At 63.6% G+C, this 57,671-nt stretch carries 42 protein-coding genes (1 of these 42 running past the window's edge); 21 read left to right on the top strand and 21 right to left on the bottom strand.

Annotated features, from left to right (window positions below; translation table 11 throughout):
* Positions 1–439 carry the 5' end (the start) of a YeaH/YhbH family protein gene (locus JQ553_RS30855; protein ID WP_212503871.1) on the bottom strand. It extends 833 nt beyond the left edge of the window, so only the first 439 of its 1,272 coding nucleotides appear in the window; the start codon lies at positions 437–439; its stop codon lies off the left edge, out of view.
* Between the two features lie 137 nt (positions 440–576).
* Positions 577–2,520, bottom strand: coding sequence for a PrkA family serine protein kinase (locus tag JQ553_RS30850; RefSeq protein WP_212503834.1), 1,944 nt, complete (start codon positions 2,518–2,520; stop codon positions 577–579).
* A gap of 1,308 nt (positions 2,521–3,828) precedes the next feature.
* Between JQ553_RS30850 and JQ553_RS30845 the strand changes: the two genes are divergently transcribed.
* The 6 genes from JQ553_RS30845 to JQ553_RS30820 are packed head-to-tail and all read left to right on the top strand — an operon-like array spanning position 3,829 to position 11,254.
* Positions 3,829–6,675, top strand: a complete 2,847-nt coding sequence (locus JQ553_RS30845; protein ID WP_212503833.1) for a bifunctional transaldolase/phosoglucose isomerase — start codon at positions 3,829–3,831, stop codon at positions 6,673–6,675.
* Positions 6,676–6,687: 12 nt separating this feature from the next.
* Complete coding sequence (gnd, locus tag JQ553_RS30840) at positions 6,688–7,671, top strand: phosphogluconate dehydrogenase (NAD(+)-dependent, decarboxylating) (RefSeq protein WP_212503832.1); 984 nt, start codon at positions 6,688–6,690, stop codon at positions 7,669–7,671.
* A gap of 2 nt (positions 7,672–7,673) precedes the next feature.
* Positions 7,674–9,182: a glucose-6-phosphate dehydrogenase gene (gene zwf / locus JQ553_RS30835; RefSeq protein WP_212503831.1), complete on the top strand. Its 1,509-nt coding sequence runs from the start codon at positions 7,674–7,676 to the stop codon at positions 9,180–9,182.
* A gap of 2 nt (positions 9,183–9,184) precedes the next feature.
* The gene (gene pgl, locus JQ553_RS30830) at positions 9,185–9,937 is read left to right on the top strand and encodes a 6-phosphogluconolactonase (protein ID WP_212503830.1); all 753 of its coding nucleotides are present in this window, start codon (positions 9,185–9,187) and stop codon (positions 9,935–9,937) included.
* A complete protein-coding gene (locus tag JQ553_RS30825; RefSeq protein WP_312015215.1) occupies positions 9,930–10,454 on the top strand; it encodes a gluconokinase in 525 nt (174 codons plus the stop codon). Before pgl ends, JQ553_RS30825 begins: the two co-directional genes overlap by 8 nt.
* Positions 10,451–11,254 carry an HAD family hydrolase gene (locus JQ553_RS30820; RefSeq protein WP_212503829.1) on the top strand — a complete coding sequence of 268 codons (804 nt, stop codon included), beginning with the start codon at positions 10,451–10,453 and terminating at the stop codon, positions 11,252–11,254. Before JQ553_RS30825 ends, JQ553_RS30820 begins: the two co-directional genes overlap by 4 nt.
* 125 nt (positions 11,255–11,379) lie before the next feature.
* Here the strand turns inward: JQ553_RS30820 and JQ553_RS30815 are convergent, their stop codons facing one another.
* Together JQ553_RS30815 and malQ are read right to left on the bottom strand one after the other, a co-directional pair.
* Entirely contained in the window at positions 11,380–13,185 is a 1,806-nt protein-coding gene (locus tag JQ553_RS30815; RefSeq protein ID WP_212503828.1) for a glycoside hydrolase family 15 protein, read from the bottom strand.
* A gap of 20 nt (positions 13,186–13,205) precedes the next feature.
* Positions 13,206–15,155, bottom strand: coding sequence for a 4-alpha-glucanotransferase (gene malQ, locus JQ553_RS30810; RefSeq protein WP_212503827.1), 1,950 nt, complete (start codon positions 15,153–15,155; stop codon positions 13,206–13,208).
* Between the two features lie 199 nt (positions 15,156–15,354).
* Between malQ and JQ553_RS30805 the strand changes: the two genes are divergently transcribed.
* Genes JQ553_RS30805 through treY form a run of 6 tightly spaced genes read left to right on the top strand, consistent with a single transcriptional unit; the run spans position 15,355 to position 29,375 of the window.
* A complete protein-coding gene (locus JQ553_RS30805; protein ID WP_212503826.1) occupies positions 15,355–17,304 on the top strand; it encodes an alpha-1,4-glucan--maltose-1-phosphate maltosyltransferase in 1,950 nt (649 codons plus the stop codon).
* An 11-nt stretch (positions 17,305–17,315) separates the two neighbouring features.
* Positions 17,316–20,621 carry a maltose alpha-D-glucosyltransferase gene (gene treS, locus JQ553_RS30800; protein ID WP_212503825.1) on the top strand — a complete coding sequence of 1,102 codons (3,306 nt, stop codon included), beginning with the start codon at positions 17,316–17,318 and terminating at the stop codon, positions 20,619–20,621.
* The gene (gene glgB / locus JQ553_RS30795) at positions 20,618–22,765 is read left to right on the top strand and encodes a 1,4-alpha-glucan branching protein GlgB (RefSeq protein ID WP_212503824.1); all 2,148 of its coding nucleotides are present in this window, start codon (positions 20,618–20,620) and stop codon (positions 22,763–22,765) included. The genes treS and glgB overlap by 4 nt, the downstream gene beginning before the upstream one ends.
* A 3-nt stretch (positions 22,766–22,768) precedes the next feature.
* Positions 22,769–24,841 carry a glycogen debranching protein GlgX gene (glgX, locus tag JQ553_RS30790; RefSeq protein WP_212503823.1) on the top strand — a complete coding sequence of 691 codons (2,073 nt, stop codon included), beginning with the start codon at positions 22,769–22,771 and terminating at the stop codon, positions 24,839–24,841.
* Positions 24,838–26,592 (top strand): malto-oligosyltrehalose trehalohydrolase, encoded by a 1,755-nt coding sequence (treZ, locus tag JQ553_RS30785; RefSeq protein ID WP_212503822.1) that lies wholly within the window; start codon positions 24,838–24,840, stop codon positions 26,590–26,592. Before glgX ends, treZ begins: the two co-directional genes overlap by 4 nt.
* Before the next feature lie 5 nt (positions 26,593–26,597).
* Positions 26,598–29,375 (top strand): malto-oligosyltrehalose synthase, encoded by a 2,778-nt coding sequence (gene treY / locus JQ553_RS30780; protein WP_212503821.1) that lies wholly within the window; start codon positions 26,598–26,600, stop codon positions 29,373–29,375.
* A gap of 18 nt (positions 29,376–29,393) precedes the next feature.
* On the opposite strand, the gene JQ553_RS30775 is transcribed toward treY, so the two are convergent.
* Positions 29,394–29,705 (bottom strand): polyhydroxyalkanoic acid system family protein, encoded by a 312-nt coding sequence (locus JQ553_RS30775; RefSeq protein WP_212503820.1) that lies wholly within the window; start codon positions 29,703–29,705, stop codon positions 29,394–29,396.
* 163 nt (positions 29,706–29,868) lie between these two features.
* Here JQ553_RS30775 and JQ553_RS30770 point away from each other — a divergent pair, with 163 nt between their 5' ends.
* Positions 29,869–30,033: a DUF3309 family protein gene (locus JQ553_RS30770; protein WP_065752791.1), complete on the top strand. Its 165-nt coding sequence runs from the start codon at positions 29,869–29,871 to the stop codon at positions 30,031–30,033.
* A 112-nt stretch (positions 30,034–30,145) separates the two neighbouring features.
* On the opposite strand, the gene ligD is transcribed toward JQ553_RS30770, so the two are convergent.
* Positions 30,146–32,761 (bottom strand): DNA ligase D, encoded by a 2,616-nt coding sequence (gene ligD / locus JQ553_RS30765; protein ID WP_212503819.1) that lies wholly within the window; start codon positions 32,759–32,761, stop codon positions 30,146–30,148.
* A gap of 115 nt (positions 32,762–32,876) precedes the next feature.
* On the opposite strand from ligD, the gene JQ553_RS30760 reads away from it, so the two are divergent.
* The gene (locus tag JQ553_RS30760) at positions 32,877–33,758 is read left to right on the top strand and encodes a Ku protein (protein WP_212503818.1); all 882 of its coding nucleotides are present in this window, start codon (positions 32,877–32,879) and stop codon (positions 33,756–33,758) included.
* A gap of 153 nt (positions 33,759–33,911) precedes the next feature.
* On the opposite strand, the gene JQ553_RS30755 is transcribed toward JQ553_RS30760, so the two are convergent.
* The 7 genes from JQ553_RS30755 to JQ553_RS30725 form a co-directional block, all read right to left on the bottom strand.
* On the bottom strand, positions 33,912–34,139 hold the full coding sequence (locus tag JQ553_RS30755) for a DUF6496 domain-containing protein (RefSeq protein WP_212503817.1): 228 nt from the start codon (positions 34,137–34,139) through the stop codon (positions 33,912–33,914).
* An 85-nt stretch (positions 34,140–34,224) separates the two neighbouring features.
* Entirely contained in the window at positions 34,225–34,914 is a 690-nt protein-coding gene (locus tag JQ553_RS30750) for a response regulator (protein WP_212503816.1), read from the bottom strand.
* A complete protein-coding gene (locus JQ553_RS30745) occupies positions 34,911–37,625 on the bottom strand; it encodes a sensor histidine kinase KdpD (RefSeq protein ID WP_212503815.1) in 2,715 nt (904 codons plus the stop codon). The genes JQ553_RS30750 and JQ553_RS30745 overlap by 4 nt, the downstream gene beginning before the upstream one ends.
* A gap of 39 nt (positions 37,626–37,664) precedes the next feature.
* Entirely contained in the window at positions 37,665–38,270 is a 606-nt protein-coding gene (locus JQ553_RS30740; protein ID WP_212503814.1) for a K(+)-transporting ATPase subunit C, read from the bottom strand.
* Between the two features lie 110 nt (positions 38,271–38,380).
* The gene (gene kdpB, locus JQ553_RS30735; protein WP_212503813.1) at positions 38,381–40,492 is read right to left on the bottom strand and encodes a potassium-transporting ATPase subunit KdpB; all 2,112 of its coding nucleotides are present in this window, start codon (positions 40,490–40,492) and stop codon (positions 38,381–38,383) included.
* 24 nt (positions 40,493–40,516) lie between these two features.
* Entirely contained in the window at positions 40,517–42,220 is a 1,704-nt protein-coding gene (gene kdpA / locus JQ553_RS30730) for a potassium-transporting ATPase subunit KdpA (RefSeq protein ID WP_212503812.1), read from the bottom strand.
* A 116-nt stretch (positions 42,221–42,336) separates the two neighbouring features.
* The gene (locus tag JQ553_RS30725; protein WP_016846764.1) at positions 42,337–42,426 is read right to left on the bottom strand and encodes a K(+)-transporting ATPase subunit F; all 90 of its coding nucleotides are present in this window, start codon (positions 42,424–42,426) and stop codon (positions 42,337–42,339) included.
* A gap of 484 nt (positions 42,427–42,910) precedes the next feature.
* Between JQ553_RS30725 and JQ553_RS30720 the strand changes: the two genes are divergently transcribed.
* The 4 genes from JQ553_RS30720 (at position 42,911) to dapA (ending at position 45,024) form a co-directional block, all read left to right on the top strand.
* Positions 42,911–43,375, top strand: a complete 465-nt coding sequence (locus JQ553_RS30720; protein WP_212503811.1) for a hypothetical protein — start codon at positions 42,911–42,913, stop codon at positions 43,373–43,375.
* A complete protein-coding gene (locus JQ553_RS30715) occupies positions 43,375–43,650 on the top strand; it encodes a hypothetical protein (RefSeq protein ID WP_212503810.1) in 276 nt (91 codons plus the stop codon). Before JQ553_RS30720 ends, JQ553_RS30715 begins: the two co-directional genes overlap by 1 nt.
* Before the next feature lie 115 nt (positions 43,651–43,765).
* Entirely contained in the window at positions 43,766–44,038 is a 273-nt protein-coding gene (locus JQ553_RS30710; RefSeq protein ID WP_212503809.1) for a hypothetical protein, read from the top strand.
* 5 nt (positions 44,039–44,043) lie between these two features.
* Positions 44,044–45,024 (top strand): 4-hydroxy-tetrahydrodipicolinate synthase, encoded by a 981-nt coding sequence (dapA, locus tag JQ553_RS30705; RefSeq protein ID WP_212503808.1) that lies wholly within the window; start codon positions 44,044–44,046, stop codon positions 45,022–45,024.
* A gap of 95 nt (positions 45,025–45,119) precedes the next feature.
* Here dapA and JQ553_RS30700 read toward each other — a convergent pair whose 3' ends face one another.
* Entirely contained in the window at positions 45,120–45,392 is a 273-nt protein-coding gene (locus JQ553_RS30700) for a hypothetical protein (protein WP_212503806.1), read from the bottom strand.
* A 288-nt stretch (positions 45,393–45,680) separates the two neighbouring features.
* On the opposite strand from JQ553_RS30700, the gene JQ553_RS30695 reads away from it, so the two are divergent.
* A complete protein-coding gene (locus JQ553_RS30695; protein WP_212503805.1) occupies positions 45,681–46,694 on the top strand; it encodes a magnesium and cobalt transport protein CorA in 1,014 nt (337 codons plus the stop codon).
* 36 nt (positions 46,695–46,730) lie between these two features.
* On the opposite strand, the gene fdhF is transcribed toward JQ553_RS30695, so the two are convergent.
* The 7 genes from fdhF to mobB form a co-directional block, all read right to left on the bottom strand.
* Positions 46,731–49,496, bottom strand: coding sequence for a formate dehydrogenase subunit alpha (gene fdhF, locus JQ553_RS30690; RefSeq protein WP_212503804.1), 2,766 nt, complete (start codon positions 49,494–49,496; stop codon positions 46,731–46,733).
* Complete coding sequence (locus JQ553_RS30685; RefSeq protein ID WP_212503803.1) at positions 49,493–51,199, bottom strand: NADH-ubiquinone oxidoreductase-F iron-sulfur binding region domain-containing protein; 1,707 nt, start codon at positions 51,197–51,199, stop codon at positions 49,493–49,495. Before JQ553_RS30685 ends, fdhF begins: the two co-directional genes overlap by 4 nt.
* A gap of 151 nt (positions 51,200–51,350) precedes the next feature.
* On the bottom strand, positions 51,351–51,629 hold the full coding sequence (locus tag JQ553_RS30680) for a hypothetical protein (RefSeq protein ID WP_212503802.1): 279 nt from the start codon (positions 51,627–51,629) through the stop codon (positions 51,351–51,353).
* 84 nt (positions 51,630–51,713) lie between these two features.
* A complete protein-coding gene (locus tag JQ553_RS30675) occupies positions 51,714–53,366 on the bottom strand; it encodes an OFA family MFS transporter (protein WP_212503801.1) in 1,653 nt (550 codons plus the stop codon).
* A gap of 327 nt (positions 53,367–53,693) precedes the next feature.
* Positions 53,694–53,966 (bottom strand): sulfurtransferase TusA family protein, encoded by a 273-nt coding sequence (locus tag JQ553_RS30670; protein ID WP_212503800.1) that lies wholly within the window; start codon positions 53,964–53,966, stop codon positions 53,694–53,696.
* A gap of 50 nt (positions 53,967–54,016) precedes the next feature.
* Positions 54,017–55,270, bottom strand: coding sequence for a gephyrin-like molybdotransferase Glp (glp, locus tag JQ553_RS30665; RefSeq protein ID WP_212503799.1), 1,254 nt, complete (start codon positions 55,268–55,270; stop codon positions 54,017–54,019).
* Positions 55,271–55,279: 9 nt separating this feature from the next.
* The gene (gene mobB, locus JQ553_RS30660) at positions 55,280–55,843 is read right to left on the bottom strand and encodes a molybdopterin-guanine dinucleotide biosynthesis protein B (protein WP_212503869.1); all 564 of its coding nucleotides are present in this window, start codon (positions 55,841–55,843) and stop codon (positions 55,280–55,282) included.
* Positions 55,844–56,036: 193 nt separating this feature from the next.
* Between mobB and JQ553_RS30655 the strand changes: the two genes are divergently transcribed.
* Both JQ553_RS30655 and mobA read left to right on the top strand, forming a co-directional pair.
* Positions 56,037–56,927, top strand: a complete 891-nt coding sequence (locus JQ553_RS30655; protein ID WP_212503868.1) for a formate dehydrogenase accessory sulfurtransferase FdhD — start codon at positions 56,037–56,039, stop codon at positions 56,925–56,927.
* Positions 56,908–57,567: a molybdenum cofactor guanylyltransferase MobA gene (mobA, locus tag JQ553_RS30650; protein ID WP_409363103.1), complete on the top strand. Its 660-nt coding sequence runs from the start codon at positions 56,908–56,910 to the stop codon at positions 57,565–57,567. The genes JQ553_RS30655 and mobA overlap by 20 nt, the downstream gene beginning before the upstream one ends.
* Positions 57,568–57,671 lie beyond the last annotated feature (104 nt).

Raw genomic sequence — 57,671 nt, 5'->3', positions numbered from 1 at the left:
CGGCGCGCTGGATGCCCTCGCTCTCGGTTTCGGCAAGCTTGCGCTTGGCAAGGTCTGGCAATTCGAGATCGTCGAGGAACAGGTCGACGAACTCGTCGCGGCTCAAAACAAACCTGAAAGCGTCCTCGCTGTCGCCCTCGCCTGCGCCCGAGCCCTTGCCGCCGCTCTGGTTCGGCCGCGGCAGCCAGTCGCCCTCGACGAATTTCTTGTTGCCGGGCAGCACCATGTCGCGCGTGCCGCCCTCCCGGCGGAACCGCGGCTCGTCCATGCCGTCCAGCGGGATTGTAACCTCGCCGCCCTCTAGGACATCCTTGATGTCCCGGTCCTGCGACGATTTCTTCACTGCTCCCTGAACCAGCGCCTTGGCGCGGCGCAGGAAGCGCTGGCGGTTCTCCAGGCTCTTGCTACCCGGATTGAGGCGCCGATCGACGATATGAATGACCACGTTGCATCCGCCTCGGAGATCTTGATGCGATTACAATGAATTACATCACGATCTGGTTGATTGAGCTTGGTTCCCCCGCCAAAGCCTCGGCGTTGGCGCGGGAAAACCGGCCTCCTGTTTCCGGATCATGCTCAACCGGCCTGCTTCACTCGCATGTACCACTCGACGAGCCTGCGAACCTGGCGCTCGGTATAACCGCGCTCCACCATCCGCGCGACAAACTCGCCGTGCTTCTTTTCGGTCTCGCCATCCTTCTTGGAACCGAACGAGATGACCGGAAGCAGATCCTCGACTTGCGAGAATATCCGCTTTTCGATCACATCGCGGACTTTTTCGTAAGAGGTCCAGCTCGGGTTCTTGCCGCCATTATGCGCCCGCGACCGCAGCGAGAACTTGACGACCTCGTTGCGGAAGTCCTTCGGGTTGGCGATGCCGGCAGGCTTCTCGATCTTGGTCAGTTCCTGGTTCAGCAGCTCGCGATTCATCAACTGACCGGTGTCGGGATCCTTGAAATCCTGGTCCTCGATCCAGGCGTCGGCATAGTCGACGTAACGGTCGAACAGGTTCTGGCCGTAATCGGCATAGGATTCCAGATAGGCCTTCTGGATCTCGTTGCCGATGAACTCCGCATAGCGCGGCACGAGGTCGGCCTTGATGAATTCGAGATAACGCTTCTCGACCTCGTCAGGCAATTGCTCGCGGCGGATCGACTGCTCCAGCACATACATCAGATGCACCGCGTCGGCGCCGACCTCGGTTGTGTCGTGGTTGAAGGTCGAAGCCAGCACCTTGAAGGCGAAGCGGGTCGAGACGCCGTCCATGCCTTCGTCGACGCCGGCGGCATCCTTGTATTCCTGGACGCTGCGAGCCTTCGGGTCGGACTCCTTCAGGCTTTCGCCGTCATAGACCCGCATCTTGGCGAACAGCGTCGAGTTCTCATGCTTGCGCAGGCGCGACATCACCGAAAAGCGCGCCATGGTTTCAAGCGTCGCCGGCGCGCAGGGCGCCTCGGCAAGCTCGGAGCCCTGGATCAGCTTCTCGTAGATCTTCTGCTCCTCGGTCACCCGCAGAACGTAGGGGACCTTGATGACGCAGATGCGGTCGATGAATGCCTCATTGTTCTTGTTCGTCTTGAAGCTCTGCCACTCGGCCTCATTGGAGTGCGCCAGGATGATGCCGGTATAGGGGATCGCGCCGATATTCTCGGTGCCGATATAGTTGCCCTCCTGCGTCGCCGTCAGCAACGGGTGCAGCATCTTGATCGGCGCCTTGAACATCTCGACGAACTCGAGCACGCCCTGATTGGCGCGGTTAAGGCCGCCCGAGTAGCTATAGGCGTCGGGATCGTTCTGGGCGTAGGTCTCGAGCTTGCGGATGTCGACCTTGCCGACCAGCGAGGAGATGTCCTGGTTGTTCTCGTCGCCGGGCTCGGTCTTCGCAACCGCGATCTGGCGCAGCCGCGACGGCTGGATGCGGGCGACACGGAATTGCGAGATATCACCGCCAAACGCCTCAAGGCGCTTGTAGGCCCATGGAGACATCAGCCCGCTGAGCCGCCGGCGCGGAATCCCGTACTTCTCCTCGATCATCGGCCCGAGCGTTTCCGGATCGAACAGCCCGAGCGGGCTCTCGAACACCGGGCTCAACTCGTCGCCGGCCTTCAACACGTAGATCGGATGAACCTCCATCAACGATTTGATGCGCTCGGCGAGCGACGACTTGCCGCCGCCGACCGGCCCGAGCAGATAGAGGATCTGCTTGCGCTCTTCGAGGCCTTGCGCGGCGTGGCGGAAGAAGCCGACGAGGCGCTCGATCGTGTCTTCCATTCCGTAGAAGCCGGAGAAGGCAGGATAGGAGCGGATTGTGCGGTTCAAAAAGATACGGCCAAGGCGAGGGTCCTTGGCCGTGTCGATCATGTGAGGCTCTCCGATCGCTGCTAGCAACCGCTCGGCCGCATTCGCATATCGCATCGGATCGCTTCGACACGACTCCAGATACTCAGCCATCGACATGTCGGTCTGACTTCGCGCTTCAAACGACCTGGCAAAGGCGTTGAACAAAGAATCGTTGTACATGATCCCATTCTCCACGATATGTATCGCCGCACGACTGAAGCGAGTCGTAACCAGAGCGTCCTAGGATCGAATCAGCGTCGGCACGCTTCGTCCATTGGACACTCGACCGACTCCCTTCGGCAATGCACGGCGCGTGCAGCCACTGCCTTATCAACAAGCAGTAAGCTCAATAGTTCACCAATATCCGCTGTCGGAGGCCTGTTTTTGGCGGTTGTAGCCCTCCCGCCACATCCGTGGTTTACCGGGGTCATGGCCTCCGAGGCGAACATCCGAGCGGGGTAACCTCCCCCGCCCTGCAGTGAGCCTTGGGCTCCCCGAAAATGTGTGATCAACCGGCCGTGACGTCAAGATGCGTCCTTCACCTGCCGCATGAACAAACATTTAGGGGCGCTTGAACGTGGCAGCGTTTTGGCGCGACTAAGGCAGCGAAGCTGCGTGCTTCCGGCGCTACATTATCGGTCGCTCAACCGTGATGTGCGGTGATCATCGTCCACCTTTTTAAAAGACCGTCACGTGCAGCAGAAAGTCACGCAAAGAAGCTGCTGGTCACGACGAAGACGAGTCGGAGGACAACACCACCGACTAACCGCTACAGGCAGGCATCGCGCAGTGCGACCGTTCCGAGAATTTTCACTCCAACGGCTAATGCACTCGTGCCGTTGCGAACCATGCCGGCCACGAAGTGTGCTTCGACGGTGGCGACGATTGTGACTGCGGCGGCTTAAATGTGACGGCATTCAAGGACGAGGGCTGCTTGAATGCATCACTGCCTGCAATCGAAATTCCCCGGTGGCGAAGGCGAACGACGCGCTCGTCGCCGATGACAAGGTCTATCGCGTCGATCACGCGGTTGGGGCGAATGCGCCGAGCCTGTGACTGGCCATAAAGAACTCGCGGCGCTCTGCCACAAGTGATAGGCTTTCGTCACAACACCAGAATAAATAATAAATAGGAAGATGGAATGCACCGGCATATCACAATGCACCGGCGCAGCCCTGTAGTGGGCGCATTCTCGGCGATCGGTGTTCCGCCTTCTCGGCGCCGAGCAGGCGGTCAGGGTCACTTGGCCGCAGGCGCACGGCTAATTACATCTGCGACCGTGAACACGAGTTCGCGACGCGTCATAAAAATGTACTGAGATCACGCTTCCTTGGGTGGCGTCCCGGGATCGAACTGTTGTGCCTGGCGTTATCGCTTGCGAATGCCGATATGCCGCCGGGCGCCTGCCCGTTTTGACTACCCGCCGACACCCGGAAGACGGCACCGGGAACTGAAAAATCGACCCCGACAGAACAAGAACAGGCATCCATGAACCCCGTCAAAGCACTTGAAAACCACGGCCAGGCGGTCTGGCTGGATTTCCTGGCCCGCGGCTTCGTCGCGGACGGTGACCTTAAGAAGCTGATCGAGACTGACGGCGTCAAAGGCGTCACGTCGAATCCCTCGATCTTCGAGAAGACGATCGGCAGCTCGGATGAATATGACGGCGCGATCTCCGGCGCGTTGAAGCACGGCGACCGCTCCGTCGCCGACCTGTTCGAGCATCTCGCGGTCGAGGACATCCAGGCCGCAGCGGACGTGCTGCGCCCGGTCTATGACGGGACCAAGGGAGGCGACGGCTTCGTCAGCCTCGAAGTGTCACCCTATCTCGCCATGGACACCAAGGGCACCATCGCCGAGGCCCAGCGGCTCTGGAAGAGCGTGCACCGCAAGAACCTGATGGTGAAGGTGCCGGCGACGCCGGAAGGGCTGCCCGCGATCGAAGCTCTGATCGGCGAAGGCATCAGCATCAATATCACCCTGCTATTTTCGCAAGCCGTTTATCGCGAGGTCGCTGAGGCCTATCTGAAGGGCCTGGAAAAATACGTAGCCAAGGGCGGCGACCCCAGCCACGTCGCAAGTGTCGCGAGCTTCTTCGTCAGCCGCATCGACAGCGCGGTGGACAAGCAGCTCGACGAGAAGATCGCCAAGGCCAACGACCCCACGGAAAAGGAGCGGTTGGCGGCGCTGAAGGGCAAGGTTGCGATTGCGAACGCGAAGCTGGCCTACCAGGATTACAAACGCCTGTTCGCCGGTGCGCGCTGGGACAAGCTCAAGGCCAAGGGCGCCAGGCCGCAGCGGCTGCTGTGGGCCTCCACCGGCACCAAGAACAAGGACTACAGCGACGTGCTCTATGTCGAGGAGCTGATCGGGCCCAACACCGTCAACACGGTGCCGCCGGCGACGCTGGATGCGTTCCGCGACCACGGCAAGGTGCGCGACAGCCTCGAAGAGAACGTCGACGACGCCCGGCGCGTGCTCGACGAACTGGATAGATCCGGCGTCTCGCTCGACGCGATTACTGCGGAGCTCGTGAAGGATGGCGTCAAGCTGTTCGCCGACGCCGCCGACAAGCTCTATGGCGCGGTCGCCCACAAGCGCGCGACCTCGCTCGGCGGTGGAATTGACCGCCAGAAGCTTGCGCTTGGCGCGACCATCGAGAAGGCGGTCGAGAAGAGCGCCGAGGAATGGCGTGCCTCCGCCAGGATCCGAAGGCTCTGGCAGAAGGACAAGTCGGTCTGGACCGGTGACGACGAGAACAAATGGCTGGGCTGGCTGACAAGCGCTGCTACCGCCGATGTCGCCGACTACGAGGATTTCGCCAACCGGGTGAAGGGGCAGAGTTTTACCGACGCCGTCGTGCTCGGCATGGGCGGATCGAGCCTCGGGCCAGAGGTGCTGGCCGAAACCTTCCCGCACAAGGCTGGCTTCCCGAAGCTGCACGTGCTCGACTCCACCGATCCGGCACAGGTGCGCGCGATGGAAGAGTATGTCGATATCACCAGGACGCTGTTCATCGTCTCCAGCAAGTCCGGCGGCACCACCGAGCCGAACGTGATGAAGGATTACTTCTTCGATCGTGTCGCCCAAGCGATCGGCAAGGACAAGGCCGGCCACCGCTTCATCGCGGTGACCGACCCCGGCTCCTCGCTGCAGAAGACCGCAATCAAACAGGGCTTCGCCCGCATCTTCTATGGCGATCCGACGATCGGCGGCCGCTATTCCGTGCTGTCGCCGTTCGGCCTGGTGCCGGCGGCAGCCGCGGGCATCGATGTCCGCAGCCTCATCCATCACGCGCTGTCGATGGTGCGCTCCTGCGGCGCAGACGTGCCGCCACATCAAAATCCCGGCGTGCAGCTCGGCCTCGCAATGGGCATCGCCGGCCTCGAGGGCCGCGACAAGGTGACGATCTTCTCCTCGGCCAAGATCGACGATTTCGGGGCCTGGGCCGAGCAACTGATCGCGGAATCGACCGGCAAGGACGGCAAGGGCCTGATCCCGATCGACGGCGAAACCATCGGCGAGCCTTCGGTCTACGGCAACGACCGCTTCTTCATAGACCTGCGCACCGAGGGCGAGGAGGATACCGCGCACGAGGCAAAACTCGCCGCGCTCGAGGCCGCCGGCCATCCCGTGGCCCGCATCGTGATGAAGACGATCGACCATATCGGTCAGGAATTCTTCCGCTTCGAGATCGCGACCGCGGTGGCCGGCGCGATCCTCGGCATCAACCCGTTCAACCAGCCAGACGTCGAAGCCGCCAAGATCAAGACGCGTGAGCTCACGGCCGCATTCGAGAAGACCGGCGAGCTCCCGTCCGAGACACCGGTGGTCTCGTCGGCCGGGGCCGATCTCTACACGGATGGCCAGAACGCGAACGAGTTGCGCAAGGCCGGCGCCAATGGCGATCTCAATTCATGGATCAAGGCGCACCTCGCGCGCTCCGGCCGCGGCGACTACGTCGCCCTGCTCGCCTATATCGAGCGCGACGGCGACACGATCGATGCCATGCAGGCGATGCGGCTCAAGGTACGCGACGCGCGACACCTTGCGACCTGCGCCGAGTTCGGCCCGCGCTTCCTGCATTCGACCGGGCAGGCCTACAAGGGCGGGCCCGACAGCGGCGTCTTCCTGCAGGTGACGGCCGACGATGAGCAGGATCTGCCGGTGCCGGGCCAGAAGGCGAGCTTCGGCGTGATCAAGGCAGCGCAGGCGCGCGGCGATTTCGACGTGTTGACCGAGCGCGGCCGGCGCGCGCTTCGCGTCCATCTCAAGGGTGATCTGGCCTCCGGCCTCGCGGCGCTCGACGCCGCGATAACGGCCGCGCTGAACTGAAGGAGCCGTCCGATGCAACTTGGCATGATCGGCCTGGGACGAATGGGCGGCAACATCGTCCGCCGGTTGATGAAGCACGGCCACACCACAGTAGTCTACGACAAGGATCCCGAGTCGGTCGCGGCGCTTGCCGCCGACAAGGCCGCGGGCTCCTCGTCACTTGAGGATTTTGTCCTCAAGCTGGAGGCGCCGCGCACCGCCTGGGTGATGCTGCCTGCCGGCAAGATCACGGAAGCGACCATCGACGCGCTCTCGAAATTGATGCAACCCGGCGATGTCATCATCGACGGTGGCAATACGTTCTGGCAGGACGACGTCCGCCGCGGCAAGGCGCTGAAAGAGCGCGGGCTGCATTATGTCGATGTCGGTACCAGCGGCGGCATCTGGGGCATCGAGCGCGGTTATTGCATGATGATCGGCGGCGAAAAGGTGGTTGTCGACCGCCTCGACCCGATCTTCAAGGCGCTCGCGCCCGGCATCGGCGACATCCCGCGCACGCCCGGCCGCGAGGGGCGCGATGTCAGGATCGAGCAGGGCTACATCCACGCCGGGCCGGTCGGAGCCGGGCATTTCGTCAAGATGATCCACAACGGCATCGAGTATGGCCTGATGCAGGCCTACGCCGAGGGCTTTGACATTCTCAAGAACGCAAGCACCGAGGCGCTGCCGCCGGATCACCGCTTCAATCTCGATATCGCCGACATCGCCGAGGTGTGGCGACGCGGCAGCGTGATCCCGTCCTGGCTGCTCGACCTCACGGCGTCGGCGCTGGCGGCGAACCATACGCTCGACAATTACTCCGGCTTTGTCGAGGATTCCGGCGAAGGCCGCTGGACCGTCAATGCCGCGGTCGATGAGGCTGTTCCGGCCGAAGTGCTGACGGCGGCCCTGTTCGCGCGTTTCCGCTCGCGCAAGGATCATACCTTCGCGGAAAAGATCCTCTCGGCGATGCGCGCTGGCTTTGGCGGCCACAAGGAGCCGCCCAAGAAGGTGTGAGAATGGCGAATGCTCACGTGCAGATGAAACCTGATCCCTGCTCTTTCATCATCTTCGGCGCCACCGGCGACCTCGCGCACCGGCTGGTGATCCCGGCCCTCTACAACCTTGCTGCCGCGAACCTGTTGCCGGAGCGGTTCTGCGTGGTCGGCATCGCCCGCAAGGGAATGGCGAGCGCAGAGATGTCCGACAGCCTGATGCGGGGCCTGCGCAAATTCGCGACGCGCCCGGTGGACGAGGCGGTCGCCAAACGTCTGTTCGAATGCGTCACCGCGGTTGAGGCCGATCCGAGCGATCCCGCCTCGTTCGACGCGATGAACGAGCGCCTCGAAAGGCTCGAGGCCGCACGCAACACCGGCGGCAATCGCCTGTTCTATCTCGCGACGCCGCCGGGCGCCTTTCTGCCGATCAGCAAGCAGCTCGCCCGTACCGGCATGCTGGCCGAGAACGGCGCGTGGCGGCGGCTCGTGGTCGAGAAGCCGTTCGGTACCGATCTCGCATCGGCAAAGGCGCTCAACACCGCGCTGTTGAAGCTGGTCGACGAGCACCAGATTTACCGGATCGATCATTATCTCGGCAAGGAAACCGTCCAGAACATCCTGGTGCTGCGTTTCGCCAACGGCATGTTCGAGCCGATCTGGAATCGCAACCATATCGATCATGTGCAGATCACGGTCGATGAAAAGCTCGGCGTCGGCCACCGTGGCAGCTTCTACGATGCCACCGGCGCGCTGCGCGACATGGTGCCAAATCATCTGTTTCAGCTGTTGTCGCTGGTCACGATGGAGCCGCCGGCGCGCTTCGATGCGCATGCCGTGCGCACGGAAAAGGCCGAGGTGCTCAGCGCGATCCAGATCCAGAGCGAGCAGGAGGCGCTGTACAATTCGGTGCGCGGCCAGTATTGCCGCGGCAGGGTCGGGGACACCGAAATCGAGGAATATCTCAAGACGCCTGACGTCAGGCCTGGCAGCACAACCGAAACCTATGCCGCGCTGAAGCTGACCATCGACAATTGGCGCTGGGCAGGCGTGCCGTTTTACCTGCGCACCGGCAAGGCGCTCGCAGTCAAGCGTACCGAGATCGCGATCAAGTTCAAGCAGGCGCCGTTCGCGATGTTCCGCGACACGCCGGTCGACCGTCTCTCGCAGAACTACCTTGTTATCTCGACCGAACCGACCGAAGGCATCGAGCTGCAGTTCAACACCAAGGTGCCGGGCCCGACCATCAACATCGACGGCGTCGAGATGAAGTTTCGCTACAAGGACTACTTCAAGGCCGAGCCGTCGACCGGCTACGAGACGCTGATCTACGACTGCATGATCGGCGACAACATCCTGTTCCAGCGCGCCGACAGCGTCGAAGCCGGCTGGCAGGCGGTGCAGCCATTCCTCGACGCCTGGAAGAACGCCGGCGGGCGCGGCCTGCAGCCCTACAAGGCGGGCTGCGAAGGCCCCGAAGCCGCCAACGCGTTGCTGACCCGCGATGGCCGAAGCTGGCGAAAGTTTGGCTGACGATGACAGGGAGCGACGAGCGCAAGATCATCACCGTCGCCGATCCGGCGGCGTTGGCTGAGACGGCCGCCGAGCGGCTGATCGCGCGGATCGCCCGAAACGACGCCCGGATCGCGATCTGCCTCACCGGCGGATCGAGCCCCAAGGCGCTCTACCAGCTGCTCGCAACCGACGCCTGCCGGCGCAGGATCGCCTGGGATCGCGTGCACTGGTTCATCGGCGACGAACGCCTCGTGCCGCCCGACGACCCACTGCACAACATGAGCATGGCGCGGCGGGCGTTCCTGAACCAGTGCGCGCCGGTTGCAAACGTTCACCCGATCGCGACCGATACGGCCGATCTCAACGATCCCGACAAGAGCGCGGCGCTCTACGAACACGAGTTGAAGATCTTCTACGGCGCTGGGCGCTTGGATCCCGCGCGCCCGCTGTTCGATCTCGTCTTGATGGGCATTGGTCCAGACGGTCACACTGCCTCGTTGTTTCCCGGTTATCCCGCGATCGAGGAGACCGCGCACTGGGCGGTCGGTGTGCCCAAGGCCAATGTCGAGCCTTTCGTGCCGCGCGTTACGCTGACCTTGCGCGCGCTTGCTTCTTGCAGCGAGATGCTGTTCGAAATCTCCGGTCCCGCGAAGCGCGCGATCTTGACGCGCCTGCTCGCCGGCGAGAATCTGCCGGCGAACCGCGCGCGATCGCAGGGCGAAACTGTCTGGCTCGTCGATCAGGCCGCGCTGCCGGAGGATTTTCGTGGGTGACAGGGAAAGCCCCTGCGCGCTGGTCGTGATGGGCGTCTCCGGCTCGGGCAAGAGCACCATCGCCGGGCGTCTCGCGGTCCGGCTGGGCTGGCGTTACGAAGACGGCGACAAATTTCATCCCGCAAGCAATGTCGCCAAGATGAGCGCCGGCCAGCCACTCACCGACGAGGACCGCTGGCCCTGGCTGCGGGCGATAGCCGCCGAGATCGACCGGACCTGCGCTGCGCATGAACGCGCCGTGATCGCCTGCTCGGCGCTCAAGCGCGCCTATCGCGACATCCTCGTGCATGGCCGCGACGATGTCCGCATCATTTTCCTCGATGGAACGCAGCATCTGATTGCCGCGCGCCTCGCCTCGCGCAGAGGTCATTTCATGCCGTCTGGCCTGCTGACCAGCCAGTTCCGGACGCTGGAGCCGCCGGCCGCGGATGAACGCGCGATAACAGTTGCGATCGACCGAACGGTCGAGACCATCGTGGACAACATTTTCAGTCAACTGGACCTGGATCGCCCATGACCCGCATCGCCCTTGTCGTGTCCGACGTCGACGGCACACTCCTGACCAAGGACAAGATCCTCACCGACGGCGCGAGGGCGGCGGTCGGCAAGCTGCACGAGGCGGGCATCGGCTTCACGATCGTTTCCAGCCGGCCGACGATCGGGATGGATTTCCTGATCGAGCCGCTGTCGATCGAGCTGCCCATCGGCGCCTTCAACGGCAGCTCGATCGTCGATCCGCAGTTGAGGCCTATCGAGCAGCACCTCATCCCGCCCGCCGCGGCACAGCGCAGCATCGAGATTCTCCGCGACCACGGCGTCGACATCTGGCTCTTCACCAACGATCGCTGGCTGACACGAAATCGCGATGGCGAATATGTCGCCCACGAGCAGCGCACGATCAAACACGATCCGACCATCGTCACGGATTTCGCGCCATATCTCGACAAGGCGTGCAAGATCGTCGGTGCGAGCTCGGATGCGGCCCTGCTGCAGGGCTGCGAGGCTGTGGTGAGGCAGGCCGTCGGCAGCGAGGCCTTGGCAGTTCGGTCCCAGACCTATTACCTCGACGTCACACCGCCCGGCCACGACAAGGGCACCTTCGTCGAGGCGACCGCGAGACGCCTCGGCGTGTCCCTGCAAAACGTCGCCACAATCGGCGACATGCAGAACGATCTCGCAATGTTCGCGAAGAGCGGCACCTCCTTCGCGATGGGCAATGCGAGCGACGACGTCAAGGCCCGTGCAACCCACGTGACCGACACCAACGAGCGCGACGGGTTCGCCCGCGCCATGGAAGCGGTGCTGCAGCTCCGATGAACCGGTATTGCCGGCGGAATCGCATGCGTCGCGTGCGAAGGCATCGGATCGCGGACGTGACCTCCCCGCCGGTCGACTTGCGCTGAGGACGCGAAATACGGGCGGCAGTGGCGATCCTGCCCGGCCTATTGCGACCGCTGCACCGCGGGCTTCTCGGCCGCGGCCTTGGCATCGCTGAGGTTATGCGCGGTGTTGATCAACGCGATGTGAGTCAGCGCCTGCGGAAAGTTGCCGGTCTGGCGGCACACGGCCGTATCGAACTCTTCGGCGAGCAGGCCAAGATCGTTGGCGATGGCAACCACTCGATCGAACAGCGCCTGCGCCCTGTCGATCTGGCCGGCCAGCACATAGGCGTCGGCAAGCCACAGGCTGCAGGCCAGGAACGCGCCCTCGATCGGCTGTGTCTCGTCCGATACTTCGCGCGGGTCGTGCCGCAGCACGAAACCGTCGCGTATCATGTGCCGCTCGATCGCGGCGAGCGTGCCGCGCACTCGGGGATCACTTGGTGGCAGGAAACCGACCGCGGGCAGCAGCAGGATGCTGGCATCGAGCAGTTTCGAGCCATAGCTTTCGACAAAGCTGTTCAGCGCCCGGTCAAAGCCCTTCTCGCAAACGTCGCGGTGTATCGCATCGCGCAATACGCGCCACTTAACGAGGGGCGCCTTGAAACCGAACCGTTCCGCGCTCTTGATGCCGCGATCGAAAGCCACCCAAGTCATCACCTTGGACGAGACGTAATGTTTACCCTCCCCGCGGCGCTCCCAGATGCCGTGATCAGGCTTGTCCCAGACATCGGCTAGATGTTGGAGCACGGCGCATTCCAGCGCCCAGCTTTCCTCACCGAGCTTGAGCTTGGCCACGCGCCACTGGTGGATGGCGTCGATCAGCTCGCCATAGACATCCAGCTGCAATTGTGCATGCGCGGCATTGCCGACGCGCACAGGACTGGCCCCCTCATAGCCAGGCAGCCAACCGGCTTCCCATTCCAATAGGCGCCGCTGGCCCATGATGCCGTACATGATCTGCATGTTGACCGGCGCGCCTGCCACCGCCCGCAACAGCCAATTGTACCAGGCAGCGGCCTCCTCGGTGTAGCCCGAGTTCATCAGCGCCAGTAGCGTGAAGGTGGCATCGCGGAGCCAGCAAAAGCGATAGTCCCAGTTCCTGGCGCCGCCGAGCTTCTCCGGCAATGACGCGGTTGGCGCTGCGACGATGCCGCCGGTCGGCGCGTAGGTGAGCGCCTTGAGCGTGATCAGCGAGCGCATGACGAGGGCGCGGTGGCTGCCGTGATAGCTACAATGGCCGCACCACTCGGTCCAGAAGTCCCGGGTGTCCTGCAGCGCGGCCTCCGGATCGATCGGTGCGGGCACCGGCAGGTGCGAAGGACCGTAGGTCAGTACGAACGGGATCGTCTCGCCCTCGCCGACTTCGAAGTCTGCGACCGTGGTCAGGTTCTCGCCACGGGTCTCGACCGGCGTGCGCAGCACGGTCATATCCTGCCCACTGATCGCCAGCAGACCCGGTCCGTCCGGGTTCTTCTTCACCCACGGAATATCGGCTCCGAATCCGAAACGGATCACGAGCTCCATTCGCAGTTTGACCCGCCCGCTGATGCCGCGCACCAGTCGCACCACGTCGGAGGCGTTGCCGCGCGGCGGCATGAAATCGATCAGCGCGACCGCGCCGCTCTCCGTTTCGAACCGCGTTTCCAGGATCAGCGTGTCGTCCCAATAGCGGCGCTCGATCCTGGTGATCTCGCCGGCCGGAGCAATCAGCCATCTCCCATTGCGGGGCGTGCCGAGCAGCGCGGCAAAGCATGCATCCGAATCGAATGCCGGCCAGCACAGCCAGTCAATGGACCCGCCGCGGCCAACCAGCGCGGCGGTTTCGCAATCGCCGATCAATCCGTAGTCTTCGATACGCGATGACACCTGCCGTTATCCGCCTTGCCTTAGCCTGCGCGCGAGCGCTCATGCGTTGCGCGCTTGAGCGCATCGACGTCGATCACGGACGTGACCTGCTCGATCGAGACCGGAATTCGCCGCCGCCAGTTCGGATGCTCGTTGACCGTGCCGGGAATGTTGGGCTGATCGATCAGGCCGAGCAGATCTTCCAGTGAAACCGCCAGCAGCCGCGATCTGGTCCGCGACAGGCAGCTCACCACCGAATAGAGGTCGTTGTTCTGGATACCGTAACGGCGCAGCACCTCATCGAGCATGGTCAGCGCATGCCAGCGCGCGTCGTCGCTCTCGCCGGGATCGATCCCGAGTGAGCGTTTCAGCTTCAGGTCGCTGAAGGAGCGCCAGCCGGCATAGGTCGAGAGGTCGTGGGTGTTGAAGGTGACGAGCGCGTTCGCTCCGTAGTGATCGACGCCGCGGAAGGCGCCGCGGTCGTCGCGCTCGAACATCATCACAAGGTACGACCAGATGCCCCAGTCGGCCATCCGCTCGCGAAAGCCTTCCGGAACCGTGCCGAGGTCCTCCCCGATCACAACGCAGCGATGCGCGACGCTCTCCTGCGCGGTCGCCGCCAGCAACGCCTCGAACGGCATCTGCACATAGGCGCCGTTGTCGGGACCGAAGCCGCGCGGCACGAGATAGAGCCGCTTCAATCCAAGCACGTGATCGAGCCGGATCGCGCCGGCATGGCGCATCGAGGCGCGCAGCATCTCGCGGAACGGTGCGAACGAGCTGATCTCGAGACCCACCGCATTGAAGCCGGCAAGGCCCCAGTCCTGGCCGGCGGTGTTGAGGGGATCGGGCGGCGCGCCGACGCCGAGATGCCGCGAGATCGCGAGCTGCTCGTTCCACGCATCGAAGCCGTCCGACTGCACGCCGACGGCGACATCGAGATAGAGCCCGACCTGCATGCCGAGCTCGTGCGCGCGCGCCCTGCAGGCGCCGAGCTGGCGGTCCGCCGCCCATTGCGTGAATTCGACGAATTCGATCTCGGACTCGTCGGCGCTCTGGCGCAACAAGGCACAGACCGCATCGCCGGGCTGCCGCCACTCATCGGGCCACTGCCACCACGGACGATTGAGCTTGTGCCGCATCACCTCGAAGCAGGCAAAGCGCGACAGCAGGTCGCCGCGTTCGGCGCGAAAGCTGTCGAAATCGTCCCGGCTGTCGCGAGCCGATTTGGCCTTGAAGGCCGCGAAGGCCGCCCGCAGCGCGCGCCATTTCAGTGCGGCAACCGCGACATAGTCGACCGTGTCGTTCGCACGAAGCGCCGCGACCGCGGCCTGCGTCCCGGCATCTGACCGGAATCCGGGGAGCCGGCCGACATCGACATAGAGTGGATTGAGAAACAGGCGACTGTTCGGCGAATAGGGACTGCAGTCCCCCGGCCTGTCGTCGAACAACGCATGCAGGGGATTGAGCCCCACGCCATCGGCGCCGAGCTGGTGCGCCAGTTCGACCAAGCCTTGCAGATCGGTGAAGTCGCCAATCCCCCAATTCCGCGACGAGCGGATGCCGTAGAGCTGCACCGCGAGCAGCCAGCCGCGATCGAAATCGCCGCTGAACGTTCGCTCGGGCGAGACCAGCAGCGGCACGTCCTCGGAGACGGATGTTGCATCGGTGACGTGCAGCCGGTGGATGCCATGCGGCAGGTGCCGCGGACACGATATCGTACGCTCGCCGGCGCCGCCTTGCGCGATCACCTCGCCGCCGGTCTTGATGGTCCATTTGACCGGCAGCGTGGCCGCCGCCCCGAGCTCGATCCGGGCGTCGCGGCCGGCCCGGATTACGACCGGCTGCGCGATGAACTGCCGCGCCGGCTGAGGCGGCAATGCGTCGAGGATGGTCTGGAGCGCAGCAGGCTCCGTCACACGGCGGTGACCCTGACCGTCAATATACTCGGTCTGAATACCGAGGGTTCTGGCTTGGGCGTATAGGTCCATTCGGCACGCGCCTTGCAAGCGACCGAAATCGTGGAGGTCGCGAAATCGTTATATCCAGGAAGGGGATAGAAGGTGAGCAACGCTCTGCCATCCCCACCGTTCCCAGGGAACCAATGCCCGCGAGCGGCTTTGTATATAAGTCCGGAGCGTGCCCCTAACGCAACGGGCGCGTCATTTCCATCTCGATGGCGGCATCACCGTGAACAAAACAGCTCAAACTGTCGAAGGTGCCGCGGGCACTTTCCATATCGAGGACGTATACCCGCTGATCGACGGCGGACGTTTTCCCGTAAAGCGGATCGTCGGCGAGCGTGTCGAGGTCTGGGCTGACGTCTACCGCGACGGCCACGACGTCGTGTCGGCGGCGCTGATCTGGCGCGGCGAGCTTGACCGCGAATGGCGGAGTGCGCCAATGGTCCATTATGGCAACGACCGCTGGAGCGGCTCCTTCGTTCCCGACGCGCCGGGCCGCTACATCTATGCCATCGAGGCCTGGACCGACGAATTCGCCACCTGGCGCCATGGCTTCGAGCTGAAGCAGAAGGCCGGCTCCGATCTCAGCCTCGATGCGATCGAAGGCGCCGGCATGTTGACCAAGGCCCAGGCCGGCGGCCGCGCCGCGGCGACCATCATCCTGAAGCAATGCGAGGATTACCTGCAGACCGGTGATACCGCCTCGCTGCTTACGGACGAGCTGAAGGAAGCGATGGCGGAAAGCCAGTCGCGTCCCGATCTGACACGCTCGAAGCTATTTCCCTTCGTCGCCGACCGGCCGCGGGCGCGCGATGGCGCCTGGTATGAAATGATACCACGCAGCCAGGGCAAGGTGCCCGGGCAGCATGGTACCTTCGGCGACTGTGTCGCGCGGCTGCCTGACATCGCCGCGATGGGCTTCGACGTCGTTTATCTCACGCCCATCCATCCAATCGGCCGGAAGAACCGCAAGGGCCGCAACAATGCGGTGACCGCGCAGGAGCGAGATCCCGGCAGTCCCTACGCTATCGGCGCGGCCGATGGCGGCCACGACGCAATCCATCCCGAGCTCGGCACGCTGGAGGATTTCCGCGCCTTCGTCGCGGCCTGCCGCGAGCATAAGATGGAGGTCGCGCTCGATTTCGCCGTGCAGTGCTCGCCCGATCATCCCTGGCTGAAACAGCATCCGCAATGGTTCAGGCGGCGGCCGGACGGCTCGATGCGCTATGCGGAAAATCCGCCGAAGAAATACGAGGACATCGTCAATCCGGATTTCGGCTGCGAGGACGCCGGCGCCCTTTGGAACGCGCTGCGCGACGTGATCCTGTACTGGATCGACCAGGGCGTGAAGATTTTCAGGGTCGACAATCCTCACACCAAGCCTTTCCCGTTCTGGGAATGGCTGATCCACCAGGTGCAGTTGCACCACCCCGACGTGATCTTCCTCGCCGAGGCCTTCACGCGGCCAAAGCTGATGAAGGGATTAGCCAAGCTCGGTTTCACCCAGTCCTACACCTATTTTACCTGGCGGACGCAGCGCTGGGAGATCGAGCAGTATCTGAACGAACTGACCGGCTATCCTGAACGCGACTATTACCGACCGAATTTCTTCGTCAATACGCCTGATATCCTGCCCTATCATCTGCAAAGCGGCGAACCCTGGATGTTCAAGTCTCGCGTCGCGCTGGCGTCGACCCTGTCGAGCACCTACGGTATCTGTAACGGCTTCGAGCTGCTGGAGCACGAGCCGATCCCCGGCCGCGAGGAGTATCTCGATTCCGAAAAATACGAAATCAAGGTGCGGGACTGGGACAAGCAAGGGAACATCAAGTCCTATATCAGGGACCTCAACTTCGCCCGCCGCACCAATCCGGCGCTGCAGCAAACCAGCAATTTGCGTTTCCTCGGCATCGAGGATGGCAACGTGATCGGATTCGTGAAACAAGCGGCTGACCAGAGCAACACGGTCGCGGTTGCGATTGCGCTGTCGCGCGATGTGCACGAGTTCTGGCTGCCGCTCGCCGACATCCAGGTCGGCGCAGGCGATGGCCGGCGTAACGCTGCCGCAGTCGAGAACCTGATCACCGGCGAACGCTATCCGCTCGAATGGGGCGGCATTCGCCTGCGCATCGACCCGGCGCGCGACCCCGCCCTATTGTTCCGCTGCCTGGCGTGAGGGGATTCGCTGTGGACGTGCTGTCTTCGATCGACGCCAAACAACTGTCCGCGACCGATACCGGCGATGATCTCTGGTACAAGGACGCGATCATCTACCAGCTCCACGTCAAGGCCTTTGCCGACAGCAACAATGACGGCATCGGCGACTTCGCCGGGCTGACCGAAAAGCTGCCCTATCTGCAGGAGCTCGGCGTCACCGCGCTGTGGCTGCTGCCGTTCTACCCTTCACCCGGCCGCGACGACGGCTACGACATCGCCGACTATGGCGACATCAACCCCGATTTCGGGACGATGAAGGACTTCAAGCGCTTCATCCAGGAAGCCAAGCGGCGCGGCTTGCGCGTCATCACCGAGCTCGTCGTCAACCACACGTCCGACCAGCATTCCTGGTTCAAGCGCGCCCGCCGCAGCCAGCCCGGCTCGAGCGCCCGGAGCTGGTATGTGTGGAGCGATACCGACCAGAAATATCTTGGCACGCGGATCATCTTCACCGACACCGAGAAATCGAACTGGACCTGGGATCCGGAGGCCGGCCAGTTCTACTGGCACCGCTTCTTCTCCCACCAGCCGGACCTTAACTTCGACAATCCGCGCGTGGTCAGCGCGATCGTGCAGGTCATGAAACGCTGGCTCGACACCGGGGTCGACGGCTTCCGGCTCGACGCGATTCCCTATCTGTGCGAGCGCGACGGCACCAACAACGAGAACCTGCCGGAGACACACGCCATCATCAAGCGGCTGCGCCGCGAGCTCGATGCCTATGCCAAGGGCAAGCTACTACTGGCCGAAGCCAATCAGTGGCCCGAGGACGTGCAGGAATATTTCGGCCAGGGCGATGAATGCCACATGGCCTATCACTTCCCGCTTATGCCGCGCATCTATATGGCGATCGCCCAGGAGGACCGGTTTCCCATCACCGACATCCTGCGTCAGACGCCGGACATTCCAGCCGCCTGCCAATGGGCGCTGTTCCTGCGCAATCACGACGAGCTGACACTCGAGATGGTCACCGACGTCGAGCGCGACTATCTGTGGTCGACCTACGCCAACGATCCGCGCGCCCGTATCAACGTCGGCATCCGCCGGCGGCTCGCGCCGCTGATGGACAATGACCGGCGCAAGATCGAGCTGATGAACTCGCTGCTGCTGTCCTTTCCCGGCACGCCGATCATCTACTACGGCGACGAGATCGGCATGGGCGACAACATCTATCTCGGCGACCGCAACGGCGTGCGCACGCCCATGCAGTGGTCGCCGGACCGCAACGGCGGCTTCTCGCGCGCGGATCCGGCGCGGCTGTACGCGCCGACCATCATGGACTCGATCTACGGTTACGAGGCCGTCAACGTGGAGGCACAATCGCGCAGCCTGTCCTCGCTGCTCAGCGCCACCAAGCGGCTGATTGCGGTGCGCAAGTCGACGCTGGCGTTTGGGCGCGGCACCATGAGCTTCATCCGCCCCGAGAACCGCTCGGTGCTCGCCTACGTGCGCCAGTACCAGGACGAGACAATCCTCTGCGTCGCCAATCTGTCACGATCGGCGCAGGCGACCCAGCTCGACCTCGCGGCCTTCAACGGCCGGATTCCGCTGGAGATGCTCGGCCGCACGCGTTTCCCGGCTATCGGCGAACTGCCCTATATGATCACGCTGGCGCCGTATGGCTTCTATTGGTTCCAGCTCCAGGAGCGCGACAAGTCCGAGCCTGTAACCCCGCGCGCGGTTCCGGAATTCGAGACGCTGGTAGTTCCGGTCAATTCGACCTGGGTGTCGCTTGCGCGCGAGCGCGGCGTGTTCGAACGCGACGTGCTGCCGGGACACCTGGCGCGCACCCGGTGGTACCCGGAGCGCTCCGCCAAGGCGATCCACCCGACATTGGCGTCCGCGATTCCATTCTGCGACATCGGCGACAACCGGCCATGGCTCGCCTTTTTCGAGACCACTCAGCGCGGTATCACGAGCCGCTATGTGCTGCCGATACAGATCGAATGGGTCCGCTTCGACCGCGAGCGTTACAACCCGCGCGCCTTCGCCGCGGTCCGCCAGGGCGCACGCGAAGGCACGCTGCTCGACGTCGCAACCGACCAGATCTTCATCGCTTTGTTCCTCCGCAATCTGCGGGAGTCGCTGACGATCGAGGAGGAAGAGCAGGGCCTCAAGCTGGAATTCAGGCCGACCAGCCGCTTCGCCGACCGGCCGGTCCGGCAGCCCGACCGCGTGCGCGCGGTCGAGACCGAGCAGTCCAACAGCACTGCGCTGGTCGACAACGAATATGTCGTCAAGATCTATCGCAAGCTCGAGGCCGGCATCAATCCAGAGATTGAAATGGGCCGTTTCCTCACCGAAGTCGCGGGCTTCGCCAACACGCCGGCGCTGCTCGGAACCGCCGAGGTGATCGAGGGAGAGCGCCGAAGCGCGATCGGCATCGTCCACGCTTTCGTCACCAACCAGGGTGACGCCTGGACGGTGACAGCAGCCTATCTCGACCGCTTCGTCGAGGAGCAGCGACTGCTCGCCGCGAGCGGCGCCCCCAAGAAGAGCGAAGATCAACTGGCCTATCTCCGCTACATGTCGCAGACTGGCAAACGTGTCGCAGAGATGCACATTGCGCTCGCCAGCAACAGGGACCTGCCCGACTTCGTCCCCGAGCCGACCAAGCCAGACGATGTGCAGCGGTGGAACGACGACATCATGGCACGCGCTGAGCGCGTGTTCGACACGCTGAAGCAGCGGCGGGACAGCTTTAAGGATGCCGATCGACCGCTCATCGACCGCTTCCTGGCGCAGCACGAAGCCCTGCCGGATCGACTCAAGGCGATGCTGCCGCGCGACATCGGTGGGCTCAACATCCGGCATCACGGCGACTTCCATCTCGGCCAGATGCTGATCGTGAAGGACGATATCTTCATCATCGATTTCGAGGGCGAGCCCCGCCGCACCATTGCCGAGCGTCGCCGCAAGGCGCCACCGGCACGCGATGTCGCCGGGCTGATCCGCTCGATCGACTATTCGGCGACAGCGGCGCTGGAGCGCGCGCTCAAGATCGCCCCCGACGACACCGGGAAGCTCAGCCTGGCGCTCGCCGAGTGGCGCGATGGGGCGACCCAGGCCTTCCTTGCCAGCTATCAAGACACCATGGCCAACCAGCGCCTGTGGCCGGCCGGACCTGAGGCCGCCGAGCGCATGCTGAACTTCTTCCTGCTGGAGAAGGCGTTCTACGAGATCGAATACGAGCTCGCCCACCGGCCTGACTGGTTACGCGTGCCGTTGACTGGAATGCTGCGAATCCTGGCGCAACAACCGCACGAGGCTCAATGACCGACCTGCCCGCTGAAGCCTATGCGATCATCGAGGGCCGCCACTCCGACCCGTTCCGCTATCTCGGCCTGCATACCGAGGGCGAGCGCAACGTGGTGCGCGCGTTCCTTCCGGAGGCAACTGATGTCGCGGCGATCGGCGAGCACGGCGAGACCGCCGAACTCACCCGCATCCATGATGCCGGCCTGTTCGCCGGGACCTTGCCGAACGGCTCCAGGCGCTATCAGCTCCGAGCGCGCTTCGGCGACAGCATCGTCGAGCTGGAGGACCCTTACCGCTTCCCGCCGGTTCTGAACGACTTCGACCTCTATCTGCTAGGGGAAGGTACTCATCAGCGGCTCTACGACACGCTCGGCGCACATCCGATGACGCTCGATGGCGTCGATGGCGTGGCCTTCGTCGTGTTGGCGCCGAACGCGCGCCGGGTCAGCGTGGTCGGAGATTTCAATTTCTGGAATGCGCGGCGCCACCCGATGCGCGTGCGCGGTGTCGGCTACTGGGAGTTGTTCGTTCCCGGCGCGCGTGTCGGCGACCACTACAAATTCGACATCATCGGGCCGAATGGCCAACACCTGCCGCTGAAGTCCGATCCGCTCGCCTTTGCCGCCGAGCTGCGCCCGAAGACCGCGTCGATCGTGGTTGATGAGCGCAATATCCCACGCCCGCGCCCCGCGCCGGCCGGCATCAATGCGTTGGGTTCTCCGATCTCGATCTACGAGGTCCATCTCGGCTCCTGGCGGCGCAAGGGCCAAAATGAATGGCTGACCTATCGCGAGCTTGCCGAGCACCTCCCCCCTTACGTCCGCGACATGGGATTCACTCACGTCGAATTCCTTCCGGTCAGCGAACATCCGTTCGACGGCTCATGGGGCTATCAGCCAACCGGCCTGTTCGCGCCGACCAGCCGCTTCGGTTCGCCGGAAGATTTTGCCGCGCTGGTCGACGCCTGCCATCGCGAAGGCATCGGCGTGCTGCTCGACTGGGTGCCCGGGCACTTCCCCGACGATCCTCACGGCCTCGGTCATTTCGACGGCACCGCGCTCTATGAGCACGCCAATCCGCTGCAGGGCCGCCATCTCGACTGGGGTACGCTGATCTACAATTACGGGCGCACCGAGGCCACCAACTTCCTGGTGTCGAACGCGCTGTTCTGGCTCGACCGCTACGGCATCGACGGCCTCCGCGTCGACGCTGTAGCCTCCATGCTGTACCTCGACTACAGCCGGCCCGCCGGCGGCTGGATCCCGAACAAATACGGCGGCCGCGAAAATCTCGAAGCGATCAGCTTCCTGCGCCGCTTCAACACCGAAGTCTTCGGGCACTTCCCCCAGGCGACGACGGCGGCGGAGGAATCGACTGCATGGCCGCAGGTCTCGCGCCCGGTCGAATTTGGCGGGCTCGGCTTCGGCTACAAGTGGAACATGGGCTGGATGCACGACACGCTGAAATATATCGGCAAGGATCCCATTCACCGCAGATATCACCACGGCGACATCCTGTTCGGCTTGCACTACGCCTTCTCGGAAAACTTCATCCTGCCGCTCTCCCACGATGAGGTCGTGCACGGCAAGCGCTCGATTCTCGGCCGCATGCCCGGCGACGATTGGCAGCGCTTTGCCAATCTGCGCGCCTATTACAGCTTCATGTTCGGTCATCCCGGCAAGAAGCTCATGTTCATGGGCTGCGAGCTCGGCCAGGAACGCGAATGGAATCACGATCAATCGCTGGACTGGCATCTGCTGCAACAGCCGAGACATGCCGGCATCCAGGGGCTGGTCCGCGACCTCAACCGCCTCTATCGCGCCCTGCCGGCGCTGCATGAGCTTGATTGCGACCAGGCTGGATTCGAATGGGTCATCACCGAAGACGCCGGCAACAACGTGTTTGCCTGGATCCGGAAAGGCAATAGCGCGCGCTCGCGCTGCCTCATGATCGCGAACTTCTCGCCAAACGTCTATCACAACTACCGCGTCCGCGTGCCATTCGCAGGCAAGTGGCATGAGGTGTTCAATTCGGACTCCGCGCACTATGGCGGCAGCAATGTCGGCAATACCGGCGAAGTTCAAACGCTGGAAGGACTCGTCCCGGAGCTTAACTTGACCATTCCGCCGCTGGCTGTGATCTTCCTCGTACCGGAAAGCTGATCGATGCGACTGACTGGGGGAACGTCCTCCCGGCTTGGCGCAAGCTGGGACGGCAGGGGCACCAATTTTGCACTGTTCTCCGCCAATGCGGAGAAGATCGAGCTGTGCCTGTTCGACAGCCAGGGCCGCCGCGAGCTTGAACGGATCGAGCTGCCGGAGCGTACCGAGGACGTCTGGCACTGTTATCTCAACGACGTTTCGCCAGGCCAGCTCTACGGCTACCGCGTCCATGGTCCCTATGCGCCGGAGCGCGGCCACCGCTTCAACTCCAACAAGCTGCTGCTTGATCCCTATGCGAGGCGGCTCGCCGGGCGGCTGGTGTGGAGCGATGCACACTTTGCCTACCGCACCGGCAGTGCGCGCGAGGACCTCTCCTTCGACCGGCGCGACAATGCGCGCGGCATGCCAAAGGCGGTGGTGGTCGACGAGACCTTCAACTGGGGCCGCCGCGAGATCCGGCCGCATATCCCGTGGGAAGACACCATCATCTATGAGGCTCATGTCAAGGGCCTGACCCAAAAGCGCGAGGATGTTGCGCCGAATCTGCGCGGCACCTATGGCGGCCTGTCATCGCCCGCGATGATCGACCATCTCAAGCGGCTCGGAGTCACCGCCGTCGAACTCTTGCCGATCCACGGACTGATCGACGACCGCATCCTGGTCGAGAAGAAGCTCGTGAACTACTGGGGCTATAACACCATCGCCTTCTTCGCGCCGGAGACGCGCTATGCGCAGGACAATGCGCTGGATTCGTTCCGAACCGCGGTTGCCCGGTTGCACGATGCCGGCATCGAGGTGCTGCTGGACGTCGTCTACAACCACACCGCCGAGGGCAACCATATGGGCCCGACGCTCTGCTTCCGCGGCATCGACAACGCCTCCTATTACTGGCTGAACCGCGAGAACCCGCGCTACTACGACGACTTCACCGGCTGCGGCAGCTCGGTCAACCTCACTCATCCGCGGGTGCTGCAGATGGTGATGGACTCGCTGCGTTACTGGGTCGAGGTCTGCCACGTCGACGGCTTCCGCTTCGACCTTGCCCCGACATTGGCGCGCGGACCGAATGGATTCGATCGCAACCATGCGTTCCTGAACGCTCTTCGCCAGGACCCGACGCTTGCGACCGTCAAGCTCATCGCCGAACCCTGGGACCTCGGCCTCGGCGGCTATCAGGTCGGCGCATTTCCGTCGCAATGGTCGGAGTGGAACGATCGCTACCGAAGCGCGATGCGGCGCTATTGGAGCGGCGAAGGCAGCCTGATCGGCGACATTTCGAGCCGCATGACCGCCTCCTCCGACCTGTTCCACCACGACAACCGCGCGACCCGCGCCAGCGTCAACCACATCACCGTGCATGACGGCTTCACGCTCGCCGATCTCTTCAGTTACAACGAGAAGCACAACGAGGCCAACGGCGAAGACAATCGCGACGGCTCCAGCGACAATCACAGCAACAATTGCGGCCATGAGGGACCGACCGATGACCCGGATATCGTCGCGCTGCGCCGCCAACTCCGCAAGAACCAGCTCGCCTGCCTGCTGCTCGCGCAGGGCACGCCGCTGATCCTCGCGGGCGACGAGGTGGCCAATACCCAGGGCGGCAACAACAATGCCTATTGCCAGGACAATGAAACCGGCTGGGTCGGCTGGGAGAAGCTCGGCACAGACGACGACTTCATCGGCTTCATCGGTCATCTGACCGAGCTGCGCCGTCGCTTTGGGCAGATCCGTTGCCAACGTTGGCTCGACGGCCGCCGCACCGATGGCACTTACGGCGTGCTGTGGCTGACGCCCGCTGCCGAAGAAATGAAGGAGTCGGATTGGAAATTCCCGGAGGGCAGGTTCCTCGCTTATGTCCTCGGACCGATGGAACCAGCACAGGCGCCGATCTTTATCGTGCTGAATGCCGCTCCCGAGGAGATCGCGTTCAAGATGCCTGTGATGAGCGATTACAAGGCCTGGCAGCAGGTGCTGAACACGACCGAGGCCGTGCAGATGCCCGAGCAATTTGCGTCCGGCGCCGAGACGAAGGCGCCGCCGCGTTCGGTGCTGGCGTTTGCGGGCGCCGCATGAATGAGCGCCGCTTCGGCCCGGAGCTGACACCAGATGGCACGCGCTTCCGGCTTTGGGCACCGGGGGCAAAGCGAGTCGATCTCCTGCTCGATAGGCCCCATCCGCTCTCGCAGGAGACCGACGGCTGGTATGTCGCCGAGATACCAGGGGGTGGCGCGGGCCGGCGCTACAAATTCCGCATCGACGACGAAGTTGACGTCCCTGATCCAGCTTCGGCATTCCAGCCTGACGATGTGTCCGGCCCGAGCGAGGTGATCGATCACGCAGCTTTCAGGTGGCGCGCAGCGGACTGGCGCGGGCGTCCATGGCACGAGGCCGTCATTCTCGAGGCCCATGTCGGCACGTTCACGGCCGAAGGCACCTATCGCGCCATGATCGACAGGCTCGATCACCTGGTCGAGACCGGCATCACCGCGCTGGAATTGATGCCGCTCGCCGACTTCGCCGGCAAGCGGAACTGGGGCTATGATGGCGTGCTGTGGTACGCGCCCGACAGCGCCTACGGCAGACCTGAGGATCTCAAGACGCTGATCGACGAGGCCCATCTTCGCGGACTGATGGTGATGCTCGACGTGGTCTATAACCATTTCGGTCCCGAGGGGAATTATCTCGGCCGCTATGCTCCCGCATTCTTCACCGACGCGCACACGCCCTGGGGCAGCGCGATCGACTATCGCGTGCCCGAAGTGCGCGCGTTCGCGATCGAGAACGCGCTATCCTGGCTGCGCGACTATCGCTTCGACGGTTTGCGGCTCGACGCCGTCAACACCATCGTCGAGGCTGGAGAGATCCCGATCCTGCACGATATCAGCGCGGCCGCCGGACAGCTCGCTGCCGCGACCGGCCGGCATATCAACCTTGTGCTCGAGAACAGCGACAATCGCGCGAGCCTGTTGGACGCGGCGGAAGATCCGCCACGCGGTAAATATCGCGGGCAATGGAACGATGACTATCATCACGTCTGGCATGTGATGATGACCGGCGAGGCGCAGGGCTATTATGGCGACTACCAGCGCTTGCCGGCGAACCATCTGGCGCGCGCGCTGGCCTCCGGCTACGTCTATCAAGGCGAGGTCTCGGCCTTCTGGGGCGGCAGGCATCGTGGCGAGCCCGGCGGCTCGCTGTCGCCGACCTGCTTCATCAACTTCCTGCAAAATCACGACCAGATCGGCAACCGCCCGTTGGGAGACCGTCTTGAAACCATCGCGAAGCCGGCGGCGATCGAGGCCGCGCTGGCGGTGACACTGCTCGCGCCCATGACGCCGATGCTGTTCATGGGCGAGGAATGGGGCGCGACGTCGCCGTTTCCGTTCTTCTGCGATTTCGAGGGCGATCTTGCCAAGGCTGTCCGCAAGGGACGGCGCGAGGAATTTGCCTGGGCATTCGAAAAGTATGGCGACGAGATTCCCGATCCGCTCGACGTGTCGACGGTGCAATCTGCCATTCTCGACTGGACGGCACGCGACAGGGAGCCGGGACGGACGCGCCTCACCCTGGTGCGCGAGTTGCTCGCTGTCCGGGCGCGAGAAATCACGCCACGGCTTGCCGCCGCGCGCTTTGGAGATGCCCGCGTCGCTGGCAGCCTGCTGACCGCGCGCTGGCAACTGGGCGACGGAACCCGACTCGCGCTCGCGGCCAACCTGTCCGATCGCGATGTTTCCGGCGTGCCCGACATCGGCGGAACCCTGATCTGGGGCCATGCGTTGTCGGGCGACCTGCCCGCCTGGTCGGTGCGCTGGCACATCGGATAACACAAATGCCTCCCGCGATCCCGATCGCGACATACCGCCTGCAACTCACTGCCGATTTCGACTTCGATGCCGCCGCCGGCATGGTGCCGTATCTGAAGGCGCTCGGCATCAGCCACATCTATGCCTCGCCCTTCATGAAGGCGCGCGAGGGATCGATGCACGGCTATGACGTGGTCGATCACACCAAATTCAATCCGGAGCTCGGCGGCGAAGCCGGCTTCGCAAGGCTGAGCGCAACGCTTAAGCAGTACGGCCTCGGGCTGATCCTCGATTTCGTGCCGAACCATGTCGGCGTGCATTTCGCCGACAATCCGTGGTGGCTTGACGTGCTGGAATGGGGCCCCGCCTCGCCGCATGCGGTCTCCTTCGATATCGACTGGGAGCAACTGCCCTATCGCGCCCGCGGCGGCGTGCTGCTGCCGATCCTCGGCGCATCCTACGGACAGGCGCTGGAGTGCGGCGAGATCGAGCTGCGTTACGACGCGAGAGAGGGCAGCTTCTCGGCCTGGTATTTCGAGCATCGGCTGCCGATCGCACCCGAGCGCTACGGCGAGGTCTTGCGGACGGTCGTCAGGGAGGCCGGTATGGAGGACAGCGCCCCCGGACGAGCGATGCTCGCGCTTGCCGCACGCTACAGGGGGTTACATCATCCGAATCGCGCGGAGGCCCCATCCTTCAAGGCCGAGCTGAAAGCGATCGCAGGCGGCTCAGACCTTATCGAACGCGGCCTTGCCGCCTTTCGCGCCGGCGACGGCCGCTCAAGTGAAACGCTGGCCCTGCACCATCTGCTCGAACGCCAGCACTACAAGCTCGGCCATTGGCGGCTCGCCTCCAGCGATATCAACTACCGCCGCTTCTTCGATATCAACACGCTGGCTGGCCTGCGGGTCGAGGACAGCAGCACCTTCGAGGCGAGCCATAGCCTGGTGAAGCGCCTGATCGCGGAAGACAGGTTGCAGGGCCTGCGACTCGACCATATCGACGGCCTGCGCGATCCCGCACAATATTTCCACCGCCTGCGCCGCCTGATCCGCGACGCGCAGGGCGGGAACGCCAGACCATTCTACATGGTGGTCGAGAAGATTCTCGGCGAGCGTGAAGAGCTGCCTCGCTTCTCGGGCGTACACGGCACGACCGGATACGAGTGGATGAATGTCATCGGCCAGGTTCTTGTCGACGGCAGCGGCCTCGATCCGCTCAGTGAGGTTTGGCGCCAGATCAGCAACCGATCGCCGAAGCTCGAGCCTGTCCTGCACGAAGCCAAGCGCCGCGTGCTCGAAACGTTGCTCACCAGCGAATTCACCGTGCTCGCGCGGTTGCTGGCGCGGATCGCCAGCGGCCACTACTCGACGCGCGACTATTCGGCGGACAGCTTGCGGCAGGCGCTCGAGCTCTACGTGCTGCACTTCCCGGTCTATCGCACTTACCTGACATCGTCCGGCCCCACCCCGCATGACCGCGAGCTGATCGAGGCGACGATAGCATGCGCCCGGGCCGACTGGTTCGCCGCCGACGAGGGCATCTTCGATTTCCTGCGCGATGCCCTGACCATGGACCTGCTCAAACCTGGTCGCCCGCCTCGCAGCGCGCCGCGGGTGCGGCGCTTTGCGCTGAAGGTGCAGCAATTCACCGGCCCGATGATGGCGAAGTCGCTGGAGGACACGACCTTCTATCGGTACCACCGGCTGCTCGCGCTCAACGAGGTCGGCGGCGCCCCCGCGGCCGGCGCGCTTCCGGCCGAACGCTTCCACGCCATGATGAAGGCCCGCGCCCGGGATTGGCCGCACGGCATGACGGCGACCGCGACCCACGACACCAAGCGCGGCGAAGACGCCCGCAGCAGGATCATGGCGCTCGCGGAGATTCCCGGCGAATGGACCAGCGCGGTTGCCCGCTGGAAAGTGCTGAATGCGCCCCAGCTCGTGCTCGACGGCGCGACGCGAGCGCCCTCGGCGACCTTCGAATACATGCTGTATCAGGCGTTGATCGGCGCGTGGGAGCCGGATGATCCGTCCTTTGTCGAGCGCATGCAGGGCTATGCCCTGAAGGCGGCGCGCGAGGGCAAGCAGGAGACGAGCTGGCTCAATCCCCACGAGCCCTATGAGGCGGGCGTCAGAACGTTCATCGACCGGATCCTGGACCGCAATGTCTCGGCTGAATTCCTCGATGCGCTGGCGCGTCTGGCGCAACGCCTTGCGCTCATGGGCGCGTTGAACTCGTTGAGCCAGGTTACTCTCAAGGCGACGATGCCGGGCGTGCCGGATTTCTATCAGGGCACCGAATTCTGGGATTTTTCGCTGGTCGATCCCGACAACCGCCGGCCCGTCGATTTTGCGCGACGCGCGGAGGCACTGGCCGCTGTGGAGACCCCGAACTGGGACGCGCTCGCGCAGAACTGGTGTGACGGCCGCCTGAAGCTCGCATGGACGCGGCACCTGTTGCGGCTGCGCAACCAGACGGCCGACCTCTTCGCCGACGGCGACCATGAGGCCCTCGAGGTGAGTGGGCCGCATCGCGATCATGTCATTGCATTCGCCCGGTGCCACGGCCACGACGCAATCATCGTCGCGGTGGCGAGATCGTTTGCGGCGTTCACGCAAGGCGGGCGCACATGGCCGCGGGCCGAAGCATTCGAGGGCACCATCGATGCAACCGGATACGCCGTCGAAGACGGCACGGAAAGGCTCGAGCTCTCGAAGCTGTTTCGGCATATGCCCGTTGCCGTGCTCAGAGCGAGGATCGCGGCCGGGACGAAGCGAGCGCGCTTGACCCGCCGCCGGTAAGAGCGCAGCGCCTGCCTGTCAGCTCCGCTTGGTCAGCAAAAGCTGGCCGCGTTTCTGAATGGCGACCTGTGCGACTTCGGCGAAGCGCTGCAGTAGCCATGGCAGCGTCACCTCCAGGCGCACATGGCTTTCCTCGACATCGACATGGCCGGCGGCGACCTGTCCGAGCGCACGCACGCGGAAGGTCATGCGGTTCTCGTCCCAGCGCTCTTCGTCGACGTTCAGAACCGGTACGCTCGATGCTGCGCGCGACAGGCCCGTCTTCAACCGTCGCATGGCTTCGTCGCGGCCGAGGCTGTGGGGAATCGAAACGACAAGCGGCGCCGGCATGGCAATCCTCCTCCACTGATCTGGTTCATCTAATTGCGTTCCGCACAAATGGAAGAACCATAAACTTTATCGCATCGCGAGCGGTGGAACTTTCATAGTTGCGGTTTGTTTTCCCATAGCAAGGGCAGAAACAAAATAGGCCGTGGGCTGAGGAGCAATTGAAATGTCAATCGGAACCATCATTCTCATCATTCTGATCATCGCGCTGCTCGGCGGCTTCAGCGGCATCGGCGGCGGGCCGTTCTACGGCACTGGCTATTACGGCGGCGGCGGCCTCGGCCTGGTGATCGTGATCCTGCTGATCCTGTTGCTGCTCGGAAAGCTGTAAGCAACCAGCGCGCTATCCCTCCATTTTACTGCTGCATCACCCGCGAAAGCGGGTGATGAAGCATTCCAGAAACGTACACGCGAGGCCTGACGCACGACGCCCTGGAGAACGCCTACTTCCCCGCCAGTTTCTTCATCGCACTCTTGATCGGCGCCGCAGCATCTTCATAGCCGTCCCACGCCTTGGTCTTCTTGAGCAGCGCCGGCACGCTGCGCAGCGTATATTTCTTCGGATCGAGGTCGCCGCGCACCTGCGCCCAGGTCAGTGGCATCGAGACGGTGGCGCCGTCGCGCGCGCGCGGCGACAGCACGGCGACCGCGGTCGAGAGCCGATCGTTGCGCAGATAGTCGAGAAAGATCTTTCCCTTGCGCTTGGCCTTGGACATGTTGAGCAGGTAGCGTTCGGGATCATCCTGCGTCATCCATTGGCAGATGCCTTGCGCAAACGCCTTGGCCTCCTTCCACGTCACCTTGTCCTTTGCGCCATGGAGCAACGGCGTGACGACGTGAAGCCCCTTGCCGCCGGTGGTCTTGCAGAAGCTTTCGAGGCCGACCGCGGTCAGGCGCTGGCGCATGTCCTTGGCGGCTTCGATCACCTCGGCAAATTCGACGTCGGGCGCGGGATCGAGGTCGAACACCAGCCGGCCCGGCGTGTCGTAGGCATCGGGCGCGCAATTTGAGGGATGCAGTTCCACGCCGCCAAGCTGCGCCACCGCCGCGAGGCCTTCAACCTGATCGATCTGCAGATAGGGCTTTCGGTCGCCGGAGACCTTGGCGAGCTTAAGGAGTTTCGATGTGCCTGCCATCGCGTGGCGCTGAAAGAATGTCTCGCTCTTGATCCCGTCGGGCGCCCGCACGATCGAGCACGGCCGGCCCTTGAGGTAACCGATCATCCATTCGCCGACCGCCTCGAAATATCTGGCGAGGTCAAGCTTTGTGACGCCCTTGCCGTCTCCTGCATCGGGCCACAACTCCTTGTCCGGGTGGGAGATGACGACACCCATCACCTCGCTGGACTTCTTCCCCGCACCCTTGGCCACTGGCTTTGCCACATTGGTCACGACCGGTCTCTCCGCTTCCACCTCACGCGCCGGCTTGTCCTGCCGCAGGCCCTTGAACGCGGCCTGGCGGACATTGCCGGCGTCGGTCCAGCCGGCGAATTCGATCTCGGCCACCAGTTCAGGTTTCAGCCAATGCACGTCACGCGTCTTCTTCGGCGCATCCTTGCCGCCGAACGGGCTCTTGTCAGACGCGACCGCCTTGAGTGCCGGCATGATGCGACGAACCGTGTCCTGACCGAATCCGGTGCCGACGATGCCGACAAAGGCCAGGTGATCGCCGCGATAGACGCCGGCCATCAGCGAGCGGAAATTGCCGTTGGTGGTCTTCCAGCCACCGATCACGACTTCATGGCCGGCGCGGATCTTGGCCTTGGTCCATTTGTCGGAGCGGCCCGAACGATAAGGCGCGTCGAGCCGCTTGGAGACGATGCCCTCCAGCGACAGATTGCGTGCCGACTCCAGCACCGTCTCGCCGGACTCCTCAAAATGCTCGACATAGCGAATCAGCTTTTCCTTGCCCTTGCGCGCCTCGAGCAATTGCTTCAGCCGCACCTTGCGCTCCTGAAGCGGCAGCGCGCGCAGATCTTCCCTCCCGGCAAACAGAAGATCGAAGGCGAAGAAGATGAGTTTATCCGTCTTGCCGTCGGAGATCGCCGCCTGCAGCGTCGAGAAATCCGGAACGCCGCTGTCATTGAGCGCGACGATCTCGCCATCGATCAGAGTATCCGGCAGCTTGCCTCCCTCCCTGGCGATAGCCGTGAACTTTTCGGTCCAGTCGAGCCCCTTGCGTGTCTTGAGCACGGCATCGCCGTCCTCGACGCGAAGCTGCACGCGATAGCCGTCGAACTTGAGTTCGTGGCACCAACCCGTGCCGCCGGGCGGACTGTCAACCGAGGCGCAAAGCTGAGGCGCGACGAAATCCGGGATGGCCGACACCGTTTTCGGCTTCGCCGCCAGCCGCGCCTTCGAGGGCGGCACTTTGGTCAGCTCGCGCGCCTCTGCGGCCGCGCCGCGATTGGAATGCCAGACGGCATCGGCCTTGGCGTTGCCGCTACCCTTGGCCAGCATGAACGGCTTCGGAGCCCTTCCCTTGCCTTCAGCGATCTGCGCCATAGACCGGCCCGAGGCGACCGAGCGATCTTCATCGAGAATCTCGCCGCCGTTGCCGTCCACCGCATACTCGTCCCGGTGCTTGATCAAGAGCCAGTTGGTGCGCTTGCCGCCATAGCGGTCGCTCTTCATCCGCACCAGCACCCAGCTGCCATGCAGCTTCTCGCCGTCGAGCGTGAACTTCAGGTCGCCCTTCTTGAACCCGCGCTCGGGATCGTCGGACTCCCAATAGCCGCGATCCCAGAGCTGCACCGTGCCGCCGCCATACTCGCTTTCGGGAATCGTGCCTTCGAAATCCCCGTAGTCGAGCGGATGGTCCTCCACCTCGACCGCGAGCCGCTTGTCATGCGGATCGAGCGAGGGGCCACGCGTCACCGCCCAGGACTTGAAGACGCCGTCGAATTCCAGGCGGAGGTCGTAATGCAGCCGTGTCGCGTCGTGCTTTTGCACCACGAAGCGCCGCTGCCCGGCGGGCGCGACCTTGACGTCACCCGAGGGCTCACTGGTCTTGTCGAAATCGCGCTTCTTGCGATAGGTGGACAGGTTTCTCAGCGACACGTGCAAGCCTCTCCGCAAGCTCGACGCAAACGACGACTGCCGCTGCTGCGGCCGTCAGGAACCAAAACCCACGGTATCCGTTCAAGTTCCAAACTCAAGCTGTTTGGAGACGATCATGGCCGCTCCCCGCGCCTATTGGAAAGGCACGCTCAAGCTTTCGCTAGTGTCATGCCCGGTGGCGCTCTACCCGGCCTCGACCTCGGTCGAGAAGACCCGTTTCCACATGATCAATCGGGACACCGGAAACCGGCTGAAGCAGCAGATGGTCGACGCCGAGACCGGCGACGTCGTCGAAGGCGACCAGAAGGGCCGCGGTTACGAACTGCGAAAGGGTGAGTATGTCGAGATCGACAAGGACGAACTCGACGCCGTCCAGATCGAGAGCAACCACACGATCGACATCGACAGCTTCGTGCCGGCGGGCGAGATCGACAAGCGCTATCTCGACCGCCCCTATTACATCCGACCCGACGGCAAGGCGGGCGTCGACGCGTTTGCCGTGATCCGCGATGCCATGAAGGACCAGGATCGCGTCGCGCTGGCGCGGATCGTTCTGACCAATCGCGAGCACGTGGTCGCGATCGAGCCGCTCGGCAAGGGCCTGCTCGGCACCACCCTGCGCTACCCTTACGAGGTGCGTGACGAGAGCGACTATTTCGACGACATCAAGAGCCCGAAGATCTCGAAGGACATGATCGAGTTGGCCGGTCACATCCTCGACACCAAGGCCGGGCATTTCGACCCATCCGAGTTCAAGGACAAGTACGAGACCGCGCTGAAGGCGTTGGTCCGCCGCAAGGCTACCGGCAAGCCGGTTAAGGTCGCCGAGCGCGAGGAGAAGCGGGATAACGTTGTCAGCCTGATGGATGCCTTGAAGCAGAGCCTGAAGGGCAGGAGCAACGCGCGTCGGTCGAGGTCCACCGCGCGCCGCCAGACCTCGCATCGCCGTGCAAAAAGGGCGCATCGCTCAGGCGCGAGCTCGCGCAAGGCGGGTTAACTCCCGTCATTACGATCGCGGCGATAGCCATGGCGGAAGGCGGAAGCAATCCATCTCTCCGCATGGGCGGTCGGAATTGCTTCGTCGCCTCAGCGCAAAATTGCTTCTGCAATTTTGTCGCGAGCTCCTCGCAACGACGGCCGCCTCCGCGCCTCACCGCTTCTTCGCGGTCTTGCGCTTCTTCGCAGTCTTCCGTTTCTTGGCACCCTTCTTCGGCACCTTCCGTCCCTTGGCCCTTGCCTCGGACAGGCCGATGGCAATGGCCTGCTTGCGGCTCTTCACTTTCTTCTTGGAGCGTCCGCTTCGCAACGTCCCGGCCTTGCGCTTCTTCATCGCGCGTTCAACGTCGGCCGAGGCCTTTCTCGAATATTTTCGTGCCATGATCTCTCTCCCGGTGAGGGAATGTAATCCTCACCGGTGGCGAAAGTTCCGCGTTGCCGTCATCGTCCGGATCGAGGACTTGCCATCAGTCGGCCGCCCGCAGGCGATAGCCGATGCCTGTCTCTGTCAGCACGAATTGCGGACGCTCCGGATCGGATTCGATCTTCTGGCGAAGCTGGCGCACATAGACGCGCAGATACTGCGCGTCCGTGAGCTCATCCCACAATTCCTTCAGCAGGAATCGGTGCGTCAGCACCTTGCCGGCATGCTGCACGAGCACGCGCAGCAGATCGTACTCCTTTGGAGACAATTTGATCTCCCTGTCGCCGACCTTGACGATCCGGCGCACCAGATCGACCGAGAGGTCGCCTGCGCGGAATACCGGCCGTTCACCCTGCACCTGCAGCTGGTGCCGGAGCGCGGCGCGCAGCCGCGCCAGCAGTTCGTCCATACCGAAAGGCTTGGTGAGATAGTCGTCAGCGCCGAGATCGAGTGCCTCAACCTTGCCGGCCTCGTCGCCGCGGCTCGACAGCACGACGATCGGAACGCTCTCGTTGCGGCCGCGGATCATGCGCAGGAGATCGTGGCCCTGGATATCGGGCAATCCCAGATCGAGGATGATCAAGGCCGGCGCTTCCGCGAGCATCTCCAGCGCTATCTTGCCGCTGGAGGCCTCGAGGATGTCATAGCCTTGCGTGCTCAACCCCATGCGGAGCAATTTGCGGATCGGCGGTTCGTCGTCGATGACAAGGACCTTAATGGGTGTCGCGTTCATGCAGCAGTATCCAACGCATTGGAGTCAACCGGGATGGGCAGCCGGATGATGATGACGGCTCCGCTCCGATCGGCGCGGTTCGCCGCAGAAATCGTGCCGCGCATCGCCTCGACGAAGCCGCGGGAGATCGCCAGACCAAGCCCGGTGCCGGGGCGGACATGGTCGCCCTTTTCGGCGCGGTAGAACTTATCGAAGACGCTCTCCAGCTCGGCGGCAGGAATGCCGTTACCTTCGTCCATGATCTGCAGCACGAACGTGTCGCGATCGCGGATGCCGCGGATCGAGATCGTGGTGTCGGATGGCGCGTATTTCGCGGCGTTGTCCAGCAAGTTGAACAGCACCTGCTCGAACAGCACGGCGTCGAGCTCCAACATCGGCAGGTCAGCCGCAAGTTCCAGCGTCACCTTGTGGCGAACGAGGATCTTGGCGGCGCGCCGCAACGCACTGCCGACGATCTCGCCAACATCATGCCGCGCGGTATTCGGCACGATCGCGCCGGATTCCAGTTTGGTCATATCGAGCAGGTTGGCGATGAAGCGGTTCAGCCGCTCGGACTCGTCGATCACGGTTGCCAGCAGGTCGTGCTTCTGCGCGTCGGAGAGATCAGACCCGAGGTCGCGCAAGGTCGAGGCAGCGCCGAGCACGGAGGCGAGCGGCGTCTTGAGGTCGTGCGAAATCGAGGTGAGCAGCGCGCCACGCAGGCGATCCGACTCGACCGTGCGCTTGACGCGGTCCATGTCCTCGACCAACAGCACGCGTTCGATCGCGAGCGCGCCCTGGTCGACCAGCGCATCCAGGAGCCGGCGCTGGTCGGGCGTCAGCAGCGGCCCGGTCCGGTCGTCGTCGATGCCGATCACCCCGATCGGGCCACGGCCGGTGCGCATCGGCAGGAACAATCGTTTGGCGCCCGGCAGGGTATCGGAGCCGCGGCCCGCCGGGCGGTCATTCCCCCAGGCCCAGTTCGCCGCCGCGAGGTCGGCCTGGTCGAGCTCGTCCTCCGGCGGGTAGCCCGCCTTGACGGTCAGCACGCCATCTTCCGGCAGCAGCAGCACCACGCGCACCTTCAGCATCAGCGCGGTCTGATAAGCGGTCGCCCACAGCACGTCGTCGAGCGTGGCGGTGCCCGCGAGCTTGCGGCTGAAGGCATAAAGCGACTCGGTGGTGCGCACCCGCACGATCGCGGTGTCCGCCTGCGTGCGCACGCGCGCCGCGACGTTGGAGACAAGCAGCGCGATCAGCATGAAGAAGAAGAACGCCGCGATGTTGGTCGGGTCGGTGATGGTGAATGTGTAGACCGGCGGCAGGAAGAAGAAATTGTAGCACAGCGAGGCGGCGACGCTTGCGAGCAGCGACGGCCACAGCCCGTACCGCACCGCGGTCCCGACGACCGCGGTGAGGAACATCAGGTCGACGTTCTCGACGCCGAAGACAGGACGGATCAGCACAGCCGCGCCGAGTCCGATCGCGGTCAATAGCAGCGACATCAAATAGGGCCGCGGATTGAATGGCTCCGGCCGCCGGGCCGTCTGCACCGGCGCCTTGCCCACCGGCTGCTCGTCACCGGCGATCACGTTGACGCTGATATTGCCGGCGCGGCGTACCAGTTCATGCACGACCGAGCCGCGCGTCAGCTCGAACCAGCGCGAGCGCGTCGATTTGCCGATGATGATCTGCGTGACGTTGTTGGCCTGGGCGAAGTTGATGATGTCGTCAGCGATGCGGCGCCCGACGCCGGGAATGGTCAGCGCCTCACCGCCGAGCGCCTCGGCAAGCCGCATCGTGTCGGCGAGGCGGTCGCGCTGCTCGTCCGAGAGTTGCAGGCTGCGGCGGGTTTCGATGCTGATGGCGGTCCACGGTGCATGCAGCCGGTCGGACAGGCGCTTGGTGTAGCGAACGAGGCCGGCCGCGCGCGGATCTTCACTCAGACATACCAGGATGCGCTCGCCGGCCGCCCAGGGACCGGCGATCGCGTTGGCCTGCATATGGGTAAGCAGCTGCTCGTCCACCCGCTCGGCGGTGCGCCGCAGCGCGAGCTCGCGCAGCGCCGTCAGATTGCCCGGCGAGAAATAATGCTCCAGCGCCCGTTCGGCTTGCTTGGAGACGTAGACCTTGCCCTCCTTCAGCCGCTGGATCAGGTCGTCTGGCGTGAGGTCAATCAGCTCGATGGCGTCGGCGCGATCGATCACCGAGTCCGGCACGGTCTCGCGGACCCGCACATGGGTGATCTGCGCGACCACATCGTTCAGGCTTTCGATATGCTGGATATTGATCGCGGTGTAGACGTCGATGCCTTGCGACAGCAGCTCCTCGACATCGAGATAACGCTTGGGATGCCGGCTGCCCGGCGCATTGGTATGGGCAAGCTCGTCCACCAGTGCGAGCTGCGGACGCCTCACGATCAGGGCGTCGAGGTCCATCTCCTCAAGCGTCTGGTCGCGGTAGATCAGCCGTTTCCGCGGGATCACCTCGAGGCCTTTCAGAAGTGCCTCGGTCTCCGCCCGCCCGTGGGTTTCGACGATGCCGACCACGACGTCGACGCCCGCCTTGAGGCGGGCGTGCGCGCTTTGCAGCATTTCGTAGGTCTTGCCGACGCCGGGAGCGGCGCCGATGAAGATCTTCAGCCGCCCCGAACGATCGGTCTCGCGACGCGCGGCCTCGAGCAGCGCATCTGGTGAAGGTCGTTTCTCAAGGTCGCGGCGCTGATTGGCCATAAGGCAATATAGTCATCCCGGCAGGTGCAGCCTACTCCCCTAATTCGCGCTCGCCCCATCCAGCGCCAGGTTGAGCGCAAGAACGTTAACGCGCGGCTCGCCCAGGATGCCGGCGAACCGGCCCTGCGTATTCCGCGTCACGAGCTGGCGAACCGCGTCCTCGGACATGTTCCGTGCCTTGGCGACTCGCGGTACCTGGAAGAGCGCGGCGTCAGGAGAGATGTCCGGATCGAGCCCGCTGCCGGAGGTCGTGACGAGATCGATCGGCACCGACGCCGACGGGTTCTCGGTCTTCAGCTTCTCGACATCCTCCTTGATCCGGTCGTTCAGCGCCTTGCTGGTCGGACCGAGATTGGAGCCGCCGGAATTGGCCGCGTTATAGGGCGACGATACCGTCTTGCTCGAGTCGTTCGGATCGGGCGCGAGCGTCGCGGACGGCCGGCCATGGAAGTATTTATCCTCCTTGAACTCCTGCCCGATCAGGGCGGAGCCGACCACCTTGCCGTCCTTCTCGATCAGGCTACCCTTCGCCTGGTTCGGGAAGATGACGCCGGCGATCCCCGTGATGGCGAGCGGATAGGCGAGGCCCGTGATCGCGGTCAGCACGACCAGGACGATGATGGCGGGACGAATTTCGCGAAGCATGATGTATCTCCTAAGACTATTTCGTCATTGCGAGCGAAGCGAAGCAATCCATGAGTGTCGCGGGAGAGATGGATTGCTTCGTCGCTTCGCTCCTCGCAATGACCGTTGTGCTATGCCAGGCCCATGGCGGCGACGACGAGGTCGATCGCCTTGATGCTGATGAAGGGAATGATGATGCCGCCGACGCCGTAGATCATCAGGTTGCGACGGAGCAGCGCACCGGCACCGACCGCGCGGTACTTGACGCCCTTCAGCGCCAAGGGGATCAGCGCGATGATGATCAGCGCGTTGAAGATAATCGCCGACAGGATCGCGCTCTGCGGGCTCGCCAGGTGCATGATATTAAGCACCCCGAGTTGCGGATAGAACGCGAGGAACATCGCTGGGATGATCGCGAAGTACTTGGCGACGTCGTTGGCAATCGAGAACGTCGTCAATGCGCCGCGGGTCATCAACAGCTGCTTGCCGATCTCGACCACCTCGATCAGCTTGGTCGGGTTGGAGTCGAGGTCGACCATGTTGCCGGCTTCGCGCGCGGCCTGCGTGCCGGTGTTCATGGCGACGCCGACGTCCGCCTGCGCCAGCGCGGGCGCGTCGTTGGTGCCATCGCCGCACATCGCGACCAGCTTGCCCTTGGACTGCTCGTCGCGGATCAGCTTGAGCTTGTCCTCAGGCGTTGCCTGCGCGAGGAAGTCGTCGACGCCGGCCTCAGCCGCGATCGCTGCCGCCGTCATCGGGTTGTCGCCTGTGATCATCACCGTGCGGATGCCCATGCGACGCAGTTCCGCAAAGCGCTCGCGGATGCCACCCTTGACGATGTCCTTGAGGTGCACGACGCCGAGCAACTTGCCGTCCTTGGCTACCGCAAGCGGCGTGCCGCCGGCCTTGGAGATCTCGTCGGCGATGGTCTGTATCTCGCGCGCCTCGGCGCTGACCGCCGAGTGCAGCGAGCGGACGGTGTTGCCCGAGGCGATGGCACGCTGCCCGCCGCCGTCGACATAGTTCAGGATCGCGTCCACCGCGCCCTTGCGGACAGAGGACGAGCCGGTATCGATGCCGCTCATGCGGGTCTGCGCGGTGAAGGGAACGAAGGTCGCAGCGAGTTCCTTCATGTCGCGACCGCGAATGCCGTACTTCTCCTTGGCCAGAACCACGATCGAACGTCCCTCCGGGGTCTCGTCAGCGAGCGACGCCAGCTGTGCCGCGTCGGCCAGTTCCTGTTCGGTGACGCCGCGGACGGGGCGGAACTCCGTCGCCTGGCGGTTGCCGAGCGTGATGGTGCCGGTCTTGTCGAGCAGCAGCGTATCGACGTCACCGGCCGCTTCCACCGCGCGGCCGGACATCGCGAGCACGTTGAAGCGCACCAGGCGGTCCATGCCGGCGATGCCGATCGCCGACAACAGCGCGCCGATCGTGGTCGGGATCAGCGTCACGAACAGCGCCACCAGCACCACGACAGAGATCGAGCCACCGGCATAGGCTGCGTAGCTCGGGATCGTCACGGTCGCGAACACGAAAATGATGGTCAGTCCTGCGAGCAGGATGTTCAGCGCGATCTCGTTCGGCGTCTTCTGCCGCTCGGCGCCCTCGACCAGCCTGATCATGCGATCGATGAAGGTCGAGCCCTGCGCGGCGGTGATGCGGACGCGGATCCAGTCGGACAGCACCTGCGTGCCGCCGGTCACCGCCGAACGGTCGCCACCGGATTCGCGGATCACGGGCGCGGATTCGCCGGTAATGGCCGCTTCGTTGACCGAGGCGACGCCTTCGATCACCTCGCCATCGGACGGAATGTTGTCGCCCGCTTCGACCAGCACGATATCGCCGACCTTGAGCGCGGTGCCGGGCACCATGCGATAGGTCTTGTCCGTGCCGGTGAGCAGCTTGGCCTGGCTCTCGGTGCGGGTCTTCTTCAGCGATTCCGCCTGCGCCTTGCCGCGGCCCTCGGCAACGGCTTCAGCGAAATTGGCGAACAGCACCGTGAACCAGAGCCACAAGATGATCTGGAACGTGAAGCCGAGGCTGCCGCTGCCGTTGATAAGGTCGCGCACGAAGATCACCGTGGTCAGCGCCGCCACGATCTCGACCACGAACATGACCGGGTTCTTCACCATCAGTCGCGGATCGAGCTTGACGAAGGCCGAGGAGATCGCCGGCCCCAGGATCTTCGGGTCGAGCATGGTCGACGCTGTCACCTGCTTCTGCAGTTTCATGGTTTCCATGGATGTCACTCCAGTCAAGTTCGATCAGAACAGGGTGTTAACGTTCATCGCGAGGTGCTCGACGATCGGCCCAAGCGCCAGCGCCGGGAAGAAGGTGAGGCCACCGATGATCAGGATCACGCCGACCACGAGACCGACGAACAGGCCCCCGGTGGTCGGGAACGTGCCGGCCGACGGCGGAATCGACTTCTTCCCCGCGAGCGAGCCTGCGATCGCCATCGCCGGCACGATCATGAAGAAACGGCCGACGAACATCGAAGAGGCGAGCGTCAGATTGTAGAAGAAGGTGTTGCCGGTAAGCCCTGCGAACGCCGAGCCGTTGTTGCCGGTCGCCGAGGTAAAGGCATAGAGCACCTCGGTGAAGCCATGCGGGCCGGAATTGGCCATCGACGCGACCGCGGACGGCAGCACCACCGCGACCGCGGTCCAGCCGAGATACATCAGCGGCAGCACCAGGATCGCGAGCATCGCCATCTTGACCTCGCGCGCCTCGATCTTCTTGCCGACATATTCCGGCGTGCGGCCGACCATCAGGCCGGCAACGAAGATCGCCAGCACGACGAACAGCAGCATGCCGTAGAGCCCGGCACCGACGCCGCCGACAATGACTTCGCCAAGCTGCATGTTGATCAACGGGATCATGCCACCGAGCGCCGTGAAGCTGTCGTGCATGGCATTGACCGCGCCGCAGGAAGCGGCGGTGGTGACGACGGCGAACAACGAAGATGCAACGATGCCGAAGCGGACCTCCTTGCCCTCCATGTTGCCGCCAGTCAGACCGAACGCCTCCAGGGTCGAGGTGCCGTTGGCTTCGGCCCAGTAGGTGACGGTGACGCCCGCGATGAACAGCACGCCCATCACGGCGAGGATGGCCCAGCCCTGACGCTCATTGCCGACCATGCGGCCGAACACGTTCGTCATTGCCGCCCCGATCGCGAAGATCGAAATCATCTGCACGAGATTCGACAACGCGGTGGGGTTCTCGAAGGGATGCGCGGCGTTGGCATTGAAGAAGCCGCCGCCATTGGTGCCGAGCATCTTGATCGCAACCTGCGAGGCCACCGGCCCGAGCGCGATGGTCTGCTTGCCGCCCTCCAGCGTGGTCGCATCGACATAGGCGCCGAGCGTCTGCGGCATGCCCTGCGACACCAGGAACAGCGCATACACCACGCAGATCGGCAGCAGCACGTAGAGCGTGCTGCGCGTGACGTCGACCCAGAAATTGCCGATGGTGCGCACCGAGGAACGCGCAAAGCCGCGGATCAGCGCCACCGCCAGCGCGATGCCGGTCGCGGCCGACAGGAAGTTCTGGTGGGTCAATCCAAGCATCTGGACGAGGTAGGACAGCGTGCTTTCGCCGCCGTAATTCTGCCAGTTGGTGTTGGTGATGAAGGAGATCGCGGTATTGAAAGACAGATCCTCGGCGACCGCGGATTGTCCGGCCGGATTGAACGGCAGCAGCGCCTGCAGCCGCATCAAGCCGTAAATGATGAAGAAGCCACCGACATGGAAGAGCAGCATGGCGACCGTATAGGTCAGCCAGTGCTGCTCGCGCCGCTCGTCGACGCCGCCGATCCAGTAGATGCCGCGCTCGATCGGGCGCAGCACGGGGGAGAGGAAGGTGCGCTCGCCGCTGAACACGCGGGTCATGTACCAGCCGAGCGGTTTGACCAGCGCGACCACGATCGCGCAGAAAAGAAGAATCTGAATCCAGCCGATGACGGTCATTGCGTCAAACCTTTCGAATGGGTGCAAAGCGCAGCAGCGACATCAGCATGCCGAGCAGCAGGACACTCAGCACCGCGTCCGCGATAAGTATCTTGCAGAGGTCGAGCATCGCGGGCCTAGAAGCGCTCGGGCCGCAGCAATGCGTAAGTCAGGTAGAACAGCAGGCCGAGCGAGACGAGACCGGCGAGTGAATAGTCGAAGATCATCGCCGCCTCCTCAAAGCCGTTCGCAAGCGTAGGCGTATCCGATCCCGGCCGCGAAGAAGCCGATCGCCAGCGTCGCCATCAGAATGTCCAGCATGAGAAACTCCTATGCGTGGTGGCCGCGGAAAAGCGGTAGGCGGTCCCGCGGCGGATTGTGGTGAAGTGCCACCCGGGGCATAGGTTTTCGAGATGGGCCAAATAAGTACGTTATAGGAATCCTATAAGAGTCTCTCCGATGTCATCCCGGCGAAAGGCCGGGTTTCACATCACGGACGCATCATGGACACTCACAGACACCTGTCATCTCGCACGGCGAGGCATCGGCTTGCTTTCACAACCAAAGGCGGGTGGGCATGGTCGTCCGGCACTAGCCTTTATGGGATCCCTATATCTCCGCCCCCTGCCTCATCTCGTTTTCAAATGGCGGCCCGATCATCTTGGACGCGTGGCCAACGTGCTTGGCCGCAAATCGATACGAGATGACGTCATGTCGCTGCTTTCAGAGGACCGCACGGCCGAACTCAGTGACCGGATTCGCGACGCCTATGCGCTCACGGCCGAGTTCATGGCCGACATCATTCGCCAGACCTGCCGGCGCTTTCCCTCGCTCGGGCAAGGTGGCAAGACCGCCCGTGTCGAGCGCCTGATCCATTCGGGCGCCTGGACCGATGCCGCGCTGGCCCTGATCGACCTGGAGCTTCCCCAATGGCAGGTCCGTCGCCTCGTCTATGACGATGGCGAATGGTACTGCGCATTATCGCGCGACCGTCTCCTGCCTGACTGGCTCGACGAATCGATCGAAACCCGTCACGCGGACCTTGCGCTCGCGATCCTCAGTGCCTTTGTCGAAGCGCAGCGAATGAGCGCGCCGGCGAGCCGCCCCAGCGTACCGCCGGTCCGCCGAAGCGCCAGTTCGCTCTGCGAACCGTTGTGCAGCGATAATTTCAGCTGATGGGCACGAAAGACCTGCCGCAGGGCATGCAGTCGGCAAAGGTACTGATTCGATTCGGACTGCGGCTTGCCGTCATGGCCAGTTTCGCCGCTTTCGCCAGCATCGGCTTCGGTCGCAGCCTTGTCGCGCTATTGTGGATGTCAGCGCTGCTCTGCGCAGTGGTTGCCGCCGCCAGGCGCGAACCGCCATTCGCAACCTACCTCAATCACTGGGACGAGATGACCGCGTATGTCGCGCTATGCGCCCTCGCGACCGGGATCGTCCACAATTTCTGAAACCGACCCTGCAATCCTATGCCGCTCCTATGAAGTCGGCGGTCGCTTCCGCTCGATTTCATACTCGTTACGGACGACATTGAGCTGGTAACTTGAACTTGAAGGACTGACCAACGTGAAACTCGTCGAACCTCCCTCGTGTAGCACACCGTCTTCTATCGTCTTTATCGGTAAGAACCGCTGCGGCCAGTGGGTCGCCCAGGAAAAGAACGGCCTCTTCGGCGGCCTCTTTGTCAACCGCGCCCAAGCCGTCAAATACGCGCTGTTCGAAAACGGCCAACACCCCGAAACGATCGTCGAGCTGTCGCGCGAAATCGAGCTTGACATGTGCGGCAATGCCTCCTTCGCCGCGCGCAAGGCGCACTTCCCCGCGAGCCACGTCGCGTAGATCCGATGGCACACGTTGCTGATCCAGCAACCTGGCTGGCGGGATACATTCCCGATATGCCAACGCCGTTCGACCGGCATGGCGACATCGATCTCGCCGCATTCACTCGAATCTGCGAACGCCAGATCGCCGCGGGCGTCACCGCCATCATCGTCGGCGAGACCGCGGGTGAAACGTCGACGCTGACACCGTCCGAGCGCGAGGCCCTGGTGCGGACTGCCGTCCGCGTCGCGCGCGGTCGCGCACGCGTGATCGCGGGTGCAGGATCCAATGCGACGGATCGTGCCATCACGTTCACGCAAGCAGCGGAGGCGGCGGGCGCGGATGCCGCCATCTCGGTCGTGCCCTACTACAACAACCCGATGCCGGCGGGCATGGTGGCGCATTTCCGCGCAATCGCACGATCCACCGGGCTCCCGATCATCCTGCACGACATTCCGTCGCGGTCAGTGCGGAGCCTGCCCGACGACTCGGTCGCCGAACTCGCGAGCTCGGAGTCGTTCGTCGGACTGCGTGACTCCACGGGAGCCATCGGGCGCGTGTCACGTCTGCGGTCTCGCCTGCCCTCTTCTTTCAGCTTGCTGTCGGGCGACGACACGACGTTGCTCGCCTATCTCGCCGCCGGCGGCCATGGCTGCGTCTCGACCTTGTCGAACGTCGCACCCGACCTTTGCATCGCCATCCACGCTTGCTTCAAGCAAGGACGATTGCAGGCGGCTCGGGATCTGCACCAGCGGCTGACGCCGATGGCGGCCCTGCTCGAGCGCGAGCATCCCGCGGCTCTCAAATTCGCACTGTCCCTGCTCGGCTTCATCGATCCGGCGACGCGGCTGCCGATCGCACCTCTGGACGCTCCTGCCAAGACCGAGCTCGCGCGTGTGATCGCCGACCTTGCCGACGAATACCTCGCTAGTGCCGATGATGCTTGGCCCGCCAGGCCGGTCCGCGACCGCGCATGTAGTGCGCCTCGGGCCGATAGGCTCTGACCGGCTCGTTGCCGAGCCGGCCAAGCCATTTGAGTAACGAACTTGCGGCGACCCGGAGCAGAACGGTGATGTCAATCGATGAACGCGGGCTCACGTCAGTAGTCCCATTTCTCGCCGAGCACGACAGGCTGGCGCGGATATCTGCTGGCGTCCTGACCGAGAAGACCGGCGTGGACCTCGCGCTCCCAGTCCTCCTGGCCGCGGTGCAGCAACAACTCGCTGCGCAGCCGTTGAACCTTCGCGGCAGCGATGGCGCGGTGCATCACCCTGAAGGCAGCGCCGAGCTTGCGAATAATCCGCGGCAGGCAAAGACGGCTGGAGCGTGCCGACCCGCGCGGCCGAACGTCGTGTTGAAAGAGCAAGGCCATGTTCGCTCGTCCCAATGGTGGCGCAACGACGCGCCACTTCAGGGAAGATGCGGAGATCGAAGTAGGAATTCGAGAGGGTTAGCCGTCACCCCGCATAGAAAAGGCATAAGGACCGATCGGATTCGTATGAGCGTCCGCAGCTGCCTTGCCTCAGACCATCTCGGTCGTCGCCCGCTCTCGGAACATGCTGCGCGCCGATCGCGTTGACGACCAGCCATCGGGTACCAGCCTTTGCAGGAAGCATCGCCGCGGGTCGGACGCGACGCCGGAAAGTGGAGGGGGGAGACAATGAATATCCCATCACCAGCCGCCGCCACCTCTGAACCCTTATCCGACGCCGTCGTCGCGGCCGGCGTCTACGTCGATGGGCGACGTGTCGCCAACATCACCATTGACGAAGCAGCAAGCTGGCGCCGCAAGCCCGGTCACGTGGTGTGGATCGGCCTGCATGAGCCTGACATGACTTTGCTCGGCCGCGTGCAGCGCCAGTTCGAGCTGCATGATCTCGCGATCGAGGACGCCGGCCACGCACATCAGCGGCCGAAGATCGAGCAGTATGGCGATGCGCTGTTCATCGTGGCGCGCACCGCGCAGCTCAATGGCGACAGCATTGCATTTGGCGAGACGCATCTGTTCGTCGGCGAGGGATACATCGTGTCGGTCCGGCACGGTGCGTCGACGTCGTATGCGCCGGTCCGCGAACGCTGCGAGAGTTGCCCTCGCGCGCTTGCCCGCGGCGAGGACTACGTCCTCTATGCCATCCTCGACTTCATCGTCGACAACTACGCGCCAGTGCTCGAGACGATCCAGGAGGAGGTCGAAGCGATGGAGCAGCAGGTGCTGGCGAGCGCCATGACGCGGCAGCAAATCGAGCGGCTGTATATGCTGCGCCGCGACCTGCTGCGGCTACGAAACGCAGTCGGTCCGCTTGTGGAGGTTTGCCGCCGCCTCGAGCATGTCAATTTGCCGATGGTGCGTCCCGCCATCCGTCCACTCTTCCGCGACGTCACCGACCACGTCCGCACGGTCCAGGAACAGATCGACTCGCTTCGCGAGGTCCTGGCATTCGCATTTGAAGCGAGCCTTCTGGTCGGACAGTTCCAGGAGACAGCGATCTCCAAGAAGCTCGCATCATGGCTTGCGATCGTGGCCGTTCCCACCGCGATTGCCGGGATCTACGGCATGAACTTCAAGAACATGCCGGAGTTGCAATGGGAATATGGCTACTTCGCCGTGATCGGCATGATCCTCACCATCTGCGCGACATTGTTCTGGCGATTCCGCCGCGTCGGCTGGCTGTAGTGCGCACAAGTAGAGCCCGGCGCTTGTCCTTGCCGATTACTCCGCCGCCGAACGGAACTCGGCCTTCTCGGCGCGCACGGCGCAGAACTTGAATTCCGGGATCTTGCCGAACGGATCGAGCGCCGGATTGGTCAGGAGGTTCGCGGCCGCCTCGGCATAGCAGAACGGCATGAACACCATGTTCTCCGGCACGTCGCGGTCGGAGCGCACCTTGACCTCGACGGCGCCGCGGCGTGTCTCGAGGCGGATGAAATCGCCCGGCCAGAGGTTCTTCTTCCGCATGTCCTTTGGCGACATGAAGGCGACCGCTTCCGGCTCAATCTGGTCGAGTACGTTGGAGCGGCGTGTCATCGAGCCGGTGTGCCAGTGCTCCAGCACGCGCCCCGTGGAGAGCACCATCGGATATTCAGTGTCCGGCAGTTCATCCGGCGGGATGACCTTGGCCGGCACGATCTTGCCGCGACCGCTCTCGGTCGGGAAACCGGTGGTGAAAATGATCTCGTTGCCGGGCTTGTCGGGACCGTCGACCGGATAGGTGACGGCGCCCTCGCGCACCAGGCGCTCCCAGGTGATGTTCTTCAACGATGGCATCAGTTGTGCCATCTCCGTGAAGACATCGGCCGGCCCCGAATAATTCCACGGCAGGCCCATGCGCTTGCCGATCTCCTGGATGATCCAAAGATCCTGCCTGGCGTCACCCGGCGGCCGGATCACCTCGCGCGCCAATTGCACGCGGCGGTCCGTGTTGGTGAAGGAGCCGGACTTTTCCGCAAAGGCCGAGGCCGGCAGGATCACGTCGGCGTGGAACGCCGTCTCGGTAACGAAGAGGTCCTGCACCACGAGATGGTCGAGCATGGCGAGCGCCTCGCGCGCATGCTGGAGATCGGGATCTGACATCGCGGGGTTCTCGCCCTCGATATACATGCCCTTGATCTCACCGGCGTGGATCGCATTCATGATCTCGACCACGGTCAACCCGCGCACGGGATCGAGCTCCTGGCCCCACAGCTTCTCGAAATTGCCTCGCATGTCGGCGCGGCCGACCGGCTGATAGTCGGGGAAGAACATCGGAATCAGGCCGGCGTCGGATGCGCCCTGCACGTTGTTCTGGCCGCGCAGCGGATGCAGGCCGGTGCCGGGACGGCCGACCTGGCCGGTGATCAGCGCGAGCGCGATCAAGCAGCGGGCATTGTCGGTACCGTGAACATGCTGGCTGATGCCCATTCCCCAGAAAATGATCGAGGACTTTGCGCGCGCATACATTCGCGCCACTTCGCGCAGGGTCTCGGCCGGAATACCGCAGATCGGCGCCATTTTCTCCGGCGTAAACTCCTTGATCTTCTCCTTCAACTCGTCGAAGCCTTCGGTGTAACCGGCGATGTATTGTTCGTCGGTCAGGCCCTCGGTGATGATCGTATTGATCATCGCGTTCAGCATCGCGACGTCACTTCCGGGCTTGAACGCCAGATGCTTGGTGGCATGACGCGACAGCGTCTGCTTGCGTGGGTCCATCACGATCAGCTTGGCGCCGCGCTTGGCCGCGTTCTTGATGAAGGTGGCGGCGACGGGATGATTGACGGTCGGGTTGGCGCCGATGACCCAGATGACTTCGGCATCCTCGGCCGCGGAAAATGGCGCCGACACCGCACCCGAGCTCAGCCCTTCGAACAGCGCCGCCACCGACGAGGCGTGGCACAGCCGCGTGCAGTGATCGACATTGTTGGAGCCGAAGCCGGTGCGCACCAGCTTCTGGAACAGATAGGCCTCCTCGTTGGAGCCCTTGGCCGAGCCGAAGCCGGCGAGTGCCTTCACGCCCTTCTCGTCGCGTATCTTCACGAGCCCGCGGGCCGCAATATCCAGCGCCTCTTCCCACGTCGCTTCACGGAAATGCGTGTAGGGATTGGCCGGATCGACCTGGTCGTTGGCGTCCTTCTTCACGTTGGGCAGCCGGACCAGCGGCTTGGTCAGGCGATTGGGATGATGGATATAGTCGAAGCCGAAGCGGCCCTTGACGCAGAGGCGGTTGTGGTTGGCCGGGCCGTCGCGCCCTTCCGCGTAGATCACCTTCTCGTCCTTGACCTGATAGGTGACCTGGCAGCCGACGCCGCAATACGGACAGAGCGAATCCACCTTCCTGTCGGGATAGGTGACGCGGGTCTGCTTGTCGTCAAGCATAACCGCCGGCATCAGCGCGCCGGTCGGGCAGGCCTGCACGCACTCGCCGCAGGCGACGCAGGTGGACTCGCCCATCGGATCATCGAAGTCGAACACGATCTTGGCGCCGTGATTGCGATACGCCATGCCGATGACGTCGTTGACCTGGACCTCCCGGCACGCCCGCACGCACAGACCACACTGGATGCAGGCGTCGAGGTTGACGCGCATTGCCGGATGGCTGGCGTCGGTCGTCCAGCGCTCTCCCGCCGGGAAGCGGCTCTCGGTGACGCCGGTTTTCTCCGCCCAGTGCCAGAATTTCGAGTCGGGATCGTGCGAGGTCTCGCGCGCCGGCTGGTCGGCGACCAGAAGCTCCATCACCATCTTCTGCGCCGCGAGCGCTCGCGCGCTCTCGGTCTTGACCTTCATGCCGACGCTCGGCGTGCGCTTGCAGGACGCCGCCAGCACCCGCTCGCCTTCGATCTCGACCATGCAGGCGCGGCAATTGCCGTCGGGCCTGTAGTCCGGCGCCGGCGAATAGCAGAGATGTGGGATCTCGTGACCCTGGCGCTTCGCAACCTGCCAGATGGTCTCTCCGGGACTGGCTTCAACCTGCTTGCCGTCGAGTTCGAACGTGATCTTGGTCATTCAGCAGCTTCCTTGAACTCGTCGGGGAAGTATTTAATGACTGATGTCAGCGGATTCGAGGCGGCCTGCCCGAGGCCGCAGATCGATGCATCGCGCATCGCCTGGCTCAGTTCGTCGAGCAGCGCGCGATCCCAGACCGGCCGTTCCATCAGTTGCGCCGCCTTCTGCGTGCCGGCGCGGCACGGTGTGCACTGGCCGCAGCTCTCGTCCTCGAAGAAGCGCATCAGGTTCAATGCGGCGCCCTTCACGCTGTCCTGTTGCGACAGGATTACGATCGCGGCCGAGCCGATGAAGCAGCCGTATTTCTCCAGCGTACCGAAATCGAGCGGGATGTTATCCATCGTGGCCGGCAGGATGCCACCGGACGCGCCGCCGGGCAGATAGGCATGGAAGGTGTGGCCCTCGGCCATGCCGCCGCAATATTCGTCGACCAGTTCGCGCACGGTGATGCCGGCAGGCGCGAGCTTCATGCCAGGATTCTTCACCCGTCCGGACACCGAGAAGCTGCGCAGGCCGTGCCGCTCATTGCGGCCGTGGCTCTTCCACCAGTCGGCGCCCTTCTCCACGATGTCGCGCACCCACCACAGCGTCTCGATATTGTTGATCAGCGTCGGCAGGCCGAACAGGCCGACCTGGAACGGATAGGGCGGCTTGTGCCGCGGCAGTCCGCGCTTTCCCTCGATGCTCTCGAGCAGGGAGGACTCCTCGCCGCAGATGTAGGCGCCGGCGCCGCGGCGCATGTGCAGCCTCGGGCCATCGGCAGGAAGCTTGGCGATCTCGCGCGCAAGGATCTCGCGCGCGGCCGGATATTCGTCGCGGATATAGATGTAGACGTCGGATGCTTCGACGACATGCGCGCCGATCAGCATGCCCTCGATGAAACGATGCGGATCGGTTTCGAGATAGACGCGGTCCTTGAACGTGCCCGGCTCGCCTTCGTCGCCATTGATCGCCATCAGCCGCGGACCGGGCTCGCCCAGCACCGCGCGCCATTTGCGCCCCGTCGGGAAGCCGGCGCCGCCGAGTCCGCGCAGGCTCGCGTCATCCAGCGCCTTCAGGAGATCCTCTTTTGCCAGTTCGCCCGAACGCAGGCGATTGAGCAGCCTGTAGCCGCCATCGGCAACATAGGCGGCGTAATCGGCATATTTGGGCAAATGGGCGTGGGTATCGCCTGCCTTGACAGCCGCGAGCACTTGCTCGACGGCGGCGTGATCGATGAAATTGTGGCCGACCTCAGCCGCAGGCGCCGTGTCGCAACGACCGACGCAGGGCGCGCGCACCACGCGGATGCCGGGGCCGGCGGTGCTCTGCAGCGCATGCATCAACTCTTGCCCGCCAAGCATCGCGCAAGTGAGAGAGTCGCAGACGCGAATGGTGAGTGGCGCGACGTCGGGCTCACCTTCCTTCACCACATCGAAATGCGCGTAGAAGGTCGCGGTCTCGAACACCTCGGCGAACGCCAGCTTCATCTCGTCGGCAAGGGCTGCGAGATGCGCCGCCGAGATCTGGTGATATTTGTCCTGGATCAGGTGCAGATATTCGATCAGCATGTCGCGCTGCCGCGGCCGGACGCCGAGCAACTGCTCGATCTCGTGGGCAGCGGTCGGATCGACTTGGCGGCCTTTGGGGGTCGCCTTGGCCCGCTTCCGCCCCGCGCCGGGATGCTCGAAGCTGCGGACCTGCTGCACGTCATGCGTCGTCATGAGGGGCGTCTCATTCTTGCTGCCATATCAGCACTCTAGCGACTGGCATGCCAGATGCCAACTCAATTTTGAAGGGTTCCAAAAAGCGATGGGGGCATGCAGCCATGGCTGTCACGCCCCCGATTTCAACGCTGTCTGGTACGCTTGGTTCTCAAGTCTTGCTCATGCAGTCCTGGATGTAGAACCAGCGGTCGTCGCCGATTAGCCCCTTGGATTTCACCTCGGCACGGCACCCCTTCAGCTTGGGCTTGTTGGCGCTCCACTGGGTCTTCATCTCCTTCAGCTTCTGCATGGTCAGCTTCATCCTCGACGGCTTGGCGTCGGTTGACGCGGGTGCGGGCGCGCCCGGCGCAGCAGTCTGGGCCGATGCCGTATGCAGCGTGCCGGCGAGAAGCAGTATTGCGGCGAGACAAATTCCGTTACGGAGCATGGAAAAATTCCCTAATCACTGAATTATCAAACGAAGTAACGAGCGCGCGCGGGACCAAAAACCTCCCGCGCGCGCCGAGATGCGTCAGAAGATCTTCGCCGCGCTAAGCAGCGTCATGTACACGCCCCAGGCCAGCGGAACGCCGACGAACAACCAAAACAGCGCGGCCTTGCCGTCCAGGCTGCCCTTGCCGATTCCGAACGATCCGGTCGGCCCAGCACCGGCGGTCGCCGTTGCCTCCTGCAGCTTCGCCACTTCGGCATCGCTCATATGCCATTTCGGATCGACCGGCTTGATCAAGTAGTTGCAGATGAAGCCGGCAACCAGCATGCCGCACAGAATGTACATCGTCGTGTTGTAAAGCTGGTCGCGCGGCACGCCAGCAGCGAGTTGGAACTCACGAAGATAGTTCACCACCACGGGGCCAATGATGCCGGCGGTCGACCATGCGGTGAGCAGCCGTCCATGGATGGCGCCGACGAACTGGGTCCCGAACATGTCGGCGAGATAGGCGGGAACGGTAGCGAAGCCGCCGCCATACATCGACAGGATGATGCCGAAGCCGAGCACGAAGAGGAGCTTCGAGCCCATCGCAGCGAAGGTCGGCGCCAGCGCGTACAGCACGATGCCAAGCACGAAGAACGTGTAGTAGGTGTTCTTGCGGCCGATCTTGTCCGACAGCGACGCCCAGAAGAAGCGGCCGCCGATGTTGAACAGCGACAGCAGTCCGGCAAAGCCGGCGGCGATCGCCGCGATCTGCGCCTTCTGCGTGGCATCGAGCGCGTTGAACCCGACATTGGGCAGGCCGATCAGCTTGCCGGCGAAGATCTCCTGCAACATCGGCGAGGCCATGCCGATCACGCCAATGCCGGCCGACACGTTCAAGCAGAGCACCCACCAGATCAGCCAGAATTGCGGAGTCTTGTGCGCATTGTCGAGATGGACGTTCTTGCTCGAGATCATCGCATTGGATTTCGCCGGCGGCGTCCAGCCCTCGGGCTGCCACCCGCTCGGCGGAACGCGATAACGGAAGGCGCCGATCATCATGAACACGAAATAGATGGCGCCCATGGTGAGGAAGGTCTCCCAGACGCCGACCGATGTCGGCGTCTTGAAGAAGGTCATCAGCTTGTCTGCCAACGGCGCGCCGATCATCGCGCCGCCGCCAAAGCCCATGATCGCCATGCCGGTCGCCATGCCGCGGCGGTCAGGAAACCATTTCACCAACGTGGACACCGGCGAGATATAGCCGAGGCCAAGACCGACGCCGCCGATCACGCCGGAGCCGAGCCACATCAGCCAGAGTTGATGCGTGATGATACCGATCGCGCCGAGCACGAGACCGCCGCACCAGCAAAGCGCGGCGACGAAGCCTGCCTTACGCGGCCCGACCTTCTCGAGCCAGCCACCCCAGACCGCCGCGGAGACGCCGAGCACGACGAAGAACAGGGTGTACATCCACCCCAGGCTCGCGACCTTCCAGTCGCACGTGGTGGTGAATAGCTCCTGGACCAGCGAAATGTCGGGACACGCCTTCGGCGCGGTCAATCCGATCGCGCGCGAGAGCGGCAGCCAGAATACGGAGAAACCATAGGCCATGCCGATGCAAAGGTGGATGCATAGCGCGGCGGGCGGCACCAGCCAGCGGTTGAAGCCCGCAGCGGCGATTGTCCGTTCCTTGTCGAGGAAACCTGCGCCTGCCGCCGATACGCTTCCGGCGCTACTCATCGTCGTCATTGAAAACCCTCCCCTGCAACCGCCATTGCCTTCAGCGAGTCTGCTGTCCTGATCCCGTCCAACCCCTATGCGGAGCAACTGTCACGTTGCCGTTCCGCACAATTCCTTGCATGCGCCGGGACCACCATGCGCAATCTGGAATTTAACCCCCGACGCGACCGGATATGCCGCAACCGCGCAGAGCGATTCGGAAAGTGCGCTTGCCCTTAAGCCACCCCCCGCGCGCCTTTATCGATCAGGCACCACTCCACCTCCGCGACCTGGCGGAGCATAGTAATTGGCGCAAGGCGAAACCGGTGTCGATAGGCAAATGGTAGGAATCAACCGCTACGAGCCAACGCGCGGCGACGCATCATTTGATTTATCTATCGACCCATTTACCTTTTCGATCAGAAACACGATGCGGACATCGTTGCGTTCCGTGATCTCAACTTTGTCACCGGTCTCCCGAATGAGATTCGGGATATCGATCACCGACAACGGATCGCTGCAATGTACTTCCAGGAAATCTCCCGGCGTTACGCTCTTGAGCGCCTTGCGCGTCTTCAATGCCGGCAACGGGCATTTCAATCCGGTGAGATCGAGCTTTGTTGTGGTCATGGTCCGAACATGGCGAAGCAGCCTCGCATCGTCAACGAAAGACACCGTCTTCACATCAGGCTTGCATAGGACAGGAAGCCGACAGACTGGCCGGGTTCGACCAGCGTCACCTGTTCGCTCAGCTCGACCAACCCGTCGGTATCGACCAGCGACGACAATAAGCCAGCGCCTTCGCGCGGGAATTTGACCGCCTCGAGCGCACCGTCATGACCCTTGCGCAGGTTGACGCGGACATATTCGCGGCGGGCGATCTTCTTCTTGTAGGCGAAGGCTGCGCGCACCGGCATCGGAACCAGCGGCTCTTGCCGCGCGCCCATCAGCGCCAGCACGGTCGGGCGGACCACATGGACGAAGGTGACGAAGCTTGCCACCGGATTTCCCGGCAGGCCGATGAACGGCGTGCCGTTGATGACACCCATTGCGACCGGGCGCCCCGGCTTGATCGCCATCCGCCACAGCACGAGCTTGCCGACCGCTTCGACGCCGGCTTTGACGTGATCCTCCTCACCGGTCGAGACGCCACCCGTGGTGAGGATCAGATCATGTGCGCCCGCGACACTCCGCAGCGCCGATGCAAGCGCGGCGCGCTCGTCGCGCAGGATCCCAAGATCGCTGACATCGCAACCGAGCCGACGCAGCATCGCCATCAGCATGAAGCGGTTGGAGTCGAATAGTTGCGGCGAGGCGCGGTGCCCGCCCGGCGACACGAGTTCGTCGCCGGTGGAAAACACGGCAACGCGGAGCCGCCTGACGACGGCAAGCTCGGTCAGGCCGAACGCCGCTGCGAGCGCGACATCCTGCGGCCGCAAGCGCTGACCGGCTTTTAGCGCCACGTGCCCGAGCGGAACGTCCTCGCCCGCCGGCCGCACATTGGCGCCGGGCTTCAGTCCTGCCGGCAGCACGACCTTGCCGTCCTCGAGGCTTACGTCCTCCTGCATGAACACGGTGTCGGCGCCTTCGGGCATCGGCGCGCCCGTGAAGATGCGCATCGCCTCGCCGCCCCTGATCGCCGTCTGCGCCGATGCGCCGGCCTGCACGCGGCCGGACAATGGAAATGCCCGCGCGTCCGTTTTCGGAATATCGCTGCTTGCAACCGCATAGCCATCCACCGCGGAATTGGTGAAGGGCGGCAGCGGCAACGGCGCAGCGACATCACCGGCAAGAATGCGGCCATCGGCAGCGGCCAGCGCAATGGTTTCAACATCGGCGATCCGGGCGACGCGGTCGGCGATCACGCGCACCGCCTCGTCCACCGACATCATCGGTCCGCCAAAGGCAAAGCAATCGTCGGACAGTTGCGCCATCTCGCCTCGTCAGTTCTCGGCAGAAGCGGTTGCCAGCACGTCGTCGACCGGTATCGCGGACCGCAGCATCAGTGCGGCGACCTCTTCGATATCATCGAGATGGACCACAGGCAGCGCGGTTTCAACCGCGACGTCGCTTGCGATCCCGACCACCCGCGGATCATTGGGAAACAGCAGCGGCTTGCCATTGGCAGCGCGATGTACCTCGATCTTGTTGAGCGGCTCGCGTTTGAAGCCTTCGACCACGACAAGATCGACCGGCGCCATCTTGGCCAGCAGTTCCGGCAATCGCGGTTCGTTTGCACCACGGAGTTCGTGCATCAATGCCCAGCGCCGCGTCGAGGACACCAGCACCTCGGTCGCGCCCGACTGCCGGTGCACCCAGGAATCCTTGCCCGGCACGTCGACATCGAATTCGTGATGGGCGTGCTTGATTACGGAGACGCGCAAGCCCCGGCCGAGGAGATCCGGGATCACCCGCGAGAGCAAGGTGGTCTTGCCGGCACCGCTCCATCCCGCGAGGCCAATCACTTTCATTCTATCCGTTCTCCGCACTGGAACCCGCTCCACCATCATTGCGAACCACCGGGTCGCGAACGCGCGCCCGCTGACAGGCTCCACGAAGCAGCCCAACTGTCCCATAGACCATTATGCATTGCTTGGCCGCTTTGCTCCTCGCACTGGCGAGAAGCTTAAACCCTTGTTTCACTTGGCTACCAACATGCTTATATCGGCTGGCGGCCCCTGTCATGCTAGCCTGACCAACATGATGAAGATCGAGAAAGCGCCCGTCCCCCTGATCGTCCCCAACCCGGACGACCCGCGTCTGACCGAGCGCGTGCAGGGCACCGACCAGACCGGCACCGCCGTCGAGATCAAGGTGCCGGTCGAGCGGCCACTGACGCTCTACCTCAATGCGCAGGAGATCGTCACCATGATGACGATCGGCGACTATCCGGAGTATCTGGCGCTTGGCTATCTCTTGAACCAGAACATGCTGAAATATGACGACGTTGTCACCGAGGTCGAATATCACGACGACCTGCAGGTGGTGGTCGTGCGCACCGAGCACCACACCAATTTCGAGCAGAAGCTGAAGAGGCGGACGCAGACGTCAGGCTGCGCGCAAGGCACCGCCTTCGGCGATTTGCTTGAAGCGGTCGAAAGCGTCGCCTTGCCGAAGGCCGAGCTGCGCACCTCGTGGCTCTATCAGATGACCCACGCGATCAACACCATGCCCTCGCTCTACCTCGAAGCCGGGGCGATCCATGGCTGCGTGCTGTGCAAGGAGGGCACGCCGGTCTGCTACACCGAGGATGTCGGCCGGCACAACGCGGTCGACAAGATCGCGGGCTGGCTCTACCGCCACGGCGTCGATCCCGCCGACAAGGTCCTCTACACCACGGGTCGGCTCACCTCGGAGATGGTGATCAAGACGGTGCGGATGGGGATTCCGATTCTCGTTTCACGCTCCGGCTTCACCGCCTGGGGCGTCGAGCTGGCGCGGCAGGTCGGGCTGACCCTCGTCGGCCGCACGCGCGGAAAGCGCTTCATCGCGTTGTCGGGACAAGAGCGTATCGTGTTCGACCAAAGCCTCGACTATGTCGAGGAAGAATCGGCCCGCCACAAGCGCAAGGGTGAAGCGCGTGACGATTGAACCGGCGCCAAGAGGCGCGCCAGAGATCCCCGGCGTCCTCCTGGCGGGCGGCCTCGCACGGCGCATGGGCGGCGGCGACAAGCCGATGCGCATGATAGCCGGCCACACTATTCTGGAGCGGGTGATCAGGCGGCTGAAGCCGCAGTGCGACGGGCTCATTCTCAACGCCAATGGCGATCCGGCGCGCTTCGCCGCATTCGGACTTCCCGTGATCGCAGATGGCGTTGCCGATTTCCCGGGGCCGCTGGCCGGCATTCTCGCCGCGCTCGACTGGGTCGCCGCGAACCGGCCAGGCGTGACGCTGGTCTTGAGCGCTGCCGCCGACTGCCCGTTTCTGCCGCGCGACCTGGTTGCGCGGCTTTATGAGGCGCTCGCCGCACAGGACGCCCAGCTTGCGGTCGCCGCCTCCGATGGACAGTCGCACCCGGTGATTGGACTATGGAGCGTCGCACTGCGAGACGAGTTGCGTCACGCGCTCGTCGTCGAAGACGTGAGAAAGATCGACCGCTGGACTGCCCGCTACAAGCTCGCCACCGTGACGTGGCCAGCCACGCCGCTCGATCCTTTCTTCAATGCCAACACCGTGGACGACATCGCCGAAGCCGAACGGCTTGCGGCGCTGGATGAGGCACGTGACTAGAGCTCTATCGTAATGGATCAAGCTCCTGCCTTTGACCTGCGGAGCCATTCGTCGAGGCCGATGCGGCCGAGGCGCGCTTCACCCAGCGGCACCAGCGATTTCTC

Source organism: Bradyrhizobium lablabi (assembly GCF_018131005.1).
Classification (GTDB): domain Bacteria; phylum Pseudomonadota; class Alphaproteobacteria; order Rhizobiales; family Xanthobacteraceae; genus Bradyrhizobium; species Bradyrhizobium lablabi_D.
The sequence above is the reverse complement of the archived record's forward strand: the minus strand, read 5'-3'. Positions and strand labels throughout refer to the sequence as shown.

Excerpts from the sequence above, each read along its gene's own strand:
- JQ553_RS30850 (WP_212503834.1), bottom strand. The coding sequence starts at position 2,520 with ATGTACAACGATTCTTTGTTCAACGCCTTTGCCAGGTCGTTTGAAGCG.
- JQ553_RS30845 (WP_212503833.1), top strand. The coding sequence starts at position 3,829 with ATGAACCCCGTCAAAGCACTTGAAAACCACGGCCAGGCGGTCTGGCTG.
- gnd (WP_212503832.1), top strand. The coding sequence starts at position 6,688 with ATGCAACTTGGCATGATCGGCCTGGGACGAATGGGCGGCAACATCGTC.
- zwf (WP_212503831.1), top strand. The coding sequence starts at position 7,674 with ATGGCGAATGCTCACGTGCAGATGAAACCTGATCCCTGCTCTTTCATC.
- pgl (WP_212503830.1), top strand. The coding sequence starts at position 9,185 with ATGACAGGGAGCGACGAGCGCAAGATCATCACCGTCGCCGATCCGGCG.
- JQ553_RS30820 (WP_212503829.1), top strand. The coding sequence starts at position 10,451 with ATGACCCGCATCGCCCTTGTCGTGTCCGACGTCGACGGCACACTCCTG.
- malQ (WP_212503827.1), bottom strand. The coding sequence starts at position 15,155 with ATGGACCTATACGCCCAAGCCAGAACCCTCGGTATTCAGACCGAGTAT.
- glgB (WP_212503824.1), top strand. The coding sequence starts at position 20,618 with ATGACCGACCTGCCCGCTGAAGCCTATGCGATCATCGAGGGCCGCCAC.
- glgX (WP_212503823.1), top strand. The coding sequence starts at position 22,769 with ATGCGACTGACTGGGGGAACGTCCTCCCGGCTTGGCGCAAGCTGGGAC.
- treZ (WP_212503822.1), top strand. The coding sequence starts at position 24,838 with ATGAATGAGCGCCGCTTCGGCCCGGAGCTGACACCAGATGGCACGCGC.
- treY (WP_212503821.1), top strand. The coding sequence starts at position 26,598 with ATGCCTCCCGCGATCCCGATCGCGACATACCGCCTGCAACTCACTGCC.
- JQ553_RS30775 (WP_212503820.1), bottom strand. The coding sequence starts at position 29,705 with ATGCCGGCGCCGCTTGTCGTTTCGATTCCCCACAGCCTCGGCCGCGAC.
- JQ553_RS30770 (WP_065752791.1), top strand. The coding sequence starts at position 29,869 with ATGTCAATCGGAACCATCATTCTCATCATTCTGATCATCGCGCTGCTC.
- JQ553_RS30760 (WP_212503818.1), top strand. The coding sequence starts at position 32,877 with ATGGCCGCTCCCCGCGCCTATTGGAAAGGCACGCTCAAGCTTTCGCTA.
- JQ553_RS30755 (WP_212503817.1), bottom strand. The coding sequence starts at position 34,139 with ATGGCACGAAAATATTCGAGAAAGGCCTCGGCCGACGTTGAACGCGCG.
- JQ553_RS30750 (WP_212503816.1), bottom strand. The coding sequence starts at position 34,914 with ATGAACGCGACACCCATTAAGGTCCTTGTCATCGACGACGAACCGCCG.
- JQ553_RS30745 (WP_212503815.1), bottom strand. The coding sequence starts at position 37,625 with ATGGCCAATCAGCGCCGCGACCTTGAGAAACGACCTTCACCAGATGCG.
- JQ553_RS30740 (WP_212503814.1), bottom strand. The coding sequence starts at position 38,270 with ATGCTTCGCGAAATTCGTCCCGCCATCATCGTCCTGGTCGTGCTGACC.
- kdpB (WP_212503813.1), bottom strand. The coding sequence starts at position 40,492 with ATGGAAACCATGAAACTGCAGAAGCAGGTGACAGCGTCGACCATGCTC.
- kdpA (WP_212503812.1), bottom strand. The coding sequence starts at position 42,220 with ATGACCGTCATCGGCTGGATTCAGATTCTTCTTTTCTGCGCGATCGTG.
- JQ553_RS30725 (WP_016846764.1), bottom strand. The coding sequence starts at position 42,426 with ATGATCTTCGACTATTCACTCGCCGGTCTCGTCTCGCTCGGCCTGCTG.
- JQ553_RS30720 (WP_212503811.1), top strand. The coding sequence starts at position 42,911 with ATGTCGCTGCTTTCAGAGGACCGCACGGCCGAACTCAGTGACCGGATT.
- JQ553_RS30715 (WP_212503810.1), top strand. The coding sequence starts at position 43,375 with ATGGGCACGAAAGACCTGCCGCAGGGCATGCAGTCGGCAAAGGTACTG.
- dapA (WP_212503808.1), top strand. The coding sequence starts at position 44,044 with ATGGCACACGTTGCTGATCCAGCAACCTGGCTGGCGGGATACATTCCC.
- JQ553_RS30700 (WP_212503806.1), bottom strand. The coding sequence starts at position 45,392 with ATGGCCTTGCTCTTTCAACACGACGTTCGGCCGCGCGGGTCGGCACGC.
- JQ553_RS30695 (WP_212503805.1), top strand. The coding sequence starts at position 45,681 with ATGAATATCCCATCACCAGCCGCCGCCACCTCTGAACCCTTATCCGAC.
- fdhF (WP_212503804.1), bottom strand. The coding sequence starts at position 49,496 with ATGACCAAGATCACGTTCGAACTCGACGGCAAGCAGGTTGAAGCCAGT.
- JQ553_RS30685 (WP_212503803.1), bottom strand. The coding sequence starts at position 51,199 with ATGACGACGCATGACGTGCAGCAGGTCCGCAGCTTCGAGCATCCCGGC.
- JQ553_RS30680 (WP_212503802.1), bottom strand. The coding sequence starts at position 51,629 with ATGCTCCGTAACGGAATTTGTCTCGCCGCAATACTGCTTCTCGCCGGC.
- JQ553_RS30675 (WP_212503801.1), bottom strand. The coding sequence starts at position 53,366 with ATGACGACGATGAGTAGCGCCGGAAGCGTATCGGCGGCAGGCGCAGGT.
- JQ553_RS30670 (WP_212503800.1), bottom strand. The coding sequence starts at position 53,966 with ATGACCACAACAAAGCTCGATCTCACCGGATTGAAATGCCCGTTGCCG.
- glp (WP_212503799.1), bottom strand. The coding sequence starts at position 55,270 with ATGGCGCAACTGTCCGACGATTGCTTTGCCTTTGGCGGACCGATGATG.
- mobB (WP_212503869.1), bottom strand. The coding sequence starts at position 55,843 with ATGGTGGAGCGGGTTCCAGTGCGGAGAACGGATAGAATGAAAGTGATT.
- JQ553_RS30655 (WP_212503868.1), top strand. The coding sequence starts at position 56,037 with ATGATGAAGATCGAGAAAGCGCCCGTCCCCCTGATCGTCCCCAACCCG.